The sequence below is a fragment of the Streptomyces sp. DSM 110735 genome (genome assembly GCF_016482685.1).
Taxonomy (GTDB): domain Bacteria; phylum Actinomycetota; class Actinomycetes; order Streptomycetales; family Streptomycetaceae; genus Streptomyces.
In genome coordinates this window covers 1-55,644 of sequence record NZ_JACYHF010000023.1, presented here as the reverse complement: position 1 = coordinate 55,644, position 55,644 = coordinate 1, and the positions used below count along the sequence as shown (strand labels likewise).

Sequence of the window (55,644 nt, the reverse complement as noted above, 5' to 3'; positions counted from 1 at the left end):
CGAGCAGGAGGAGCAGTGCCAGGGGGAGCGCCATGAGGGTCGCCACCGCGGGGTGGCGGCGGCCGGTGCGGCGGGTGCCGGGCGTGGTGCGCCTCGGTGCCGTGTGGGCCATGATCCCTCCAGGCTTTCCCTGGTCGTGCTCGGTGGTTCTTGTGTTGTCGCGCTTCGTGAAGAGCGGCGGGTGTGTGACCTCGGGGGACGAGTACCGCACCCGCCGCTTGACCTCAAATGTAGGCGCGGGGCGGTGTCCCGGGCGTCATGCCCTCGTATCGAATGGCGGGCCTCCCGGAGGATGAGCCCTTCCGCGCGGAGTACTCCCCTGGGTGGAGACCTCGCTCCGCTTCTCGGGGTCTTCCCGGAGGGGTCGCCCGTGGCACGCCCCGGAAGGGCGCCGCACGGGTCGCTCTCCACCCACGGGTGGATACGTATGACTTCAGTCACTTTGACCTCCTCGCGGTGACCTGTGACGTCCGGGCGCGGGGCGGCGGGCGCGGTGACGGACGTGTGGATGCCGGTCGGGCGCGCGGGGTGTTCTCGCCGTCGACGGGCTGCTGGGCGGACCTCAACCCCCTTGCTTGATCGACTTGTTGACATCCTCCGACGCTCAACAGGGCTGCAATTGACCGTCTGCTGACCGGGCTTCACCCCGTGTGGCCGTCCGCGCAATCCGTCGGTACCGGAGGGCGCGGCCTCTGCGCGCGGGCGGCCGTGGAAACGTAAGCTGGGCCCGTCACAGGGACCGGGCAGCGGGGATGAACATGGCGATGATGCGCCTGAGGCGCGAGGACCCGCGCGTCGTCGGCTCGTTCAGGCTTCACCGACGGCTCGGCGCGGGCGGGATGGGCGTGGTCTACCTCGGCTCCGACAAGAAGGGGCAGCGGGTCGCGCTGAAGGTGATCCGCCCGGACCTGGCCGAGGACCAGGAGTTCCGGTCGCGGTTCGCGCGGGAGGTGTCGGCGGCCCGGCGCATCCGGGGCGGCTGTACGGCGCGGCTGGTGGCGGCGGACCTGGAGGCGGAGCGCCCGTGGTTCGCGACGCAGTACGTGCCCGGACCCTCCCTGCACGACAAGGTCGCCGACGAGGGTCCGCTGGTCGCGGCCGAGGCTGCGGCGATCGGGGCGGCGCTGTCGGAGGGACTGGTCGCCGTCCATGAGGCGGGCGTGGTCCACCGGGACCTGAAGCCGTCCAACATCCTGCTGTCCCCCAAGGGTCCCCGGATCATCGACTTCGGCATCGCCTGGGCCACGGGTGCCTCCACGCTCACGCACGTGGGTACGGCGGTGGGCTCCCCCGGCTTCCTGGCGCCGGAGCAGGTGCGCGGTGCCGTGGTCACCCCGGCGACGGACGTGTTCTCGCTGGGGGCGACCCTGGCGTACGCCTCGACCGGTGACTCGCCCTTCGGGCACGGCAGTTCCGAGGTGATGCTGTACCGCGTGGTGCACGAGGAGCCCCAGTTGCACGGCGTGCCGGACGCGCTGGCCCCGCTGGTGCGCGCGTGCCTGGCCAAGGACCCGGACGACCGGCCGAGCACGCTGCAGCTCTCCCTGCGCCTGAAGGAGATCGCGGCGCGCGAGGCACAGGGACTGGGCGACGTACGCCCGCCCGTGCCGCGCACGGCGGAGGGCGACCGGGGTGCCGGGCGCCTGGTGGACACCTATCCGGACCAGCAGCGCACGACCCAGCGCCGCCCCTCCCCCTCGGGTACGCCGCTGCCGCGCGGCGCCACCCCCGCCCGGGGCGGAACCCCCTCGCGGGGCGGCTCGCGACCCGGCGCGTCCCGTACGACCCCGGCGCCGCGCCCGCGCTCCACGGGCAACGGCCGCCCAACGGGTCCCCGCAGCGGTGCGGGACGCCCGGCGCCCCGTACGACGGGCACCCGGCTGCGCCCGGCCAATCCCCGGCTGCTGCGCCAGCGGCTGTTCGTCTTCGTGGTGGTGACGCTGCTCGTGGCGCTCGGCATCGCCCTGGCGCAGGGCTGCACGGGTCCGTCCCGGGGGCTCGGCGGCAACGGCACCCACCGGACGCAGGTCCGGCCGACGGCGGGCGCCGAAGGCGGCGGGGTTCCGGTGGAGCGGGCGTACGACCCGACGCCACGGCCCGACGGTCCCTCGCCCGCCGCCAGGTAGGGCGCCGGACGGGGTTCTCCGGCTGGTTCTACGGCTTCCGGCAGGTCGCGTAGAACGCCACCGCCGACGCGGCTGCCACGTTCAGCGAGTCGATGCCCGCCGACATGGGGATGCGGACCAGTTTGTCGGCGGCGTTCATGGCGGCACGGGACAGACCGTCGCCCTCGGTGCCGAGCATCAGGGCCAGCTTCTCGTGGTCCGCGGCGGCCAGTTCGTCCAGGGTGATGGAGTCCGGGCCCAGGCAGAGGGCGGCGATGACGAAGCCCGCGTCGTGGAGCGTGCCCGCGTCCTGCGGCCAGGAGTCGAAGCGGGCGTAGGGGACGGAGAAGACGGCGCCCATGGAGACCTTGACCGCGCGCCGGTAGAGGGGGTCGGCGCAGCGGGGGGTGAGGAGGACCGCGTCCACGCCGAGCGCCGCCGCGTTGCGGAAGGCGGCGCCCAGGTTGGCGTGGTCGACCATGTCCTCGAAGACGGCCACGCGGCGGGCGGGAGCCAGGACTTCGGCAGCCGTCGGCAGGGGCTTGCGGCCCATGGAGGCGAGGGCGCCCCGGTGGACGTGGTAGCCGGTGACGCGCTCGGCCAGTTCCGGGCTCACGCAGTAGACGGGGGCGGGGAGTTCGTCGATGACGTCCCGCATCACCTCGGCCCACTTGGGGGTGAGCAGCATGGAGCGCGTGTCGTAGCCCGCCGCCCGTGCCCGGCGGATGACCTTCTCGCCCTCCGCGATGAACAGTCCCTCGGCGGGCTCGCGCCTGCGGCGCAGTTCCACGTCGGTCAGGTTCGTGTAGTCGTGCAGGCGGGGGTCGTCGGGGTCCGTGAGGGTGATGAGTTCGGCCACGGGAAGATGCTGCCTCGTTCTGAGTTCTGAGGAGAGAAGAAAACGGACGGTGGGGGCGCCCACAAGCCCGCGAGAGCCGTACGCGTCTCAGGCGTCCGGCGTAGCCGGGCCCACCGCGACCACGTCGCCGACCACGATCACCGCGGGCGGCTTCACGGCTTCCCGCCGTACCGTCTCCGCGACCGTCGCGAGCGTCGCGTCCACCCGGCGCTGGGCGGCGGTCGTGCCCTCCTGGACCAGGGCGACCGGGGTGTCCGGGGACTTGCCATGGGCGATGAGGGTCTCGGCGATGCGGTCCATCTTGTCGACGCCCATGAGGATCACCAGCGTGCCGGTGAGCTTCGCGAGCGAGGGCCAGTCGACCAGGGAGCGCTCGTCGTCGGGGGCGACATGCCCGCTGACCACGGTGAACTCGTGGGCGACGCCCCGGTGCGTGACGGGTATCCCGGCCGCGCCCGGCACGGAGACCGAGCTGGTGATGCCGGGGACGACCGTGCAGGGGATGCCCGCCTCGGTGAGCGCCTGGACCTCCTCCATGCCCCGGCCGAAGACGAAGGGGTCGCCGCCCTTGAGCCGCACCACGGACCTGCCCTGCTTGGCGTGCTCGATCAGGGCGTTGTTGATGGCCTCCTGCGCCATGTAGCGGCCGTAGGGGATCTTCGCCGCGTCGATCACCTCGACGTGCGGCGGGAGTTCGGCGAGCAGCTCGCGCGGGCCGAGGCGGTCCGCGATGACCACGTCCGCCTCCGCGAGCAGGCGGCGCCCGCGCACGGTGATCAGGTCCGGGTCACCGGGTCCGCCGCCGACCAGGGCGACGCCGGGGGTGCGGGTGCGGTGGTGGGGGGCGACGAGGGTGCCGTCGCGCAGTCCGGCCACGACCGCGTCGCGGACGGCGGCGGTGTGCCGGGGGTCGCGGTTGCTCGCGGTGGTGGTGAGGACGGCGACGGTGACGCCCTCGCTGGTCCCGGTGGCCGGGGTCCAGGCGGTGGCCGCGTCGGCGTCGTCGGAGCGTACGCACCACACGCGCTCGCGCTCGGCCTCGGCGGAGGCGGTCGCGTTGGCCAACTGGTCGCTGGTGGCGATCAGGGCGTACCAGGCGCCGTTCAGATCGCCCTCGGCGTAGGGGCGCCGCTGCCAGGTGATCTCGCCCGCGTCCGCCATCGCCTCCACGGAGGGCGTCGCCCCGGGCGAGATCAGCAGGACGTCCGCGCCCGCCGCGATCAGCGCAGGGAGGCGGCGCTGGGCGACCTGGCCGCCGCCGAGCACGACCACGCGGCGGCCGCCCAGACGGAGACCTACGGGGTAGGCGGGGTGTTCGGCCATGAGGTGCGGCTCCTCGTCCAGCTCTGCGGTCGGCGCGCTACGGCTCCGGAGCGGCCCTGACGTGCGGATTTTACGGCGCCGGGGCGGGTCGTGGCACGGGCGGTCCGGTGGGTGAACACCGGACCGCCCGTCGCGCGCGTACATGTGCCCACCGCGCGGTGGGCGGTGACCTCTACTTCTCGGTGACGCCCGCCGAGTCGAACGTCGCCACCTCGTGCATCGCACGCGCCGTGCTCTGCACCAGCGGCAGCGCGAGCAGCGCGCCGGTGCCCTCGCCCAGGCGCAGGTCGAGGTCGACCAGCGGGCGCAGACCCAGCTTGTTGAGCGCGGCGACATGGCCGGGCTCGGCGCTGCGGTGTCCCGCGATGCAGGCGGCCAGCACCTCGGGGGCGATGGCGCGGGCGACGAGGGCGGCGGCACCGGCGCTCACGCCGTCGAGGATGACCGGCGTACGGAGCGAGGCGCCGCCGAGCAGCAGACCGACCATGGCCGCGTGCTCGAAGCCGCCGACCGCCGCGAGGACGCCGATCGGGTCGGCCGGGTCGGGCTGGTGGAGTTCCAGCGCGCGCCGGACCACCTCGGTCTTGCGGGCCAGCGTCTCGTCGTTGATGCCGGTGCCGCGCCCGGTGACCTCGGCCGGGTCGGCGCCGGTGAAGACGGCGATCAGCGCGGCGGACGCGGTGGTGTTGGCGATGCCCATCTCACCGGTGAGCAGCGCCTTGTTCCCGGCGGCGACCAGGTCGCGGGCGGTCTCGATGCCGACCTCGATGGCGGCTCTGGCCTCCTCGCGGGTCATCGCGGGTCCGGTGGTCATGTCGGACGTGCCGCCCCGGATCTTGCGGGGCAGCAGACCGGGGGTGGCGGGCAGGTCGGCGACGACGCCGACGTCCACGACGCACACCTCGGCGCCGACCTGGCTCGCGAAGGCGTTGCAGACCGCGCCGCCGCCGAGGAAGTTGGCCACCATCTGCCCGGTGACCTCCTGCGGCCAGGGGGTGACGCCCTGGGCGTGCACGCCGTGGTCACCGGCGAAGATCGCGACGGCGGCGGGCTCCGGGATCGGGGGCGGGCACTGCCGGGAAAGCCCCGAGAGCTGCGCGGAGATGATCTCCAGCATGCCGAGCGCGCCGGCCGGCTTGGTCATGCGCTTCTGGCGCTCCCATGCCTCGCCGAGCGCCTTGGCGTCGAGCGGGCGGATCTGTGCGACGGTCTCGGCGAGCAGGTCGTGGGGTTCCTCTCCGGGCAGGGCGCGGCGGCCGTAGGTCTCCTCGTGCACGACCCAGGACAGCGGGCGGCGCTTGGACCAGCCCGCCTGCATCAGCTCGGGCTCGTCCGGGAACTCGTCGACGTACCCGACGCACAGGTAGGCGACGACCTCCAGGTGCTCGGGCAGACCGAGCGCGCGGACCATCTCCCGCTCGTCGAAGAAGCTGACCCAGCCGACGCCGAGACCCTCGGCGCGGGCGGCGAGCCACAGGTTCTCGACCGCGAGCGCGGAGGAGTACGGCGCCATCTGCGGCTGGGTGTGCCTGCCGAGGGTGTGGCGCCCGCCGCGGGTGGGGTCGGCGGTGACGACGATGTTCACCGGGGTGTCGAGGATGGCCTCGATCTTCATTTCCTTGAACTGCTTCGCCCGGCCCTTGGGCAGCGACTTGGCGTACGCCTCGCGCTGGCTCATGGCGAGGTCGTGCATCGCGCGCCGGGTCTCCGCCGACTTGATGACGACGAAGTCCCAGGGCTGGGAGTGGCCCACCGACGGGGCGGTGTGCGCGGCTTCCAGGACGCGGAGCAGCACCTCGTGCGGGATGGGGTCGCCACGGAAGCCGTTGCGGATGTCGCGGCGCTCGCGGATCACCTTGAGCACGGCTTCGCGCTCGGCGTCGTTGTAGGCGGGGGCGGCGGGTCCGGTGGGAGCGAGGGCTTCCGCCACAGCGGCCACGTCCTGCGCGTGCTGGTCGTCCTGCGCGTGCTGCCCGTCCTGCTCGTCCTGGTCGGCGGCGCGGGTGTCCAGGTCGTCCGCGCTCTGGACGACGTCCGGCTCCTCGGTGACCTGCTCGGGCAGCTTCAGCGGCTGCGGCGGGGTCGGCGCGAGGTGCGGTGCGGTGGGCACCTGGCCGTCGACCGGCACGAACTGACCGAGCGTCTGGTCCGGGTGCGGCTCCAGCGGGACGGCGGAGGGCAGCGGGGTCGCCGCCTCCTCGGCGTCCTGCGGGGGCGCGACGAGCTGGGGACCCTGGGCGGGGGCGGGTGCCGGTGCCTCTTCGGCGACCGGGGCGGGGGCGGGTTCGGCGGGTGCCTCTGCCTCGGGAGCCGGTACGGGCTCGGGCGCCTCGGGAGTCGCCTCGGCGGCGGCCGGTACGGGGGTCTCGGCCGGGGCCGGGATCTCGACCACCGGCGCGGCGGCGGGGGTCTCGGGGGTCACCTCGGCGGCGACCTCGATGTCGGGCTCGGCGGGGGCGACCGGCTCCGGCTGGACCGGAACGGCGAGGTCGGGGGCGGATGCCTCGACCGGCTCGGCTTCCGCCGGGACGGCAGCCTGCGGCTCCGGCTCGACCGGCGCGGCGGCGAGCGGTTCCGCTTCGACCGGCGCGATGGGCTGCGGCTCCGGCTGTACAGCCTCGGGGGCAGGCGCGGGCTCCGGCTCGACGGGAGCGGCAGCCTGGGCCGGGACGGTCACGTCGGCCACCGGGGTGACCTCCGCCTCCACCGGCGCGGCGACCCGCACGGGCTCGGGCTCGGCGGCGACCGGTTCCTCGACGGCAGGGACGGCGTCCGCCTCGACCTGCGTGACCGCCTCCGGCGTCACGGGTTCGACAGCCTCGGTCGGCTCAGCCGGGGGCTCCACCGCGGCGACAGCCTCGACCGCCTCCTGCGGCTCCTGCGGCTCCTCAACCGACGGAACGACCGCCTCGGCCACAGCCTCGGCGACGGCGACCTCGTACACCCCGTCATGCCCGTCCACGGGCTGGACCCCGTCGTGCGCGTGCACGACGCCGGTCGCCTGGGTGGCCATGCGGGCCATCGCCGCCTGGGCGGGGTCGGCGGTACCCGGGACCGGGCCAACCGTTTCGGCGGCCGGAGGCTGCACGGCGGCGGTCAGGTTCCACTGGCCCGTGCCCTGCGCGACGGGCTCGTGGAGGTGCGGGGCGTCCGCGTACTCGCCACCGGCGACCGGCGGCACGGGCTGTCGTACGGGCGCGCCCGCCGGACCTCGGTCGGCGAGCGAACGGACCGGGCTCGCCGAGGTGTCGGGGATCGGCGGACCGAGGTGCAGCGGCCGGCGCGGCGGCTGCGGAGCCTGGCCGTGCGGCGCCGACAGGATGGGGGACGGCGTCACGGAGACGGGACCCGCCTCGGGCAGCCGTACGCCGGTGAGGTCGACCTGACCGCTGTCGCGGCCCGACGCCTCGTGCGCGCCCGGCTGGTGGACGGCCTCCACGACCGGTTCCGGTGCGGGCGGCGGCACTTCGTTGCCCCAGGCGCCCTGGGCGCCCGGCAGCAGCAGGTCTTCATCCCCGGCGGGCGCTTCGGCGACGTAGGTGTAGCCGTGGGCGGGGGCGCCCGGCTGCTCCACCATGCCTGCGCTCTCCGGCTGTCCCTCGCCCGGGATCTGGCCGGTGTCGGTCATGCGTACCCCTCGCCCATCGCTTCAGTGCTCCTACGACCAGCTCACCCGGAACGGCGCACCGACCGCCCCGTAGTGAGAACGAGCGTCCGTGCCCGGCGGCACGAACGGCCGCCAGAAATGACGACAAAGCCATTCAGTGGCATGAAAACCGCTAGTGGCATTGTCCCGCCGTCGCGCCGTCGCGACAGCGTGATCCGCGACTGCCCGTTGTGGACTGCGCCACGTCGCGCGTCCTGTGGTGTCGTGGTACCCCACCCGCCCTCAAAAGGGGCGTGCGTTCCGGACATTGGCGAACGAACTTCCGGTACGCCGGTGCGGTACAACGATCGGCCAGCCTACCGCGCGCGGTACGACAACAGGATCACGGGGCGGGTGGGAGCCGCCCTTTGCGCCCCGGTACGCCCCTCGGGTCAGCGCGGGGTCTCGCGGCGGGGCAGTTCGCCGCTGAGCAGGAACGCGACGCTCCGCTCGGTCTCCGTCCAGGCGCGGGTGTCGAGTTCGACGGACTGGAGGAGGGCGCACTCGACGTGGTAGCCGTGTTCGGTCAGGTCGCGCCCGACGAGTTCGGCGGCGTCCCGGGTCGCGGCGTGGGTGACGATGCGCTGCGGGCGGCGGTCCGCGACGGCGGAGACGACGGCCGCTCCCCCGCCGCCGACGCGTACGACGTCGGGCTCGGGCAGGTTCTCCAGGACGTGCGGCGCCTCGCCCTGGACGATCTGGAGCTGGACCCCGAAGGCGCGCGCGGCGGCGTCGGTGCGGGCGCAGGCGGCGGGGTCGTGGTCGACGGCGATGACGGCGGCTCCGGCGCGCGCGGCGTCCACGGCGAAGGCGCCCGCGCCGCAGCCGATGTCCCACACGAGGTCGCCCGTGCGGGGTCCCAGGCGCGCGAGTTGGGCGGAGCGGAGCAGTTCGCTCTCGCCCTCGCCGAGTCCGCCGCCGTACGCCGCGTCGGGCTGGGTCCAGCCGCGCGGGCCCACGGCGGGGTCGCGTCCGGCGATCCAGCCGCCGCCCTCGACGGCGCCGGGGTGACCGCCGATGACGATGACGACGTTGGGGTCGCGCCAGGTGTGGTCGGCCGCCTTGTCGGAGGTGACGACGCTGACCCGCTCGTTGTCGGTGCCCAGTTCCTCGCAGATGACGAAGGTGCGGTGGACGCCGTCGAGGAGGAGACCGAGTTCGGCGGGTCCGGCGCCGGGCGCGGTGAGGACGGCGACCTTGGGGTGGGCGCGGCAGACGTTGACGGCCCGGCGCAGGGTGCGGGGGTGGGCGACGACCACCTGGGCGTCGTCCCAGGGCATCCCGGCGCGGGCGAAGGCGGCGGCGACGGAGGAGACGCCGGGGACGACCTCGACCTCCAGGCCGAACTCCGGGTCGCGCAGGGTGCGGACGACGCCGAAGAACCCGGGGTCGCCGTCGGCGAGCACGGCGGCGGTGCCGCGGTGGGCGGCGATGCGGCGGGCGGCCAGGGCGAGGCTGCCGAGCCGGACGCGTTCGGCGGCGGGCGGGATCTCGGGCAGCGTCAGGTGGTGGGCGGCGCCCGCGACGAGCGTGGCGGCGCCGAGGGCGCCGCGTGCCGCCTCGGTCAGCGGCGAGCCGTCCCAGCCGATCACCGTGACCCGGTCGGCCATCGTCGTCAGTCTCCAGGTCTTCGCAGGTCTTCAGGGGGTGGCCCGAGCAGGGGCTCCGTGAGGTTACCTGGTCGGCCCGGGCGGGCGCGGGCCCGGGTGGTGTCCGGTCTCCTCGGACAGGAGCGGGGGGTCAGTTCCAGTCGGAGTAGTCGGCGTAGGCGCCGAAGCCGCGGCTGTCGGAGAGCTGTTCCTCGGCGCCCTCCAGGTCCTCGGGCAGCAGGCTCCAGACGATGAAGTCGGTGCGCATGTCGGTCCAGGTGCCGTCCTCGGTGCGGACGTGCACTATGCAGGCGTTGCGCAGGACGCCCTCGCTGATGCAGCCGATCTTCTGGGCGACCTGCTGGGAGGCGGTGTTGTCGGCGGCGGTGCGGATCTCGATGCGCTCGAACTTCTGGTCGCCGAAGAGCCATTGGGCGGTGGCGAGCGCCGCCTCGGAGGCGTAGCCCTCGCCGCGCGCCCAGGGGGCGATGATGTACGACAGCTCGCTGGACCTGATCTGCCAGTCGGTCTTGGTGAGTTGGACGATGCCGACCAGGCGCTGGGTGAGGAACTCGGTGACGGCGAGGTCGAGTCCGCGTCCGGCGGTGCGTTCGGCGGGGGCGTACTCGGTGATCCAGTGGTGGGCGCCCTCTTCCGTGAACGGCTGGGGTACGTCCGTCCAGGCGGCGACCTGTTCGTCGTTCATCATCTCGGCCAGTGCGGGCACGTCGTCCTCGTCGAGGGGGCGCAGCACCAACCGCTCCGTGCTGATGGAGATGTTGGGGAAGGTGCTAGTCATGCGCCGCTCCGTAACGTCGGATCGTTTCGTGAGGGGCCGTCAGGAAGCCCCGCTGAACTGCCAGCATGAAGCATGTAACCACTGAAACGCACGAGGGGCCCCTCCCCCGCCGTCCCCGTGCGTCACGGGAACCCCCTCGCGGGGTGCGGGAGCGGGGCCGTACCTGCCGTGTGCGGCGGGCCGGGGGCGGGTCAGCTTCCGCTGACCGGCAGGACCGAGCCGTGGTACTTGTCCTCGATGAACTTCTTCACCTCGGGCGAGGTCAGGAGCTTGGCGAGCTTCTTGACCCGCGGGTCCTTCTCGCTGCCGCGCTTGACGGCGAGGAGGTTGGCGTAGGGGTTGTTCTTCGCGGACTCCAGGTAGATCGAGTCCTTGGTGGGGTTGAGTCCGGCGTCCTGGGCGAAGTTGTTGTTGATGACGGCGGCGTCCATGTCTCCGAGCGAGCGCGGGAGTTGGGCGGCTTCCATCTCCTTGAACCTCAGGTGCCGGGGGTTCTTGACGACGTCCGCCGGGGACGCCTGAGTTCCGGCGTCCTTCTTCAGCCCGATGACACCGCTCGCGGCGAGGAGCTTGAGCGCGCGGGCCTCGTTGGTCAGGTCGTTGGGCACGCCGACGGTGGCTCCGTCGGGGAGCTTGGTGACGTCCTTGACCTTCTTGGAGTAGACGCCCATGGGCGGCAGGTAGGCGTCGACCACCGGCACCAGGTCGGTGCCCTTGGACTTGTTGAAGTCGTCCAGGAAGGGCTTGTTCTGGTAGAGGTTCGCGTCCAGCGAGCCCTCCTGGAGCGCGGTGTTCGGCAGGACGTAGTCCGTGAACTCCTTGACCTGGAGCTTGAGTCCGGCCTTGGCGGCGAGGTGGCCCTTGATGTAGCCGAGCACCTCGCCGGCCGGGACGGGGGTGGCGCCGACGACGAGTGCGCCGTCCTTGCCGCCACCGCTGTCCGAGCCCGAGCCCGAGCCGCAGGCGGTGAGTCCGAGCCCGAGCGGGAGGGCGGCTGCCACCGCGAGCCATACGGTCTTGCGCATGTCGATCCCCTTGTCGTGCGTGCGCGTCGGTCGTGCGTGCGCGTCGGTCGTTCGCGTCGTGGGTGCGAATCGATCAGAACGAGGGGATGACGGAGCCCTGGTACTTGTCCTCGATGAACTTCTTCACCTCGGGCGAGGTCAGCAGCTTGGCGAGCTTCTTGACCCGGGGGTCCTTCTCGTTGCCCTTCTTCACCGCGAGGAAGTTGCCGTAGGGGTTGTTCTTCGGGGACTCCAGGACGAGGGCGTCCTTGGCGGGCTTGAGACCGGCGGATATCGCGTAGTTGCCGTTGACGACGGCGGCGTCCACGTCGTCCAGGGAGCGCGGGGTCTGGGCGGCCTCGACCTCCTTGAACTTCAGGTTCTTGGGGTTCTTGGTGATGTCGGCCGGGGTCGCCTCGTTGCCCACGCCGTCCTTGAGCGTGATCAGCTTGTTGGCGGCGAGCAGCTTGAGGGCACGTGCCTCGTTGACGGCGTCGTTGGGGACGGCGACGGTCGCACCGCTCTTCAGCGCGTCGGCCTTCTTGACCTTGTGGGAGTAGAGGCCGAGCGGCTCCAGGTGCACCGTGACGACGGGCACGATGTGGGTGCCGCGCTTCTTGTTGAAGTCGTCCAGGTACGGCTGGTTCTGGAAGTAGTTGGCACCGACGGAGCCGTCCTCGGTCGCCGTGTTCGGCGTGATGTAGTCCGTGAACTCCTTGACCTGGAGGTCGAGTCCGGCCTTCTTCGCCAGGTTCTTCTTGACGAAGTTGAGGATCTCGGCGTGCGGGGTCGGGCTCGCGGCGACGATCAGCGGTCCGCTGTAGTCGGAGGAACCGGCGGAGTCCTTGCCGGAGCCGCAGGCGGACAGCCCGAAGGCGAGGGCTCCGGCGGCGAGGACGGCGGTGGTGAGCTTGGCGGTGTTACGCACGAAAAGTGCCTTTCCTTATGGTGGTGCGACCCCGTGTACGGGTGAACGGGGAGTCTGGGGGTGCCCCTCGGGGGGACGGCCGGGATCGGCTCAGGCGACCTTGGAGATGTCGGCGGCGGCCGGTTCCGTCGCCTTCAGCAGCCGGAGCTTCGGCGCGGGTCCCGAGCGTCCGCCGCGCCCGTGCAGGGAGCGTGCCGCGAAGTCGCCCGCGAACTGGATGAGCGAGATGACGACGGCGAGGATGCCGACGATGATCCACATCAGTTCGGTCTCGAAGCGCTGGTAGCCGTAGCGGACGGCGAGGTCGCCGAGTCCGCCGCCGCCGACCGTGCCGGCCATGGCGGAGTAGCCGATCAGGGCGATGATCGTCGTGGTGGTGCTGGCGATCAGCGAGGGCAGCGCCTCGGGGATGAGGACCTTGCGGACGATCGTCCAGGTGTTGCCGCCCATGGCCTGCACCGCCTCGACGAGTCCGCCGTCCACTTCGCGCACGGCGGTCTCGACCAGGCGCGCGAAGAACGGGATGCCGCCGATGGCGAGCGGGACGATCGCAGCGGTCGTGCCGATGGTGGTGCCGGTGACCCAGCGGGTGAAGCTCATCAGCGCGACCATCAGGATGATGAACGGCATCGAGCGGCCGATGTTCACGATCTGGCCGAGCACCTTGTTGGCCACGATGTTCTGGAGCAGGCCACCCCGGTCGGTGAGGACCAGGAGGATGCCGAGCGGGAGTCCGACGGCGACGGCTATCAGCGTGGACCAGATCATCATGGTGAGCGTCTCGGAACACGCCTGCGTCAGCAGGGGCTGCATCTCGGACCAGGTCACTTGGCACCATCCTTCACCAGCACGGGCTCCTGGCCCTGGACGTCGATCTGCAGACCCTGTTCGCGCAGGAAGCCGATGGGCACCACGTTGTCCTCGTAGCGGCCGGGCAGCTCGATGCGCATCCGGCCGATCTGGAGACCGCCGACGGTGTCGATGGCCGCGCCGAGGATCGAGATGTCGATGTTGTAGGTGCGCGAGAGCTGGGAGATGACCGGCTGGGTGGCGGCCTCGCCGTGGAAGGTGATGTCGAGGACGGTGCGGTCGTCGCCGGACGCCTCGCCGCCCACCGGGAACAGGGCGGAGGCCAACTGGGAGCCGGGGGTGGCGAGCAGTTCGCTGACGGTGCCGGATTCCACGACGCGTCCCTTCTCCATGAGTGCGGCGGAGTCGCAGATGGACTTCACGACGTCCATCTCGTGGGTGATGAGCAGGACGGTGAGCCCGAGCTGCTGGTTGAGGTCGCGCAGCAACTGGAGGATCGAGCGGGTCGTCTCGGGGTCCAGCGCGCTGGTGGCCTCGTCGGACAGCAGGACCTTGGGGTCTCCGGCCAGGGCGCGGGCGATGCCGACGCGCTGCTTCTGGCCGCCGGAGAGCTGGGCCGGGGTGGTCTTGGCCTTGTCGGCGAGACCCACCAGGTCGAGGAGTTCCAGCGCCTTGCGCGAGCGCTCCTTGCCGGACTTGCCGAGGATCTCCAGCGGCAGCTCGACGTTGTCCTGCACGGTCCGCGAGGACAGCAGGTTGAAGTGCTGGAAGACCATGCCGATGTGCGAGCGTGCCCGGCGCAGGTCCCGTCCGGCGCGCGGTCCGCGCCCCGCGAGCGCGGTGAGGTCCTGGCCCGCCACGGTCACGGTGCCCGCGGTGGGGCGCTCAAGCAGGTTGACGCAGCGGATCAGGGAGGACTTTCCGGCGCCGGACTGGCCGATGACGCCGTAGACCTCGCCTTCGCGGACGTGGAGGTCCACGCCGTCGAGGGCGGTGACCTCGCGGCCTCGGGAGCGGTAGACCTTGGTCAGGCCCGATGTCGTGATCACAGGATTTCCGTCACTGTCGAGTGCGCGGGCGCGGGTGGGCCCGGCACGGGTGCTTGCGTTCGATGGGGACGCGGCACGGTTCTCGCGGTGGCGATGGGGACCGGGGTGGAACCCGGGGAGAACGGCGTGTGCGCGAAAGGCGGCACGGGTCCGGTACGCCGGTGTTCCGGACGATCGACCGCGGCTCTCGCTTCGGGGCGCGAGGCTCAGATGGTGCGGGGGCCCTCTAGAAGGCGCACATTCGACACATACAGCGAGCACCGGGCGTCATGGTCGCCTCGGTCGCAAGGGTGCGGCTGCTCGTCGTGGTCATGCGGGCCAGTAAAGCAGACGGACGCTCGGGACCGGAGAACACTGTCCACATGCTGGACAGGCGCGGACAGTCCTGGTGGACGGGGTGGACGCACCCGTTCCGCCTGCTCCCGCCCGCTCGCCCAAGCCGGACAAGGGCACCGGGCCACCCGTCGGGAGGGGTGCGAGACCCCTTCCCCGCGCGGCTTGTGGCCAACGCCACGGTGGTCGCACGAGCCGCGAGCGGGCGGGGGCGTACGCCGGGGGCGGCGGCGGGCGTCCGTTTCGGCCGTAATAAGGTCTCCGCATGCTCAACGCCCTCTTGCTGGTGACCGGGGTCGCCGCGCTGCTCCTGGCCGCCTGGTGCGGCTGGGCCGCGTACCGGGACCAGCCGACCAAGGACTGGCATCTGATCGGCATGGCCGTGGTGTCGGTCCTCGCCCTGGTGCAGTTGGTGGTCGGGGTCGTACGGCTGGCCCGGGGCGAGCGTCCCGAGCAGGGCACGACGATCTTCGTGGCGTATCTGCTGGGCGCCTTCGCGTGTGTTCCCGCCGCCGGGTTCATGTCGCTGGCCGAGCGGACCCGCTGGGGCTCGGTGACGGCCGCCGCGGGCGGTGTGGTCCTTGCCGTGCTCGAGGTGCGGCTCTTCGACATCTGGGGAGGCTGACGTGACGGCGCTGGAGGAGAAGCCGGCCCGGCTGATCAGCGGGCCGGGCATGCTGCTCGTGTGGTTCTACGGCGTGATGGTGGTCGGCGCGGTGTCGCGCTCGGTGTACCAGATCGCCACCGGGTTCGACCGTGCCCCGCTCGCCTACACGCTCTCCGCGCTCGCGGGCGTGGTCTACGGCTTCATCACGTACACCCTGGTGCGGGGCGGTGAGACGGCCCGCCGGGCGGCGCTGGTGTGCTGCGCCGCCGAGCTGGCGGGCGTGCTGATCGTGGGCACCTGGACCCTGGTCGAGCCGTCCGCCTTCCCGGACGCCACCGTGTGGTCGGACTACGGCATGGGGTACGTCTTCATCCCCGTGCTGCTGCCGCTGTCCGCGCTGTACTGGCTGCGCAAGGCGCGGCTGCGCGCGGACGTCACGCGCTAGCCGCGCGGGGCCCGAGGCGCTGGACGCTGGGCGTCGGGCGGGGCGTCACGCGGTGGCCGCGTAGACGCCCGCCTTCTTCTCCAGCACGATCATCTCCACCCCGTCGGCGCCCTGCGAGCGCCCGACCGCCTGGTATCCGGCGCGGCGGTACAGCCGCAGCCCGGCGTCGCTGCGGTGCCCGCTGTGCAGCCGGAACACGGTGGCGCCGCGCTGCTCGGTCAGCGCCGCCTCGGCCGCGCCGAGGAGCCGGGCGCCGATGCCGTGACCCTGGAGGCGGGGGTGGACGCAGAGGGTGCCGATGGCGGCGGCGCCGTCCTCGGTGAGCCGTCCGCGCACCGAGCCGACGATCTCGTCGCCGAGCCGGGCGACGAAGACGCAGTCGGCGGCGACCTCCTCGCGGACCGAGTCCAGGCTCTGGACGAGCGGGTCGATGCGGTAGTTGCCGTACCGCGCCGCCTCGCTCTGGAAGCAGAGGTACTGGAGCCTGAAGATCTGTTCCGCGTCCTGCTCGGTCGCCGCCGAGATGGTCACGCTCATGCCCATGTGCGCACGCCTCCCGCTCACCTGATCAGCCGTCGTACCTCACACCTATCCCCGCACTCCGTCGGCCGCAACCTCCGGCGCGAGCAATCGCCGCAGACATTCCAGGCATCGGGAACGTTCCGGGCCGAGACTGCCCTGTGAGATACCCAACTCCCCCGCGATCTCGCGGTAGGTGGGGTCCCGTGGGGAGAGCAGCGCCTCCAGGAGCCGGGGGCAGCGTCCGGGCAGCCGTCCGACCGCCTCGCGCAGCAGTCCGTACCGGGCGGCGGTGAGGGCGAGTTGCTCGGGTCCGGGTCCGGCGTCGTCGGCGGGCTCGGCGCCGTAGGGGTGCTCGCGCCGGAGGGTACGGCGGCTGCGGCGCGCCTCGGCGCGCACCGCCCGGCGCAGCCAGCGCTGCGGGTCGGGCGGCGGTCCGTCGGCTGCCAGGCGCTCCAGGAGCCGTACCCAGACCGCCTGTTCCAGGTCGCCCGGCTCGCTCCCGCCTGTCTGCGCCTCGGCGGATGCCTCGGCCGTGAGCAGCGGGCGCAGGGCGGCCAGCAGGTCGTGCGTCATATGCGCAACGACGCGCCGCCCGGGTCCGGGGTTTCCCGTACGGCGCGTCGTCACCCCGACCGGGGAGGCGGGGGCGCGGGGTTGACGCGGGGGTTTCGCCGCCCGTGGGGGCTCAGCCGCCCGCCGGGGTTCAGCCGCCGAGGAAGTCGGCGCGGGCGAGCAGGGCGGTGTCGGCGTTGTCGGTGAAGACGCCGTCGATGCCGGTGGCGAAATAGGTGCGGAAGGCGCCGAAGGCGTCGCCGTAGGCGTCCGGGGCGCTGCCCTTGCGGTACTCGGCCGGGAGGAAGGGGTTCTCGTTGCGCATCGTGTACGGGTGCAGCACCAGCCCGACCTTGTGCGCGTCCGCGACCAGCGTGGTGGGCGTGCCCAGGGTGCCGTCGGACTTCTTGGGGATGACCAGGTCGAGGGTGGGTCCGATGCCCTGCGCGTAACCGGCGATCTCCCGCAGCCCCTTGGGGGTGACGAGGTCCGCGGTCGTGCGCGGGTCGCCGGTGTCCACGAAGTCGTAGGGGCGGCTGTCGGCGCTGGAGAGCAGCACGACCAGCGGGTTGTCGACCAGGCGGTTCATGCGCTGGATGCTGGTCGGCTCGAAGGACTGGAGGATGACCGGGGAGTTGCGGCCGTCCTTGCCGTACTTGTGGAGGATCTTGGCGACCCGCTCCTCAAGCCCGAGACCGAGCTTGCGGAAGTAGGTGGGGTGCTTCAGCTCGGGGTAGATCCACACCTGGCGCCCCAGCTCGCGGGTGCGCCGGTCCTGCCACTGGAGGACCTCTTCGAAGGTGGGGATGGGCCAGCGCCCGTTGTAGAGAGTGTTGTGCGGACGGTTGGCGGGGATGCGCTCGACGGCGCGCAGCGTGCGCAGCTCGGCGAGCGTGAAGTCCTCGGTGAACCAGCCGGTGGTGGACACCCCGTCGAGGAGCTTCGTCCTCTTGCGGTCCGCGAACTCCGGGTGCGACGCCACGTCGGTGGTGCCGCCGATCTCCGGCTCGTGCCGGCAGACGAGGTGCCCGTCCTTCGTGGGCACCAGGTCGCCCGCCTCCACGATGTCGGCGCCGAGTTCGAGCGCCAGGTCGTACGAGCCGAAGGTGTGCTCGGGACGGTAGCCGCTGGTGCCGCGGTGGCCGATGATCGTCGGCTTGGGCAGGCTCTTCAGCCCGCCTCCGCCGTACGCGGCCGTGCGGGTCCCGGCCGCGCGGGCGGCGCCGGGCAGCCCGAGGACCGCGCCGCCCGCGCCGAGCACCGCGGCACCGAGCACCGCCCGCCGTCCGGTGGACCGGGTGGACCGGTTCGTCTGCTCGCTCTCCATGCGCGCCTCCTGCGTCGGATCGTCGAATGCGCGCTGATCGTAGGGGCGGTGGGGTGACCGGGGGGAGACCCCGGTACGAACACGCGGGTGACAGGGGCTGTCCGGTGGGGGTGGTGAGGTGACGGTTCGTCGGGTCCGTCCGAGGGGGGGCGCCGAGGGCCGTACGGGTGCGACACCTGTCACACCGTGAGCACCCTCCGTGAGGAAGACCCGCAGGTAAACCCGCGTCAACAACGCGTAAGACCTCGGTGAACCGCGCGGGCCCGACGTGCGTTTCCCCGGTTGCCGCGAGTAATGTCCTCACCTGCACAGACTCATAACGATCCCGTCGGCCTCGGAGGACCTGTTGTCCCGCTTCGCCCTCATCAAGGCAGTGCTCGGACCGATCATGCGCCTGATGTTCCGTCCTCAGGTGGAGGGCATGGAGAACATTCCCGGCGACGGGCCGGTGATCCTGGCGGGCAACCACCTCACCTTCATCGACTCCATCGTGCTGCCGGTCGTCTCCAAGCGGCAGGTCTGCTTCATCGGCAAGGACGAGTACGTCACCGGCAAGGGCGTCAAGGGGCGCGCGATGGCCTGGTTCTTCACCGGCGTCGGCATGATCCCGGTCGACCGGGACGGGGCGAACGGGGGCGTGGCCGCGCTGATGACCGGGCGGCGGATCCTGGAGGAGGGGAAGATCTTCGGGATCTACCCCGAGGGCACGCGGTCGCCCGACGGCCGTCTCTACCGGGGGCGTACCGGTATCGCCCGGCTCACCCTGATGACCGGGGCGCCTGTTGTTCCCTTCGCCATGATCGGCACGGACAAGCTGCAGCCGGGTGGGAGCGGGATGCCGCGCCCTGGCCGGGTGACGGTGCGGTTTGGTGAGCCGATGGAGTTTTCCCGGTACGAGGGGATGGATCGGGATCGGTATGTGCTGCGGGCGGTCACGGATTCTGTGATGGCTGAGGTCATGCGGTTGTCCGGGCAGGAGTACGTGGATATGTACGCCACTAAGGCCAAGGCCGCCTAGTCTGCGTTTTCGGGTGCGGGTGCGTTGTGGTTGCTCGCGCAGTTCCCCGCGCCCCTAAAAGCACTTGTCCAGCCGTTGGCCTCGCAGCAGGAACCAGGCTGCAATCGCCGTTGCCAAAAGCACTACGGCTCCGGCTCCGCACGCCAGGTGCAGGCCGTGTACGAATGCTTCCCTGGATGCTTCCAATAGGGCTTCCGCCGTTTTCGGGGGCATGTTCCCCGCTGTTTCCACTGCCGCACCCAGGGACTCGTGAACCGTCTTCGGCGTGCCCGGCGGAGCCGCGAAGTTCCGGTAGGACGCCGTCACGATCGAGCCCAGGAGGGCGATGCCCAGGGCGGCGCCGAGTTCGTAGGCGGTTTCGGAGACGGCGGAGGCGGCGCCCGCCTGGTTCTTGGGGACGGTGGAGAGGATCACGTCGGCGGTGACGGTGAAGGAGAAGCCCGCGCCGATGCCGACGATCAGGAGGGCGGCGCCCAGCAGCGGGTAGCCGGTGGACGCGCTGATCGTGGTGAGGGCGGCGAGGGCGAGTCCGATGGCGGCCAGTCCCGCGGAGACCACCGCGCGGACCGAGAAGCGGCGCGCGGCGCGTCCCGCGAGGAGACCGGCGCCGACCGCGCCGACGGCGGCGGGCAGTTCGGCCAGTCCCGCCTCGAACGGGTGCCTGCCCTGGACCAGTTGGAGGTACTGGGACAGGAAGAACACCAGCCCCGACATCCCCAGCACGGTGAGCAGGTCGGCCAGGACCGCCCCGCCGAAGCCCCGGCGCCGGAAGAGGCGTACGTCCAGGAGCGGGGTGGGCAGGGCGAGTTGGCGGCGTACGAAGCCGTAGAGCGCGGCGGCGCCGAGCGTGCCCGCGGCGAGGGCGGGGGCGGTGGGACCGTGAGTGGCGGTCTCCTTGACCGCGTAGACCACGCCGAGCATCCCGGTCAGGGAGAGGGCGACGCTCATCAGGTCCCAGGGTCCGGGGCGCGGGTCGCGGGACTCGGGGAGGGTGCGGGCGCCGACGAGGACCAGCAGGGCGGTCACCGGCAGGTTGATCAGGAAGACCGAGCCCCACCAGAAGTGCTCCAGGAGGAAGCCGCCGACGATGGGTCCGACGGCCGTACCGGCGGAGGCGGTGGCGCCCCAGACACCGACGGCGAGACTGCGTTCGCGCGGGTCGTGGAAGAGGGTGCGGATCAGACCCAGGGTCGCGGGCATCAGGGTCGCGCCCGCCACGCCGAGCAGGGCGCGGGCCAGGATCATGAGACCGGGGGTCGTCGCGTAGGCGTTGAGGACGGAGAGCGCGCCGAACGCCGTCGCGCCCCACAGCAGGACGCGCTTGCGGCCGACGCGGTCGCCGAGGCTGCCCATGGAGACGAGCAGTCCGGCGATGACGAAGGAGTACACGTCCCCGATCCACAGCAGCTCGGTGCCGGAGGGGTGCAGGTCCTCGCTGATGAAGGGGGTGGCGAGGCCGAGGACGGTGGCGTCCACGGCCACGAGCAGCACGGCCAGCGTCAGGACGGCGAGCGCGAGCCAGCGGCCCGGTCGCGGTTCCGTACCGGTGACGACGGCCGGCCGCAGGGTGCCGGTCATGGTTCCTCGTTCCTGAGGGCGCCGCCGAGCAGCAGCTCGGCGACCATGGTGGGGAAGTCGCGGGCGGCCACGCGGCCGTCCAGGGTGGCCCAGGCGCAGGCGGTGATCAGGCCGTAGAGCGCCTCGGTGAGCCAGGCGGGGGTGAGGTCGATGCGCAGCTCGCCCTCGCGCTGTCCGCGCCGGAAGAGCGCGCCGATCCGGGTGTCGAGGCGTTCCCAGCCCTCGTTCTGCCCCTGACCCTCCCAGAGCTGACTCTCGCCGTAGAGGAAGGCGACCAGTCCGGCGGCTGACCGCAGCTCGCGCACCAGGCGGCGTACGGCTTCGCTCGCGGGACCCTCGTCGAGCCGGGCGCGGTCCACCGCCGCCTCGCACTCCGCGATGCCGAGGGCTTCCAGCGCGCGGACGAGCGCGTCGCGTCCGGCGAAGTGGCGGTGCAGGGTGGCGCGGCTGATCCCGGCGGCACGCGCGACCTCGTCCATGGTCGCGGTGGATCTGCGGGTCAGCAGGGCGGCGGCGCTGCGCAGCACGTGGTCTCGGTCCAGGGCCATGAGACAAGGATACCTCTGGTGAGACAGTGATGTCTCACCACGGGCATACGTGACTCATGCGGGACCTGATCGTGCCGGTGGTGCGTCCTCAGTGCCAGGGCAACTGTCCGCGCCGCTCCCAGTAGGCGCGCGGGTCCTCCGCGAGGGCGGCGAGACGGGCGAGCCGGTCCTCGTCCAGGTCCACGGCGGCGGCGTGCAGGTTGGAGGTGAGCTGGGCGGCGGTCGCGGCGCCGGAGAGCACCACGTCGGCCCACGGGCGGCACAGGATCAGCGCGAGGGCGACGGCGTCGGCACCGAGACCGGTCTCCTCGGCCACCTCGCGCAGGGGCGCGGGTGCGGCGGACCCGGCGAGCCTGCCGTTGGCCATGCCCTCCTTGACGATCACGGTCAGCCCGGCGTCGTGCGCCTCCGCGAGGGCGGCGCCCGCCGAGGTCTCCAGGGCGTTGTACGTCGACTGCACGGTGCGGAAGAGCCGCTCGCCGTCCACCGTGACCTTCAGCGCGGCCCGGACGGCGTCCGCCTGCGCGGGTCCGCTGGTGGAGAAACCGATGGTGAGACCGCCCGCCGCCGCCTCCGCGAGCCGCTCGTGCAGGGCGCGGTCGGTCAGCGCCGGGCTGTCGGGGGTGACGGAGTGGATCTGGTAGAGGTCGAGCCGGTCCCCGAACAGGGCGTCGGTCTCCGCGCGCTGGCGCTCAAAGGTCGCCAGGGAGTGGTCCTTGACCTCGTGCCGCTCGGCGTCGGTCGACCAGTCGGCGGTGTAGGTGTACCCCCACTTGCTGCCGATCACCACGTCGTCGATCTCGGGGTGCGCGGTGAGCCAGTCCGCCAGGAACTCCTCCGCCCGGCCGTAGGAGCGGGCGGCGTCGAAGTAGCGGACGCCCTGCGCATAGGCGGCGTCGAGGAGTTCGTGGCTACGGGCGCGCAACGCCTCGACGCTGCGGTCCGCTCCGAGATCCTGGTCCCGCCCCAGGTTGATGTATCCGGGGCGGCCCACCGCGGCGAGCCCCAGACCGATGTGGCGGGTCGGGGTCGTCGCGGAGGAGAGACGGGCGAAGGGCATCTCGGGCTCCGTTCGGTCGGTCCGGTTCGGCTCGGCCACCAACGTAACCCGGCCGACGCGGACGCATCCCGGTCCGCGAACACTCCGCGAGCCGGAGTCGTGGTGACCGGCGGTCAGACCACGTCCGGCTGCACCGAGTCCAGCGTCACGCTCTCGGCCAGGGCGCGCCGCGCGTACGTCACGTAGCGCTCGAACAGTTCGGGCTGAGCCGCGCGGGTGATGTCCAGGACGGGCATGTCGGCTCGCCGGACGCCCGGCAGATAGTGGGCGGTGCGGCAGTAGCCCGTATCGGAGTCGGGGTCGACGAGGGAGACATAGCTGGTGGGGAGCTGCCGGGTGAGGTGGACCGCCATGCGCCCGGGATGCCCCTCGGCCGCGAAACCCTGTGCCACCCGCAGCAGTTGACGGGCAGCTTCGGCCGCCCGGTCCGGCATGGCGGGGTCCCCGACACTCTCCGCGTACGCGGTGAACAGCGGTGACGCGGGGTCCGCCACGATGTAGGTGATGTGCACGCCCTGGGCCAGCAGCCGCCGCACCGGGGCGGTGAAATCGGGTGCGGGACGCGAGACGTACAGACCCGCCAGACTGCGCAGCGTGACGCCGACCTCGATGATCTCCCGCTGCGCCCCCGCGATGAAGTGGGCCTTCTCCACCGGTGAGGGCCGGCCCTGGGCGTGGACGGTCAGTCCGTGTGCGCCGCCGACGGACGCGGCCAGCCGGGCGTCGATGACCTCGGTCATCTCCGCGAGAAACCGGTGGCGCTCGGCGTCCCGCAGGAAGAGGTCGTAGTAGAAGGGCACGGCGACGGCGGCCGCGGCGAAGAGGGCCAGCTCGTTGAGCACGGCCCACCAGAAGCCGTCCCTGCCGTTGGAGAGCGTGGCCAGGATCAGTCCGACGAGGAGCACGCAGAGCGCCAGCACCACGCGGAACCTGCTCAACAGCCGGGTGATCCCGGCCGCGCCGTCCTGCATGGTGGCCCCCCTGCGCTCCCCTGCCCCGCTGTCTGCCCGGGGAGGCAGGGGTTCACACGCCTACCGCGGGACCACCGTCACCGCCGGGCGCCCGCCTCGGCCCACGCCTGCTGCGCCGCCAGGTCCGCCTTCAGTTCCGCGAGCTGCACCGCCACCGCGCTCGGTGCCGTGCCGCCCCGGCCGTTGCGGGACGCGAGGGCGCCCGGGACGTTGAGGACGGTGCGGACCTCGGGGGTGAGGTGAGGGGAGATCTTGGCGAACTGGTCGTCCGTGAGGTCGTCGAGTTCCTTGCCCTCGGCTTCGGCGGTCTTGACGCACTCGCCCGCCACCTCGTGGGCGACGCGGAAGGGGACGCCCTGCTTGACCAGCCACTCCGCGATGTCGGTGGCGAGGGAGAAGCCGGCGGGGGCGAGTTCTTCCAGGCGTTCGCGGTGGACGGTGAGGGTGGCGATCATGCCGGTGAAGGCGGGAAGGAGGACTTCGAGCTGGTCGCAGGAGTCGAAGACCGGCTCCTTGTCCTCCTGGAGGTCGCGGTTGTAGGCGAGGGGGAGGGCCTTGAGGGTGGCGAGGAGACCGGTCAGGTTGCCGATCAGGCGGCCGGACTTGCCGCGCGCCAGCTCCGCGATGTCGGGGTTCTTCTTCTGCGGCATGATCGAGGAGCCGGTGGAGAAGGCGTCGTGCAGGGTGACGAAGGAGAACTCCTTCGTGTTCCAGATGATGATCTCCTCGGCGATCCGGGAGAGGTTCACGCCGATCATCGCGGTGATGAAGGCGAACTCCGCGACGAAGTCCCGCGAGGCGGTGCCGTCGATGGAGTTGCCGACGCTGCCGTGCTCGAAGCCGAGGTCAAGGGCGACCGCCTCCGGGTCGAGCCCCAGGGAGGACCCGGCGAGCGCGCCGGAGCCGTACGGCGAGACGGCGGTGCGCGTGTCCCACTGGCGCAGCCGCTCGGCGTCCCGGGACAGGGACTGCACATGGGCGAGCACGTGGTGGGCGAAGAGCACCGGCTGGGCGTGCTGGAGGTGGGTGCGGCCGGGCATGGCGACGTCCGGGTGAGCCTCGGCCAGACCGATCAGGGCGTCCTGGAGGTCCGCGATCAGACCGCCGATGATCCGCGCGTGGTCGCGCAGGTACATCCGGAAGAGGGTCGCGACCTGGTCGTTGCGCGAGCGTCCCGCGCGGAGCTTGCCGCCGAGGTCGGGACCGAGGCGCTCCAGGAGACCGCGCTCCAGCGCGGTGTGCACGTCCTCGTCGGCGATGGTGCCGGTGAACTCGCCGGACGCCACATCGGCTTCGAGCTGGTCGAGCCCGGCGAGCATCCGGGTCAGCTCGTCCTCGGTGAGCAGCCCCGCGGTGTGCAGCACGCGCGCGTGGGCGCGGGAGCCCGCGATGTCGTAGGGCGCGAGCCGCCAGTCGAAGTGGACGGACGCGGACAGCTTCGCCAGGGCCTCGGCGGGACCGTCGGCGAAACGTCCGCCCCAGAGCCGTACGTCACCGCTGTTGCTGCTCACTGCGTTGCTCCTCAAGCTCGTGATGTGCCACCGCCTCCCCACCCTTGCAGGTGAGGAGGCGGCTGTCCCTCTGCTGACTGTTGACGACGCTGCTTACGCGAGGTCCCGTTACGCCAGGTCCCGCTTGGCCGCGATCTTCGACGACAGGCTGTAGATGTCGATGAAGCCCTTGGCCGCGGCCTGGTCGAAGCTGTCGCCGGTGTCGTAGGTGGCGAGGTTGAAGTCGTACAGCGACGACTGGGACCGGCGCCCGGTGACGACGGCGCGCCCGCCGTGCAGGGTCATCCGGATGTCGCCGGAGACGTGCTCGTTGGCCTCGGCGATGAAGCCGTCGAGGGCGCGCTTGAGCGGGGAGAACCACTGGCCGTCGTAGACCAGTTCGCCCCAGCGCTGCTCCACCTGCCGCTTGTAGCGGGCGAGTTCGCGCTCGACGGTGACGTTCTCCAGCTCCTGGTGGGCGGTGATCAGGGCGATGGCGCCCGGAGCCTCGTACACCTCACGGGACTTGATGCCGACGAGACGGTCCTCGACCATGTCGATCCGGCCGATGCCCTGGGCGCCCGCGCGCTCGTTGAGCTGCTGGATGGCCTGGAGGACGGTGACCGGGCGGCCGTCGACGGCGACCGGGACACCGCGCTCGAAGGTGATGACGACCTCGTCGGCCTCGCGGGCCTCGGCCGGGTTCGAGGTGTACTCGTAGATGTCCTCGATCGGCGCGTTCCAGATGTCCTCCAGGAAGCCCGTCTCGACCGCGCGCCCGAAGACGTTCTGGTCGATGGAGTACGGGGACTTCTTGGTGGTCGCGATCGGGAGGTTCTTCGCCTCGCAGAAGGCGATCGCCTTGTCCCGGGTCATCGCGTAGTCGCGGACCGGGGCGATGCACTTCAGGTCGGGGGCGAGGGCGACGATGCCCGCCTCGAAACGGACCTGGTCGTTGCCCTTGCCGGTGCAGCCGTGGGCGACCGTGGTGGCGCCGTGCTTCTGCGCGGCGGCCACGAGGTGCTTGACGATGGTCGGCCGCGAGAGGGCCGAGACCAGCGGGTACCGGTCCATGTAGAGGGCGTTCGCCTTGATCGCCGGGAGGCAGTACTCCTCGGCGAACTCGTCCTTGGCGTCGGCCACTTCGGCCTCCACCGCACCGCACGCGAGGGCGCGCTTGCGGATGACGTCCAGGTCCTCGCCGCCCTGGCCGACGTCCACCGCTACGGCGATGACCTCGGCGCCCGTCTCCTCGGCGATCCAGCCGATGGCGACGGAGGTGTCCAGTCCGCCTGAGTAGGCGAGTACGACGCGCTCGGTCACGGGTTTCTCCTCACGTGCATTCGCTGTTATGCATGAGTATGCAGAACTCCGCATGATTCGTCAATCGCAGCGCGCGGGTAGGCACCGGGCATGGGAAAGACATATGAGCGCATCGAGGGCAGGCTGCGGAGATTCATCGAGGACCAGCCCCTCTTCTTCACCGCGACCGCGCCCCTGGCCGGCGACGGCACGGTCAACCTCTCCCCCAAGGGTCTGCGGGGCTCCTTCGTCGTCCTGGACGACCTCACGGTCGCCTATCTCGACTTCGCGGGCTCGAACGCGGAGACCGTCGCCCACCTGCGCGAGAACGGCCGGATCACCCTGATGTGGTGCGCCTTCCAGGGCCCGCCCAACATCGTGCGCGTCCACGGCCGGGGCGAGGCAGTCCTCCGCGACGACCCCCGCTTCCCCGGGCTCCTGACCTCGTTCCCGGACATCGACCCCACCCAGCACGGCCTGCGCGCCGTCATCGTGGTCCACGCCGAGCTGATCCGTGACTCCTGCGGCTACGCCGTCCCGTACATGGCCTACGAAGCGGACCGCGAACTCCACGCCAAGCGCTTCGCCCGCGAGGACGACGCCTCGCTGAGCGCGTACTTCGCCGGGAAGGACCACATCGCCACGAGCATCGACGGCCTGCCGGGGCTGCCCCTGCCGCTGCCGCCGACCGGGACCGGGACCGGGGGCTAGCCCTCCCGGGGCAGCCGCACCGTGAACGTCGTGCTTCCCGGAACGCTCTCCACCTCCACGCTCCCGCCGTGTGCCTGCACCACCGCCGACACGATCGACAGGCCGAGCCCGGCCCCTCCTCCCGGGGAGTCCGCGAGGCGCCGGTGTTCCGCGCGGGTGAACCGCTCGAAGACATGGGCGCGGACCTCTTCCGGGATGCCGGGGCCGTCGTCGTGCACGCAGAGGCGGGCCGCGCCGTCCTCGGCGGCCAGGGCGACCGTGATCTCGGTGCCGGGCGGGGTGTGCAGACGGGCGTTGGCCAGGAGGTTGGCCAGGACCTGGTGCAGACGGTGGTCGTCGCCGGTGACGGTGACCGGTTCCTCGGCGAGGTCGAGGGTCCACCGGTGCTCCGGGCCCACGGCGCGGGCGTCGGTGACCGCGTCCAGGACCAGCCGGGTGAGGTCGACCGGACGGCGCTCCAGCGGGCGCCCCGCGTCGAGGCGGGCGAGCAGCAGCAGGTCGTCCACCATCGCGCCCATCCGGGCGGACTCGGCGGTGATGCGCTCCAGCGCGCGGGTGACCTCGGCCGGGACCGGGCCGGGGTGCAGCAAGGCGAGTTCCGCGTGCCCGCGCACGGAGGCGACCGGGGTGCGCAGTTCGTGGCTGGCGTCGGCGGCGAAGCCGCGCAGCCGCTCCTCGCTCGCCTGCCGCTTGGTCAGCGCGTCCTCGACGTGACCGAGCATCCGGTTGACGGCGGTGGCGACCCGGCCCACCTCGCTGCCTGTCTCGGCGACCGGCACCCTGGGCGGGAGGGCGACCTCGCCGCTGGCCAGCGGCAGCCCGCTCACCCGGACGGCGGTCGCGGCGACCCGGTTGAGCGGCCGCAGCGACCAGCGGACCCAGAGTGCCCCGGCCACGCCGGTGACCACGAGTGCCGCCCCGAAGACGACCCCGGAGACCAGCTCAAGGCGGTGGACGGCCGCCTCCACCGGCTCCAGGGGAAGCCCGACGACCAGGACGTCGCCGTCACGGCCCCGGTTCGCCGCCAGCCGGTAGTCGTGCAGGGCGGACAGCCGGACCGTACGCGGGCTGCCGTCGGGCGGCAGCGCGGCCAGCGCCCGCTCGTCCGCCGGGGTCAGGGCGACACTCAGGTCGGCGGCCGGGTCACCGGCCCGTACGAGGCCGCGATGGGTGACCTTGCCGCCGACCAGCCGGGCGCCGAAGGTGCCCGCCGCCTGCCGCCGGGTGTCGCCGTACTCGTCGCCGTCGTGGTCGTCGGGCAGGACGCCGTGGTGTTCCAGGCTCTCCGGGAAGCGGTCGCCCGCGTCCGTGAGCTGCTGGTCCAGGCGCCGGGTGAGGAAGCCGTTCAGCTCCACGACCGCGGCCAGGCCCACGGCCGCACAGCTCACGGCGAGCAGGACGACCAGTCCGGCGGTGAGGCGGGCGCGCAGGGTGCGGGGCAGGCGCGGGCGCCACGGCGGCAGACCCGGCCACCGCTCCCGTAGCCGCGGTGCCCTCACCGGGTCACCGGCTTCAGCACGTACCCCGCCCCGCGCACGGTGTGGATCATCGGCTCGCGCCCGGCGTCCACCTTCTTGCGCAGGTAGGAGATGTACAGCTCCACCACGTGCGCGCGGCCCCCGAAGTCGTAGGACCACACCCGGTCCAGGATCTGGGCCTTGCTCAGGACGCAGCGCGGGTTGCGCATGAGGAGGCGCAGCAGCTCGAACTCGGTCGGTGAGAGGTCGATCAGCTCGCCGGCGCGGGTCACCTCGCGCGCGTCCTCGTCCATGACCAGGTCGCCCACGGTCAGGCGCGGCCCCTCGTCCAGGAGGCGGGCCATGCCCGCGCGGCGCAGCAGTCCGCGCAGCCGGGCGACGACCTCCTCCAGGCTGAAGGGCTTGGTCACGTAGTCGTCGCCGCCCGCCGTGATCCCGGCGATCCGGTCCTCGACGGCGTCCCGCGCGGTGAGGAAGAGCACACAGACGTCGGGCGCGATCTCCTGGAGGCGGCGCAGCACGGCGAGACCGTCGGTGTCGGGCAGCATCACGTCCAGGACCACGGCGTCGGGCCTCAGCTCGCGCGCCGCGGCGACGGCCGAGGCGCCGTCGCCCTCCGCGCGCACCTGCCAGCCCTGGTAGCGCAGGGCTCCGGTGAGCACTTCCGCGAGGTCGGGGTCGTCGTCGACGACGAGGACGCGCGGCGGAGTGCCGTCGGGACGGGTGAGCGCGGGGCGGCCGGAGCGGGAGGTGTTCATCGCGCTCTCCAGCATCCCCGACGCGCGGGAGTGGGGCGTGACCCGCCGGCTCTGAGTTTCCTCTGAAGATCCCGGGGACCGTTGAGAGGTCCCTCAGAGCTTCGCCCCGCACAGTGGCGGTCCCGGACGGACGAAGGGACATCGCCGATGATCACCGTGGACGAGGGGCGCGCGGCGCCGCCCGTGTCACCCCCGGCCCGCCGCACGCCCGCCGTACCGGTGGCGGCACTGCTGTGGGCGGGCGCGGCGGCCGTGCTCGCGCTGTGGTGGACCGGCACGGACGCGGTCGTCGGCGCGGCGGGCTGGCTGACCGGCGCCGGGCGGATCACGGGCCTGCTGTGCGGGTACGCCTGCGCGGTCCTGGTCGGTCTGATGGCGCGGGTGCCGCCGCTGGAGACGCGGATCGGCTCGGACCGGGTCGCCCGCTGGCACGCGCTCGCCGGACGCTGGACGGTCTGCCTGCTGGTGGCGCACGTCGTGCTGATCATCGCCGGGTACGCCGCGCAGGACGGGGCCTCGCTGTGGCACGAGACGGTCACCGTGGTCCTGAACTACCCCGACATGCTGAAGGCGACGGCGGGCACGGTCGTGCTGTGCGCGGTGGGGATCACCTCCGCGCGGGCGGTGCGCCGCCGCACGAGCCACGAGTTCTGGTACCGCGTCCATCTGCTCAGCTACGCGGCCGTCTTCCTCGCCTTCGGGCACCAGGTGGCGCTGGGCGCGGACCTGGGCGGGCGGGTGGCCGGCGCCGCGTGGTACGCGCTGTACCTCTCGGTGGCGGCGCTGGTGCTGTGGTTCCGGGTGCTGGTCCCGGTGCGGCTCAACCTGCGGCACCGGCTGCGGGTGGAGTCCGTGCGCGCGGAGGCGCCGGGGGTGTACTCCGTGGTCGTGACCGGACGGCGCCTGGACCAACTCGGCGCGAGGTCGGGTCAGTTCTTCCGCTGGCGGTTCCTCGGCGCGGGCCTGGCCGGCACCTCCACCCCGTACTCGCTCTCCGCGCCGCCGCTCCCCGACCGACTGCGGATCACCGTGAAGGCGCTGGGCGACCACAGCGCGAAGACCCCCCTGCTGCGGCCGGGCACCCGGGTGTGGGCGGAGGGACCCTACGGCGCGCTCACCGCCGAGCGGGCCACGAGCCACCGCTCGCTGCTCATCGCGGCCGGGGTCGGGATCACCCCGCTGCGCGCCCTGTTCGAGACGCTGCCCGGCGAACCGGCGCTGCTCTACCGGGCACGCGGACCCGAGGACCTCGCCCTGCGCGGCGAGTTGGAGGCGATAGCCCACCGGCGCGGCGCACCGCTGCGGTACGTGCTCAACGGCCCGCACGGCGAACGCCCGCTCCTCACCCCGCAGTGGCTGCGCGCGGCGTACCCCGGACTGCCGGGACACGACGTCTTCCTCTGCGGCCCCCACCGCTTCGCGCAGGACCTCTACGCGGCGCTGCGGGCGGCGGGCGTCCCGGACCGGCGCATCCACCACGAGTCGTTCGAGCTGTGAGACCGGAGAATCACCGTGCACCCCTTGCGCAAGAACCGCCCCCTGCGCCGTACCGTCCTGGCCTGCGCGGCCGCCGTCGCCGCGACGGTGCTGCCGTTGTCGCTGAAGCCGCACACGAACCCGGGAGCGACGGCCGTGCCGCCGCAGAGGTCGTCGAGCGCGGGCAGCGGCAGCCGTACCGTCACCGGGGACACCGCGCGGACGCGGTGGGGGCCGGTGCAGGTGCGGGTCACGCTCAAGGACGGCAGGCTCACCGACGTCGCCGCGGTGCAACAGCCGTCCGGCAATCCGCGCGACCAGGAGATCAACGCCTACGCGCTGCCCCGGCTGCGCGCCGAGGCGCTGGCGGCCCAGAACGCGGACATCGACACCGTGTCCGGAGCCACCTACACCAGCACCGGCTACCGGCAGTCGCTCCAGTCCGCGCTCGACTCCGCCGCGCGCTGAACACTCCGGGCGCACCGCGCGTATGTGTGGGCCAAGGGTCAAGTCCCCCGGAGGAACCGTGACCACCACGCTTGCGGGCGGACGTGCCGCCCGCCGCCAGACGATGCGCCGCATTCGCCCGCGCCGCTCCCCGGCCGTACCGCTGCTGCTGGCCGTGTGGGCCGGGGCGGTGGCGGTGTTGTGGCTCTGGTGGCACAACACACCGTCCATCGCGGACAACACCGGCCGGATCGTGAACGCGGGCCGGATCACCGGGCTGCTCGCCGGGTACCTGATGGCGCTGGTCGTGCTCCAGATGGCGCGCGTACCGGCGCTGGAGCGGCGGGTCGGCTCGGACCGGGTGGCCCGCTGGCACGCGATGAGCGGCCGCTACACGCTCAGCCTGGTCCTCGCGCACGTCTTCCTCATCATGTGGGGGTACGCGCTCCAGGCGGGCAAGTCCCTCGGGGACATCGTGCAGCAGACGATCGACTCGGTGGACCAGTTGCCCGACATGGGCAAGGCGGCCATCGGCACCGCACTGTTCGTGGTGATCGGCCTGTCGTCCATCGGGGTGGTGCGGCGCAGGCTGCCGTACGACACCTGGTACCACGTGCATCTGCTGACGTACGCGGCCGTGTTCCTGACGTTCTGGCACCAGATCACCACCGGCAACGACTTCGCGGTCGAGCCGATGGCGAAGACCTTCTGGTACGTGCTCTACGGCGCGGTGACCGCGCTGGTGCTCTGGTACCGGATCTTCGTGCCGATCCGGCTGAACCTGCGGCACCGGATGCGGGTGGAGGCGGTGATCGAGGAGTCGCCGGGCATCGTGTCGGTGCTGATCTCGGGTCGCAAGCTGCACCGGATGGGCGCGCAGGCGGGGCAGTTCTTCCGCTGGCGGTTCCTGGCGCCCGGGATGCGGTTCAGCTCGCACCCGTACTCGCTGTCGGCGGCGCCCCGCCCGGGGATGCTGCGGATCACCGTGAAGGCGATCGGCGACCACAGCGCGCGGCTGCGCGAGCTGACGCCGGGCACGCGGGTGTGGGCGGAGGGTCCGTACGGCGCGCTCACCGCGCAGCGGCGCAGCCGGGGCAAGGTGCTGCTGGTCGCGGGCGGTGTGGGCATCACGCCGATGCGCGCGCTGTTCGAGACGCTGCCCGGCGCGGCCGGTGACATCACGCTGCTCTACCGCGCCAACACCACGCAGGACCTGGCCCTGTGGGACGAGCTGGCGACCATCGCGGAGGAGCGCGGCGCCCGGCTGATGTACGCGGTGAACAGCCCGGAGGGGCGGCGCCCTGACATCTCGGCGGAGAACCTCCAGCGCAAGATCCCCGACATCGACCGCCACGACGTCTTCATGTGCGGGCCGCCCGGTTTCGCGCAGTCGGTGTACGAGGCACTGCGCGGCGCCGGGGTGCCCGCCCGCCGTATCCACCACGAGTCGTTCGAGATGTGAGCGGCGCCCACCGAAGCCCGTTCGCACCGTTCGCACAAGACCTGGAGCCCTGGAAGACATGAGGAAGAGCCACCCGATTCGGCGGGTCGTGCTGGCCACCGCCGCGACCGTGTCCGGTGTCGTGCTGCTGCTGTCGCTGAAGCCCGCCTCCGATCCGTCCTCGGCGTCGGCGGCGGGCGCGGCGCCGCAGCAGACGGCGGCCGCGCAGGAGTCGCCGCAGGGCGGCGCGGAGCAGGTCCGTGCCGACGGGACGGTGACCGGGGACGTGGCGCAGACGCAGTACGGCGCCGTGCAGGTGCGGCTGACCGTGCGCGGCGGCAAGATCACCAAGGCGGAGGCGGTCCAGGCACCGAAGGGCGGCACCAGCGACCAGAAGACCGCGCTCTCCGTGCCTCGGCTGAACCAGGAGGCGGTGGTCGCCCAGGGCGCGGAGATCGACTCGGTGTCGGGGGCGACGTACACGAGCGCGGGGTACAAGAAGTCGCTCCAGTCGGCGCTGGACAAGATCAAGACGGTCCCGGCGGGTTCGGGTTCCGCCGCCAAGCCCGGCTCCGGTTCCGGCTCGGGTTCCGGCTCGGGTTCCGGCTCCAAGCCCGGCTCGGGCTCCAAGTCCGGCTCCGGCGGCTCCGGTTCGGCCGAGGCGACCGCTCCCCGTACCGTCACCGGCAAGCCCGCGCAGACGCCGTACGGTGCCGTCCAGGTGCGGATCACGGTCAGCGGGAAGAAGATCACCAAGGCGGAGGCGGTCCAGGCGCCCAAGGGCGGCACCAGCGACCAGAAGACCGCGCTGTCCGTGCCGAGGCTCAACAAGGAGGCCGTGGCGGCCGGGAGCGCCGACATCGACTCGGTGTCCGGCGCCACCTACACCAGCACCGGATACAAGCAGTCGCTGCAGTCCGCGCTGGACCAGGCCGGTGGCTGACCGGGTGGCCGAGCGGGGGAAGGACTCCGCGGTGCGGCACGCGGAGGAGGTCATGGGGACCGTGTTCTCCTTCGACGTGCGCGGCGGCGAGGCGGACGCGGTGCGCGCGGCGCTGGACGAGGCGGTCGCGGGTCTGCACCGGGTGGACGCGCTGTTCAGCACCTACCGCGAGGACAGCGAGGTCTCCCGACTGGCCCGGGGCGAGCTGACGGTGGAGCAGTGCGCGCCGGAGGTCGCCGAGGTGCTGGACCTCGCTGCCGAGGCGGAGCGGGTGAGCGAGGGCTGGTTCAGCCCGCGCTACCGGGGCTCGCTCGACCCGACCGGTATCGTCAAGGGCTGGTCCGCCGAGCGGGCGGCCCGGGCACTCGCCGCCGTGGACGGGGTGCGCGGGGTCAGTGTGAACGGCGGCGGCGACGTGCAGATGTGCGGCGCGCCCGAGCCGGGGCGGGCGTGGCGGGTGGGCGTGGCCGATCCGCTGCGTCCCGGCGGGCTCGCGGCGGTGATCTCGGCGGCCGGCGCGGAGGAGCTGTCGGTGGCGACCTCGGGGACGGCCGAGCGGGGCGCGCACATCGTGGACCCGGGCACCGGCAAGTCGGCGGTGACCGACCTGGTCGCGGTGACGGTGGTGGGTCCCCGGCTGACCTGGTCGGACTGCTGGGCCACGGCGGCGTTCGCGATGGGCTCGCGCGCGGGTCTCGCGTGGCTGGAGTCGCTGCCGGACGTGGAGGGCTTACTCATCACCGCGGGGGACGAGGTGCGCTGTACCGGGGGGCTGGCGACGCGGCTCGGCTGACGGCCGCCGTATCGCGCCTACGCGGCGCACCCGGCAAGGGGCGTACGGGAGTTGAGGACTCCGGTACGCCCCTTCGCCGTACGACGGCCGTCAGGGGGCCCGTCACTGGCCGTTCTGGGCCAGCCGGAGCAGATGGTCGGCGAGCGCCTGGCCGCCGGTGGGGTGGCGGCTGATGAGCAGCAGGGTGTCGTCACCGGCGATGGTGCCGAGGATGTCCTGCAGTTCGGCCTGGTCGATGGCCGAGGCGAGGAACTGGGCGGCGCCGGGCGGGGTGCGCAGCACCACGAGGTTCGCGGACGCCTCGGCGGAGATCAGCAGCTCCTGGGACAGACGCCGCATCCGCTCCTCCTTGGCGGACTCCCCGAGCGGCGCGCGCGGGGTGCGGAAGCCGCCCTCGCTGGGCACCGCGTAGATCAGGTCGCCGTCGGTGTTGCGGATCTTGACCGCGTTCAGCTCGTCGAGGTCGCGGGAGAGCGTCGCCTGGGTGACGCTGAGCCCGTCGTCGGCGAGCAGTTTGGCGAGCTGGCTCTGCGAGCGCACCGGCTGCCGGTTGAGGATGTCCACGATCCGGCGGTGGCGGGCGGTGCGGGTCTGCGGCACCGCGGGACCGGCTCCCCCCGCCTGTCCGTGGTCCTGCGGCTGACTCATCGTCGTCTCATTCTCCGGCTCGTCCGTCCTCTCGGCTTGCGTCGAGGATGCCGGGCAGCGCCTGGAGGAAGGCGTCCGTCTCGTCGTCGCGGAGGTTCAGCGGGGGCATGAGCCGTACGACGTCGGGGGCGGGCGCGTTCACCAGGAACCCGGCTTCCTGGGCCGCCGCCTGCGCCTGCGCCGCGTACGGTCCGGTGAGCACGATACCCAGCAGGAGCCCCGCGCCCCGTACATGGTCGATCAGCGGGTGGCCGAGCGCCTCGGTTCCCGCGCGCAGGTTCTCGCTCTGGCGCTTGGCGTTGGCGAGGAGCCCTTCGCCTTCGATGGTGTCGAGTACGGCGAGTCCGGCGGCGCAGGCGACCGGGTTGCCGCCGAAGGTGGTGCCGTGCTGTCCGGGCTGGAGCAGGTCGGCGGCGCGCCCGAAGGCGATCGTGGCGCCGAGCGGGAGTCCGCCGCCGAGCCCCTTGGCGAGGGTGACGATGTCGGGCAGGACGCCGTCGTGGGCCTGGTAGGCGAACCAGTCGCCGGTGCGGCCGACGCCGGTCTGCACCTCGTCCAGGACCAGGAGGGCGCCGGTGGCGGCGGTGATCGCGCGGGCTGCCTTGAGATAGCCGGGCGGCGGGACGACGACGCCGTTCTCGCCCTGGATCGGCTCGATGATGACCAGGGCGGTCTCGTCGGTGACGGCGTCGGCGAGGGCGCGGGCGTCGCCGTAGGGGACGTGGGTGACCTCGCCGGGCAGCGGCAGGAACGGGGTCTGCTTGCCGGGCTGTCCGGTCAGCGCGAGGGCGCCCATGGTGCGGCCGTGGAAGCCGCCGGTGGTCGCGACCATGTGGGTGCGCCCGGTCAGCCGGCCGATCTTGAGGGCTGCCTCGTTGGCCTCGGCGCCGGAGTTGCAGAAGAACACCTTGCCGTCACGCCCGAACAGGCGCAGCAGGCGCTCGGCGAGGGCGACGGGCGGTTCGGCGACGAAGAGGTTGGAGACATGCCCGAGGGACGCGATCTGCGTGCTGACGGCATCCACCACGGCGGGGTGGGCGTGACCGAGGGCGTTCACCGCGATGCCGCCGACGAAGTCGAGGTAGCGCCTGCCGTCGGCGTCCCACACGGCGGTGCCCGCGCCGCGCACGAGGGGCAGGCGCGGGGTGCCGTAGTTGTTCATGAGGGCGCCCTGCCAACGGGCGGTCAGTTCCTCGTTGTTGATGTCGCTCATGACTCCCCCGGGGTGTCCGGCTCGTCGTCGGGCACGACCATGGTGCCGATGCCCTCGTCCGTGAAGATCTCCAGCAGGATCGAGTGCTGGACCCGGCCGTCGATGACGCGGGCGGTGTTCACGCCGTTGCGTACGGCGTACAGGCAGCCCTCCATCTTGGGCACCATGCCCGAGGACAGCTCGGGCAGCAGTTTCTCCAACTGGGTGGCGGTGAGGCGGCTGATCACCTCGTCGGAGTGCGGCCAGTCCTCGTAGAGACCCTCGACGTCGGTGAGGACCATGAGGGTTTCGGCGCCCAGCGCAGCAGCGAGTGCCGCAGCCGCCGTATCAGCATTGACGTTGTAGACATGACCGTCGTCCTCGGAGCGGGCGATGGAGGAGACGACCGGGATGCGGCCGTCCGCGAGCAGTGCCTCGATGGCGCCGGTGTCGATCTCGGTGATCTCGCCGACGCGTCCGATGTCCACGAGTTCGCCGTCGATGCGGGGCGTGTGGCGGGTCGCGGTGATGGTGTGGGCGTCCTCGCCGGTGAGGCCGACAGCGAGCGGGCCGTGCGCGTTGAGCAGTCCGACCAGTTCGCGCTGGACCTGCCCGGCGAGCACCATCCGTACGACGTCCATGGCCTCCTCGGTGGTGACCCGGAGCCCCGCCTTGAACTCGCTGACGATGCCGTGCTTGTCGAGCGCGGCGCTGATCTGCGGACCGCCGCCGTGCACGACGACCGGCTTGAGCCCGGCGTGGCGCAGGAAGACGACGTCCTGGGCGAAGGCTGCCTTCAGTCCCTCGTCCACCATGGCGTTGCCGCCGAACTTGATGACGACGGTCCTGCCGTGGTGCCGGGTGAGCCAGGGCAGCGCCTCGACGAGGATGCGGGCCTTGGGGAGCGCGGTGTGCTTCCGCGTCGGGCTGCTCATGACGAGTACGCGCTGTTCTCGTGGACGTAGTCCGCGGTCAGGTCGTTGGTCCAGATGGTGGCGGTCTCGGTGCCCGCGGCGAGGTCGGCGACGATGTGCACCTCGCGGTAGCGCATGTCGACCTTCTCGCGGTCCTCGCCGACCGAGCCGTTCTTGCAGACCCAGACGTCGTTGATGGCGACGTTGAGCAGGTCGGGGTCGAAGGCGGCCCGCGTGGTGCCGATGGCGGACAGGACGCGACCCCAGTTGGGGTCCTCGCCGTGGATGGCGCACTTGAGGAGGTTGTTGCGGGCGATGGAGCGGCCGACCTCGACGGCGTCCTCCTCGGTGGCCGCGTTGATCACCTCGACCTTGATGTCCTTGCTGGCGCCCTCGGCGTCCCCGATGAGCTGACGCCCCAGGTCCTCGCAGACCTTGCGGACGGCTTCGGTGAACTCCTCCTGGCCGGGCGTGACGCCGGAGGCGCCGGAGGAGAGCAGCAGGACGGTGTCGTTGGTGGACATGCAGCCGTCGGAGTCGACCCGGTCGAAGGTGACCTTGGTGGCGGCGCGCAGGGCGTGGTCCAGTGCGGCGGTGTCCACGTCGGCGTCGGTGGTGAGGACGACCAGCATGGTGGCGAGCCCGGGGGCGAGCATTCCGGCGCCCTTGGCCATGCCGCCGACGGTCCAGCCGTCGCCGTCGACCACGGCTGTCTTGTGGTGGGAGTCGGTGGTCTTGATGGCGATGGCCGCCTTCTCGCCGCCGTGCTCGCTCAGGGCGGCCGCGGCGGTCTCGATGCCGGGCAGCAGCTTGTCCATCGGGAGGTGCACGCCGATGAGCCCGGTGGAGCACACGGCGACCTCGATCGCCCCGCGCCCGAGGACCTCGGCGGCCTTCTCCGCGGTGGCGTGGGTGTCCTGGAAGCCCTTCGGACCCGTACAGGCGTTGGCGCCACCGGAGTTGAGGACGACGACGGAGACCTCGCCGCTCTTGACCACCTGCTCCGACCACAGCACCGGCGCGGCTTTCACGCGGTTGGCGGTGAAGACTCCGGCGGCGGCGCGTCGGGGTCCGGTGTTGACCACGAGGGCCAGGTCGGGGTTGCCGTTCTCCTTGATCCCCGCGGCGATGCCCGCCGCGGTGAATCCCTTGGCCGCTGTGACGCTCAAGGCGCGACTCCGATCGTGGAAAGCCCGGTGGTCTCGTCGAGCCCGAGGGCGATGTTCATGCTCTGTACGGCACCGCCCGCGGTGCCCTTGGTCAGGTTGTCGATGGCGCTGATCGCGATGACGCGGTGGGCGTCGGGGTCGTACGCGACCTGCACCTGGACGGCGTTGGAGCCGGTGACGGAACCGGTCGCGGGCCACTGCCCCTCGGGGAGCAGGTGCACGAACGGCTCGTCGGCGTACGCCTTCTCGTACGCGGCGCGCACCGCCTGGGCGTCCACCCCCGGGCGCGCCTTCGCGCTGCACGTGGCGAGGATGCCGCGGGGCATGGGGGCGAGGGTGGGCGTGAAGGACACGGACACCCGCTCGCCCGCCGCGGCACCGAGGTTCTGGATCATCTCGGGGGTGTGCCGGTGACCGCCCCCGACGCCGTACGGCGACATGGACCCCATGATCTCGCTGCCGAGCAGATGCGCCTTGGGCGCCTTGCCCGCGCCCGAGGTGCCGGAGGCGGCGACGATCACGGCTTCCGGCTCCACGAGGTGCGCGGTGTACGCCGGGAACAGGGCGAGGGAGACGGCGGTCGGGTAGCAACCGGGCACCGCGACGCGCTTGGACCCCTCCAACGCGGCGCGGGCACCCGGGAGTTCGGGCAGACCGTACGGCCAGGTACCGGCGTGCGGGCTTCCGTAGAACCGCTCCCAGTCCCCGGCGTCCTTCAGCCGGAAGTCGGCGCCCATGTCGATGACGAGCACGTCGGGACCGAGCTGCTCGGCGACGGCGGCGGACTGTCCGTGCGGCAGCGCGAGAAAGACGACGTCGTGCCCGGCGAGGGTCTCGGCGCTGGTCTCCTCCAGCACCCGCCCGGCGAGCGGCAGCAACTGCGGCTGCAGCGCCCCGAGCCGCTGCCCGGCGTTCCCGTGCGCGGTCACGGCCCCGACCTCGACCCCCGGATGCCCGAGCAGCAGCCGCAGCACCTCTCCCCCGGCATACCCACTGGCACCGGCGACAGCTACGCGCACGGTCATGTCAGCCTCCTTCATTGGCATGACTATACGTAGCGCTGCACGTTTATGCAACGAGAAAAGGGCGGGGCCGTCCGGCTGCCCGAACCTACGATGGCGCCCATGCACCCGCTCTGGTTCGAGTTCGACGAACACGACAGAACCCCGGAGAACTGCGACCCGTCCCAGCGCGAGTTCCTGCGCCTGGTCCGAAAGGGCGCCCGGGAATGGCCCTGCCGACCCGGCGACACCTACGCACTGTTCTTCCCCCGCGACGAACTCGACGAGGACGGCGACACCGCGGAGCACGACGAGATGCGCCTGGTGGTGGACCTCAGCCACCACCGAGCGCGCTTCCTCGCACTCGGCGCCTCCCTGGAGGCGGACACCGTACGGTGCGGTGAACTGCACATCTGCACCCTCGCGCCGACCCAGGAGTGCCCGGACATCGTGCCGCGCGAGCACACCGCACCGGTCGAGGACCTGGCAGCCTTCACCACCGACTGGCTCGGCGAGATCCTGCACCGACCGACGCTGCGGTACGACGGCCGACGCCACTGACCGCCGCGCCACTGGCTTCCGCGAGCCCAGGACCGGTTACGGCAGCGGGCGGAGCCCCCTGAGGGCGACGCACTCCTCGACGCGCTCCCTTTCGCTGCACGTCGCAGCAGAAGGCACTCGCCCTCTGGCGGCAGCGCGCTCCACCGACTACTCCACGCGATCACGCCCCGCCCAGGCAGCACCGCCGGACCGGATGCCCCTCGGGTCCGGGGAGCAGGAAGGAGCCGTCGCCCAGGGGGTTCAGGTCGTACGGGTTGGTCGCCTCGACGGTGATCTCGTCGCCGATCGTGCCCGTGCGTACGTCGACCAGGTGGTTGCGGAACCACTCGCCCCCGTCCTCGGTCTCGCCGCCCAGGGTGACGACGGCTGTGTCCGGGGTCAGGTAGCCGCCGGACCATTCGACGAACGTCTCCTCCGGGTCGTGGCCGAAGTCCTCGACGGAGAGGGTGAGGAGGACGGTTCCGTCGGGGTGGTGGTGGAAGGCGACGTCCGTCTGGCCGTGTTCGACGGACATGAAGTGCTCCCCGTCCGGCGCGAGGTCGATCAGGCAGCGGTCGGACCAGGGGTAGGTCGTGAACTGCGGTACGCCGTCGGCGCCGACGGTGCCGCGCACGGTGACCGTGCCGTCCTGGCCCTCGCCGATGTCGAGGTAGACGCTCCCGTCCACGGGGTGCACATGGTGGAAGGCGCCGTGCCCGACGGTCTTCAGCTCATGGCGGGCGAGGACCGCCCCGCTGTCGGTGTCGTGCACCACCCACTGGTCGAAGTCCCCGCGTCCCGCCATCGCGTCCGGCCGGTAGACCCACACGGTCCGCCCGTCCAGGGAGAAGGCGCAGTCCGGGCGATGACCACGGCTCTCCTCGGAGCGCGGCTCGAAGTCCGCCGCCCACACCGGGTCCCCGGCGCGGCTCAGGCAGACGACGCCGTGCGGGGTCGTGTAGACAGCCCGCTCCAGATCGTGCCGTACCGCCGACTCCACGACCTCGTCACCGGCACGCGCCCGGAAGACCGCCACGGGGTCGAGCGTCCCGAAGACGCCGGGGTCGGCTGTCGGACGGTAGGCACGGATCCGGCCGTCGCGGTGGCGCGTGACGGGTCGGGGAGGGGGCGCGGGAGTCATCCGCAGAGGCTAACGCCCGGCGCGAACCGCCGGTCGGGCGCAGGCGGTTCGCGCACTCGGTCCGCCGGGACGGCAGGTCCCACCCTCCCGCGTTTACAAACTTGCAGTCGTTTGTTAAATTCGTAGCCATGCCGAAGGTTCCGTCCTCCCAGCTCGTGCTCGACAGTGCCTACCGCTGCTTCTGTCGCAGCGGGTACCGCCGCACCACCATCTCCGACATCGTCGAGGAGGCGGGGCTGTCGCGCCCGACCGTCTACAAGTACGCCGGGACGAAGGACGAGGCGTTCGCCAAGGTCATCCGGGCGTGGCTGGAGTCCGCCGCCGAGGAAGCCGAAGCCGCGGCGGAGGCGGCGGGCACGGCCGAGGAGAAGGTGCTCGGCGTGCTCACGGTGAAGCTGGAGGTCGCCGTCCGGCTGTGGCAGGACAGCCCGGCGCACGCCTACGAACTGCTGGCCGCCGCTTCCGCCCACACCCCCGAGCTGGTCACCGCCTACATGGACCACCTCACCCGGCTGCTGGTCTCCGCCGTGTCCGAGGCCGTCCCCGAGGCAGCCGAGCGGACGACCCGGGTGCTGCTGACCTTCACCCGCGGTCTGGAGGACGACCTGCGCGACGTCGAAGCCGCGCGCCGGGACCTGGAGACCGGCGTGCGGATGATCACCCGCGGGGCGCTCGCCCCCGCCTCCCCACCCCCCGCCTGACCCACGGTCGGGCCACGCCGAAGGGCCTCACCATGAGCAAGACCCCCACCCTGTATCGCGAACAGCGCGCCTGGCGCCAACTGCAGCGCCATCTGCCCGAGCGGCTGCGGCTGACCGACGCCACCGCACCCGTCGAGGAGTTCTGGGACTGGCGCGGTCACCGTGTCCACCTCGACCGCTACCCCGACCCCGCCGCCCGCGCCAAGGTCGTCCTGCACCACGGCGTCGGCACCAACGGCCGCCAGATGTCGCTGATCCTGGGCGCCCCGCTGGCCGCGCGCGGCTTCGAGACCGTCGCCCTCGACAACCTCGGCTACGGACTCACCCAGGTCCGTCCCGGCACTACCCCCTCCTACGACGACTGGGTCGACCTCGTCGTCGACTACCTCGCCCACGAACAGTCCCGCGACGACCGCCCGATCGTGCTGTACGGGCTGAGCGCCGGAGGGATGCTCACCTACCACGTCGCCGCCAAGGCACCCCGTGGCACGCTGCGCGGCATCGTCGGCATGACCTTCCTCGACCAGCGCGACCGGCAGGTCCGCGACGAGACCTCCCACGACCTGCTCACCGCCCGCCTGGGCGCGCCACTGATGGGACTGCTCGCCAGGACCCCGGCCGCCAGGGTGCGGTACCCGATGAGCCTGGCCGGCAAGATGTCCGCGCTCGCCAACGACCCCGGCGCGATGAAGGTGTTCATGCGGGACCGCACCTCCGCCGCCAACTGGGTCGGCGTCCGGTTCCTGGACCGCTACCTGAACTACGCCCCTGCCGTCGAGCCCGAGGACTTCGACGCCTGTCCGGTGCTGCTGACCCAGCCCGCCGAGGACCGCTGGAGCCCCCACCGCCTCAGCCTCCCGGTGCTGTCCCGCATCACGAAGGTCCCCGTCGACACCGTCATGCTCGACAACGCGGGCCACTACCCCCTCGAAGAACCGGGACTCCAGCAGATGCAGGACGCCATCGCGGACTTCGTCACCAGGAACACGACCGAGCCGGTACGGCACTGATCCCCGCCCACCCGACATCATCGGGCACCGATAGTCGGGTCCGGACTCCCCCGCCCCGCCTAGCGTCGGTGACGTCAGAAGGAAGGAGCCGGGGCGTGCTGAAGCGGCTCAATCACGTCATGGAGCGGATCGAGTGCGATCTCGACGGGACCGTGGACGTCGAGGAGTTGGCGCGGATCGCCGGGACCTCGACGTATCACCTGCGGCGGATGTTCTCCGCGCTGGCGGGGATGCCGTTGTCGGAGTACGTGCGGCGCAGGCGGCTGACGCTCGCGGGGGCCGAGGTGGTCTCGGGGCGGGGGACGCTGCTCGACATCGCCGTGCGGTACGGATACGGCTCGGGTGAGGCGTTCGCGCGGGCGTTCCGCGCGATGCACGGCGTCGGACCGGGTGAGGCGCGCCGCACGGGAGCCACGCTCAGTTCGCAGCCCCGGATGTCCTTCCGTCTCGTGATCGAAGGGAGCGGCAGTATGCGGCATCGGATCGTGGAGAAGCCGGAGTTCGACGTGGTCGGGTTCAAGGCGCGGGTGCCCTTGGTGCACCTGGGACCGAACCAGGCGATCATGGACTTCGTCCGGGGGAACGACCGGGAGGAACTGGCGCGACTGGCGAAGCTGTCGGACCAGCAGCCGGAGGGGATCGTCGCGGTCTGCGACGACCTGGACCCGAGCCGGGCCGAGGGCACGGAGCTGGACTACTACCACGCGGTGGTCACCTCGGCGCCCGCGCCCGAACACCTCGCCACCCTGGCCGTCCCGGCCGGTGCCTGGGCCGTGTTCACCGTCTCCGGGCCCATGCCGGACGCCGTGCAACTGCTGTACCGGGACGTGTTCATGCAGTGGTTCCCGTCCAACCCGTACGTGAGTCGCCCCGGTCCCGAGATCCTGCGGGTCCGTCCCACTCCGGACGGCACCGAGGCAGACTGCGAGCTGTGGCTGCCGGTGGAGGAGGCGCGCCGGTACGCCGGGGGCGGGCGTCCGTGAGCCCGGGGCACGGACATCGCCCGTAAGCTCGGGGCATGGACATACGCAGCGCCACGGCGGCGGACGAGGTGAACGGCGACCACCTGCCCGTCCCCGACGTGCTGGCCCATCTCGCCGGGCGCTGGCGCGTCACCCGTGAGGTGCGCGACCTCGCGAGCGGGGACACCGGGCATTTCGAGGGCAGCACCGTCTTCGCGCCGCTGCCGGACGGCGAAGGCGGGCTGCTGCACGAGGAGTCCGGGGACTTCACCTGGCAGGGCGTGACCCGCCCCGCGACCCGTACGCTGCGGTTTCTGCCGGGTCGGGTGCCGGGGACGGCGGACGTACGGTTCGCGGACGGGCGCCCCTTCCACGACCTGGATCTGCGCACCGGGCACCACATCGCCGGTCACCCCTGTTCCGCCGACTTCTACCGGGGCGAGTTCACCGTCACCGATACCGGTCACTGGCGTTCGGTGTGGCGGGTCGGCGGTCCGGCGAAGGACCTGGTGCTGACCACCGACTACGTGCGCGAGGGCTGAGCGGACACCCCGTCCAGGTGGAGGTTCCAGCGCCCGGAGCCGCCCAGGACGGTGGTGGCGGACAGCGGGCGTACGTCGATGTTCCAGTAGGTCGCGGGCGGCGCCTTCAGCGCGTACACCAGAGCCGCGCGGATCACGGCGGGCTCGGCGACGGCGACGATCCGCCCGTACTCGTCCACCGGGCGGGTGTCGAGCCAGCCGCCGACCCGGGAGATGAACGCCAGCAGGGACTCGCCGCCGTGCGGTGAGGAGCGCGGGTCGGTCAGCCAGGCGTCCACCGCCTGCGGTTCGCGTGCCATCGCCTCGCCCAGGGTCAGCCCGCGCCAGCGCCCCATGTCGCAGTCGCGCAGGGCGAGTTGGACCAGCGGGGCGTACCCGAGGGCGTCGCCGGTGGCGCGGCTGCGCGGGGTCGGGGAGCAGTAGCGCAGCTCGGCGGCGGCCAGCGGGAGCAGGTACCCGACCATCCGCTGCACCTCGTCCCAGCCGGCCTGGTCCAGCGGCCGGTCGTCCCCGAAGCGCTCGGCGTACGACGGGGACCCGGGGGCGGCCGCGACGAACGTCACCCGAAGTGGCATGGGCCGATGGTGGGCCCAGGACGGGTACCGGTCAAGGGCGATCAGCCCCGCCCTACGCGGAGTGACCGGAAAACACCGCCACGCCGGACGTCAACTCGCAGCGGCACCAAGGGACTTGTCCGGCTTCACCGCACTTCGTCGTACGCCGCCCGCAGCCGCCGTACCCCCTCCGCGATCTCCCCCGTGCCCGCGACCGCCGCGAAGCTCAGCCGGATGTGCGCCGCCGGGGGCTCGGCGCTGAAGTAGGCGCGCCCCGGGGTGACGGCGACGCCCGCGCGCAGGGCGGCGCCGATCAGCGCCGGTTCCGTGACCCCCTCGGGCAGCCGGAGCCAGAGATGGAAGCCGCCGAACGGGATGTGCGGCACGGCGAGTTCGGGGAGGTGGAGGGCGAGGGCGCCGGTCATCGCCTCGCGGCGCGCCGCCAACTCGGCCGACAGCGACCGCAGATGGCGTGGCCACGCCGGGGAGCCGACGAGTTCGAGTGCCGCCTCCTGGAGCGGGCGGGGCACGAAGAAGCTGTCCACGATCTGGATGGCGCGCAGCCGTTCGAGCACCGGACCGCGCGCGGCGAGCGCGGCGACCCGGAAGCTGGGCGAGGTCGCCTTGGTGAGCGAGCCGACGTGGACGACGACGCCGTCGGGGTCGTCGGCGGCGAGCGGGCGGGGCAGCGGGGGCGCGTCGGCGTGCGCGAGGCGGCGTACGTAGTCGTCCTCGATGACGAAGGCGCCGGACGCGCGGGCGATGCGCAGGACCTCGGCGCGGCGCTCGGGGGCGAGGACGGCGCCGGTGGGGTTCTGGAAGAGCGGCTGGCAGACGAAGACGCGGGCGCCGGTGGCGCGGAAGGCGTCGGCGAGCAGGTCGGGGCGTACGCCGTCGCGGTCCATCGGCACCGGTACGGGTCGGAGTCCGGCGGCGCGGGCGAGGTCCAGCATCCCGGGGTAGGTGGGCGACTCGACGAGGACGGGGGCGCCTGCCGGGGCGAGGGCGCGCAGCGCGGTGGCGAGCGCGGACTGGCCGCCCGCCGCGATCAGCACCTCGGCGGCGCTGACGGAGCCGCCGATGCCGCGCGCGAACCACTCCCGCAGCTCGGGCAGCCCCTCCAGCGGCGGTCGCCCCCACGCGCCGGGGCGCCGTCCGGCGCGGGCGAGCGCCGCGGCCATGGCATGTTCGGGCTGGAGACCCGGGTGCGGGTAGCCGCCGCTCAGCTCCAGGACGCCGGGCGGCGGGGCGGGCAGCGAGATCATGACACCGGAGGCGTCCACGGTGCGGGGGACGACGTCGCCGGTGCCGTCGGCGCTGAGCGCGACCTCCTGCCAGGAGGTGTCCCCGGCGGGCGCGGGCGTGGCGTGCGGGCGGGCGCGGAAGGCACCGGCGCCGGGCCGGGTGACGACCAGCCCCTCGGCGGCGAGCTGCGCGAGCGCCCGCGAGACGGTCACCGGGCTGACCCGGAACCGCTCGACCAGCGCCCGACTGGAGGGCAGCTTCTCACCCGGTGAGTAGCGGTTCAGCTCCCGCCGGAGCTGTTCCGCCAGCTCGCCCACACTGCTACGCTCATTCATGAGAGCACAGAGTAGCGCTACCGCCACGACCCCGATAACGGTCACCGCGCCGCCGCGCGAGCCCCGGCTCATGGGCAGCGGCCTCGCGGCCCTCGGTGTCGTCGCCTTCTCCCTCACCTTCCCCGCCACCGCCTGGGGTCTGGAGAGCTTCGGACCCTGGTCGCTCACGGCGGTCCGGGGTGTCCTCGCGGCGCTGGTCGCGGGCGGCTGTCTGCTGTTCCTGCGGGTGCCGCTGCCCGCCCGGCGCCATCTGCCGGGTCTCGCGGTGGTCGGGGCGGGTACGGTGCTCGGCTTCCCGCTGCTGACCACGCTCGCGCTGCAGACCTCCACCACCGCGCATGCCGCCGTCGTCGTGGGTCTGCTGCCGCTGACGACCGCCGCGATGTCCGCGCTGCGCGTCGGCGCCCGGCCCTCGCGCCGGTTCTGGACGGCGGCCCTCGTGGGCGCGGCGGCGGTGGTCGCGTTCACGATCACCCAGAGCGGCGGCGCCGTGACCAGGGCGGACGTCTACCTCTTCGCCGCCCTGCTGGTGTGCGCCGCCGGATACACCGAGGGCGGCAGACTGGCCCGGATCATGCCCGGCTGGCAGGTCATCGGCTGGGCGCTGGTGCTGTGTCTGCCGCTGAGCGCGCTGGGCGCGGCGCTGGCGCTCGGGCACGAGCCGGTACGGCTCACCGCGCACGGGGTGGCGGGCGTGCTGTGGGTCGCGCTGGGCTCGCAGTTCCTCGGCCTGGTGCTCTGGTACCGGGGCATGGCGGCGGTGGGCATCCCCCGGGCCAGCCAGTTGCAGTTGGCTCAGCCCCTGCTCACACTGGTGTGGTCGGCACTGCTACTGGGCGAGCATGTCACCGCGGCCGCTCCGCTGACCGCCGTCGCCGTGCTCGTGTGCATCGCCGTCACCCAACGGTCATGACCGTGAGGAGGGCCCGAGATGCGTGCCCACAAGGGCGACCACCTTGTCCAGCACGGGAGGGTGGTCGGACAGCACGACCAGGTGTCGGAAGTGGTGGAAGTGATCGGCGAGGAGGGCGAACCGCCCTACCGCGTCCGCTTCGAGGACGGGCACGAGGCGATCATGTCTCCCGGCCCGGACTGCCAGGTCCAGCACCCCGAGGACGAGTCGAAGTAGAGGCAAGCAGCCGAGCCGGGGCGAACGGCAACGGGGGTCAGCGCGGGGGTCTCGCCGACCGCCCGTAGTGGTCGGCGACCACCCGTGCCATCGCCCCCAGGGGGTCGCGGGCCACGTCCTGGGCGGCGAAGAAGACATGACCACGCACCCGCGGGTACCGCGCCGCGAGCGTGAGGTGCCGGGACAGCTCCGCCGGGTCCTGCCAGGCCGGAGGCTGTCCGGCGGCGCCCGCCTTGTAGAGCGCCTCGCCGATGTAGAGCCGGGTGGGGCTGCCCTCGGCCTGCCGCGCCCACCAGTCGACGAGCGTGGCGTAGTCGGCGGCGGCGAAGCCGATGTTCCAGTACACCTGCGGCACGATGTAGTCGATCCACCCCTCGCGCACCCATGTCCTGGTGTCCGCGCACAGGTCGTCGTACGTCTGCACCCCCGCCGTGGTGTCCGAACCGCGCGGGTCGGTCGCGGCGTTGCGCCACACCCCGAAGGGGCTGATCCCGAAGCGGGTGCCGGGACGTACGCGCCGGATGCCTGCCGCCATCTCCCGGATCAGCTTGTCGATGTTGGCGCGGCGCCAGTCGGCGCGGGTCGGGTAGCCCGCGCCGTGGGCCGCGTACGCCACGTCGTCGTCGAAGGTCTCCCCTGCCACCGGGTACGGATAGAAGTAGTCGTCGAAGTGCACGGCGTCGACCGGGTAGCGGCGTACGGCGTCGAGCATGGCCCGTTGCACGAAGCGGCGGACCTCCGGCAGACCGGGGTTGTAGTAGAGCTTGCCGCCGTAGACGACGGTCCAGTCGGGGTGGGTGCGCGCCGGATGCCAGGGGACCAGGCGGGTCGCATCGGTGTGGTTGGCGACGCGGTACGGGTTGAACCAGGCGTGCAGCTCCAGACCGCGCGCGTGGGACTCCTCGACGGCGGTGGCCAGCGGGTCCCAGCCCGGGTCGGCGCCCTGGGTGCCGGTCAGGTACTCGGACCAGGGCTCGTAGGGCGAGGGCCACAGGGCGTCGGCGGTCGGGCGCACCTGGAAGATCACGGTGTTGAGACGGTCCCGTACGGCCCGGTCGAGGTGGGCGGTCAGCTCCGCGCGCTGCTCCCCGGGCGACAGACCGGGGCGGGAGGGCCAGTCGCGGTTGGCGACGGTGGCGAGCCAGACGCCCCGCATCTCGGTACGGCGTCCGGGATGCGCCGGGCGGGCGTGGGGCACCCGCGCCTGGGCGGACTGGATGCCCTGAGCCGCCGCGAGGGCGGTGACAGCCGCCAGCGTGAACGCCCGGCGCGAGACCGCCGCCCCACTCGCTCTCTCCCCGGACCCCGTCCCGGACTCCGCCCGAATCGCCATGTCCACCCCCACACGCTCCGAATCCGCCCCATGACGGACCGTCCCGACGGTACGGCTTGTCCCTACCCCGGCGATCGATCATCGATACTTGGCGGTAACGTGCACGCTCGGAGCAGGCACCGATTCCGGAGGCCCTGCGAGAGTCAAGAACCAGCGAAGGGGACGATGTGACGGACTTCCGAGCCGGAGACATCTCGCGCGTCGGAGTGGTGGGCTGCGGCCAGATGGGCGCGGGCATCGCGGAGGTGTGCGCCCGGGCGGGCCTGGACGTGAAGGTCGCGGAGACCACGGGCGACGCCCTGGAGATCGGCCGGACCCGGCTGTACAACTCCCTGACCAAGGCAGCCGAGCGGGGCAAGATCAGCGAGGAGGAGCGGGACGCGACGCAGGCGCGGCTCAGCTTCACCACCGACCTCGGCGAGTTCGCGGACCGTGACCTCGTGATCGAGGCTGTCGTGGAGAACGAGCAGGTGAAGACGGAGATCTTCCGCGTGCTCGACCAGGTGGTGACCCGCCCTGACGCGATCCTCGCCTCCAACACCTCCTCCATCCCGCTGGTCAAGCTGGCGGTCGCCACGTCCCGCCCGGACCACGTGATCGGCATCCACTTCTTCAACCCCGCCCCCGTGCAGAGCCTGGTCGAGCTGATCCCGGCGCTCACCACCTCCGAGGGCACCCTGAGCCGCGCCCAGATCTTCGCCGAGAAGGTCCTCGGCAAGCACGCGATCCGTGCCCAGGACCGCAGCGGCTTCGTCGTCAACGCGCTGCTCGTGCCGTACCTCCTCTCCGCCATCCGCATGTTCGAGTCCGGCATCGCCAGCCGCGAGGACATCGACAACGGCATGGAAATGGGCTGCGCCCACCCCATGGGTCCCCTCAAGCTCTCCGACCTCATCGGCCTGGACACGATCGTCTCGATCGCGAACTCCATGTACGCCGAATACAAGGAGCCCCTGTACGCCGCTCCCCCGCTGCTCCAGCGGATGGTGGAGGCGGGGCGCCTTGGCCGTAAGACGGGGTCGGGGTTCTACACGTACGCCTGACCTCCGGGTCTCCCCCAGCCGCATCACATCGAGGGCCGCCCACTGGGTTTCCAGGGGCGGCCCTCGCTTGCATACGGCGTTGGTGCGCCCGCGTTCAGCCGAGGGCGTCCCGACCGTCGCGTTCGCGTGCCGCCCGGATCCTGCCCAGCCACTCCGTGCCCAGCCTGCGTCCGTCCGGGAACTGGTCGTCCCGGTCCCACCGCCATGCGGTGACCATCGCCAGGACGAGAGTCCGGCACCGGCGCAGCAGGGCGTGGTCGACACCGGGGTAGTGATCGGCCGCTTCCTCGGGCGCGTGGGCGAGGTCGAACTCGACGGGGCCACGGCAGCACGTCTCGAAGTCGATGAACCGAGGACCGTCCGGTGTGGCCAGGACGTTGCCCGGATGCGGCTCCCCGTGCAGCAGTTGCTCGGCTCCCCCGCGCTCTCCGATCGCCCGCCCCAGTCGTCGTAGCGTGTCGGCCAGCAACTCCCGGTCCGCGTCGGCGAGTTCCGGGGTGCGGTCGTGATCCGCGACGAGTCGTCGGGCTCGCTCGACGCGGTCGGTGAAGCGGGGCGCGGGTACGTCGAGGGCGCGCAGGCCGGCGTGCAGGCGCTGGAGCGCGTGGGCGTAGTCGGCGGGTGGGATCTCGGGCGGCGCCATGGGCTCGTAGTACGTCCACAGCGTGATCACGAAGCCGTCGCGCTCGTGGACGCGCGGCTCCGGTCCGGGCGCGAGGGCTGCCACCGGGCACCCGGACCCGGCGAGACCCCGCGCCAACTCAACCTCGAAGCGGGCGACTTGCCGCGCCTCGGATGCCACCCTGGCCACGACGTCGCAGGGCAGCAGCCGCAGGGTGAGCTTGTTCGAGTCGTGCAGGACGATCGCGTCGTCGGCTCTCAGACCGAGGGACGAGGCGGTGGACAGGGCGGCGGTCGTCGCCCGCTGAAGCTCCGGCGTCCGCATCCCGGCCCCCTGCCTTGAGTGCCGTCACGACGGTCCCATTGGTGCGACCCCCGCACCGTACCAACCCGTCGTGGAGGAGCCCCGCACCGGAAAAGGGTTGGCCCGGGCGGTGGTCGGGCTGGTACGTTGCGGGGGACCGTGACTTGGCTGGAGGAGGTGAGACCCATGAACGCTGTAGTGAAGTGGGTGCTCCCTCTGTGTGTCACGGTGTGCGACTGATCCAGGTGTCGTCGGGAGCGTCTGTTCGACAAGGCATTCCTGAAAGGCGAACACCTATGGACTCTGTGCACATCACGCGGGTCGCGGAGACGCGCTGGGAAGCCGTGGACGACGGCCGGATCATCGGTGAGGGCGACGTCTCGCACCGACCCGACGGGCGGCTCTTCGTCAGCGTCGACGTATGGCAGGACGCGGTCTTCGACCGGCTGGCCACCGCGATGCTGGACGGTCTCACCGCACCGCTCCACACCCTGGTCGGTGCGGACGACCACGAGCTGACGGCGAAGTGGGAGCGGCTCGGCTTCACCCCCGGACGCCGTGAGTGGGAGTACGTGCTGCCCACCGCGCCGGTCGCACCCCACCTCCCGGAGGGCGTCACCATCCTGCCCGCCGGTCAGGCGGAGGAAGCCCCGCTGCGGGCGCTGGACCGGGCGATCCGCGAGGAAGTCGAAGCCACCGTCGGCTGGCACACCATGCCCGCCGAAGTGCGCCCCCGCCCGGCCGGGGACACCCTGGTGGACCCGTCGAAGTACGCGGTGGCGGTGCGGAACGGCGCGTACGCCGGTCTGATCCGGGTCGTACCGGTCCGCAGCCGCGCCCGGATCGGTCTCCTCGCCGTACGGGCGGAGCAGCGGCGGCACGGCATCGGGCGGGCGCTGCTCACCCACGCGCTGGGCGCGCTGCACCAAGGCGGGATCGACTCCGCCTGGGCCGAGGTGGACGACACCAACATGGCGGCCATCACGCTGGTCGAAGGCATCGGCGCCCGGCCATCGGGCAGCTACCTGGAACTGGTGCGCCACTGACCCGCACCGCACACACCGGAACAACAACCCCGAGAATCGAGAAACGAGCGACCTTGGCAAGAACATCGAAGGGCCTGGAACTCGAAGGCACCGTCCTCGAATGCCTGCGCAACGCCACCTTCAAGGTGGAGCTGCAGAACGGCCACCACGTACTGGCGCACATCAGCGGAAAGATCCGGAAGAACTACATCCGCATCCTCCCGTACGACCGTGTCCTCGTGGAGCTGAGCCCGTACGACCTGACGCGCGGCCGGATCCTCTACCGCTACCGCAACTGAGCACCGCGCTTCCTATGCTGACCCGATGAGGCTTGAGGGAGTCGGGTTGCGTTATGGATGGCGCGGGCCCTGGGTGCTGCGCGACATCCAACTGGATGTGCCCGCAGGGCAGTTGATCCGTGTTCAGGGGGTCAACGGCTGCGGGAAGTCCACCCTGCTGCGTGTCGTCGCGGGGGCCGTGCGGCCCGCGCGGGGACGCGTGGCCGGGCGGACCGGCCGCGCCGCGTACGTACCGGAGCGGTTCCCGGCCACGCTGCCGTTCACCTCCGTGCAGTACCTGCGGCTCATGGGTCGCGCGCACGGGCTGACGGCGGCGGAGGGCGAGCGGCGCGGCAGACACCTGCTGGAGCGCTTCGGCGCCGGGCAGCACGCGGAACGGCCGCTCGCCGAGCTCTCCAAGGGGACCTGTCAGAAGGTCGCGGTCGCGCAGGCGCTGCTCGGTGAGCCCGCGCTGCTGGTGCTGGACGAGGCGTGGACCGGGCTGGACGCGGAATCGCGCGGCGCGCTGGACGAAGCCGTGGAGCAGCGGGTGTCCGAGGGAGCGACCGTCGTCTACGTCGACCACGCCCCGGACCGGCTCGCGGACCGCACCGATCTCCTGTGGACCGTCGGCGACGGCACGGTGACCGTGAACCGGCAGATCACCACTCCCCCGGTGTTGATCGAGTTCACAGGCGGTCCGCCCGACACCGCCGCGCTCCCGGGCGTCCGCACGGTGACCACCCTGGCGGACGGCACCGTACGGCTGCAGACCGACGAGGAACACTCCGACGCCCTGCTCCGCGCACTGCTCGCCGCCGAGCCGGGTGGCGGGCGCACCGGCACCGGTGTCCATATCCGCCGGGTGAGCGGAGGTCGACGGTGAAGGCGCTCCTCCACTACCAGACCGCCCTGCTCCTGCGCTCCCAGCGCTGGCTCCCACCCGTCCTGTTCTATCTCGGGCTCCTGGCGATCTCCCTGGACAGCCAGTCCACCCTCGGCAGCCAGCTCGGCTGGAACGCCGCCGCGCTGGTGCCCGCCCTCGCCTGGCTCACCCGGGCGCTCCCGGCGGCGGAGCCGCCCGCCGCCCGCGCGTGTCTCGCGGCGGCGGCGGGTCCTCGCCGTCCCCAGTACGCCGCGCTGGCCGTCACGTTCGCGGTCGGTCTGCTGCTCGTCCTCCTCGCGTCCGGTGCCGCGTTGCTGACCTGCAAGGTGCCCCGGGGGACGGCGGGCGTGACGGTGCTCGGGGACGGGCTGGCCGTCGGACTGGTCTGCCTGCTGGCGGGCAGCGCGCTCGGCGCGGTCTGCGTCCCGTCGCTGGTGCGGACGACGGCGGGCGCGGCGGGTGCGCTGATCGTCGGCTCGGTCCTGCTGCTGGTGTTCTCCGGCTCCCCGGCGAACGCCGCCGTCCGCGCCGCCTACTCCTCCGGCGCCCACTTCCCGGCGCTGCCCCTGCTGATCGTGCTCCCGCTGGCGGTCGCCTGCTGGTGGGTCTCCGCGTGGGCAGCGGGCCGTACCGCCGCCACGGCCGACCGGGAGGCGGGGTGACGCCGACGGTCCCCGGCACGAGGGAGCCGTCGGCGGGGCGTCGCGCGGAACCCGGGAACCCGGGAATCCCAGAATCGGGGGACCCGGCAATCCGGCAATCCGGTGACCCTCTCACCCCTCCATCAGCCGCAGATGGTGCAGCAGCAGTAACGCCGCCGCCATGTTCGCCGCCGGGACCTCGCCCCGGGCGATCAGGTCCGGGACGATCTTCAGGGGCACCCATTCGCGCCGGTCGGACTCGAAGTCGTCGACGGGCGGGCCGAGATACTCGCCCTGGTCGGACCAGTAGATGTGGTGCCGGGCGTCGGTGAGGCCGTTGGACGGCTCGACGCTCATGAGGTGGTGCAGGGGACCGGGGCGCCAGCCGGTCTCCTCCTCCAGTTCCCGGGCGGCCGCGCTCGCGATGTCCTCGCCGTCCTCCACGACACCGGCGGGCAGTTCCCAGCCCCAGGTGTCGGTGATGAAGCGGTGCCGCCACAGCAGGAGGACCTCGTTCGCCTCGTTGACCACCGTGGCGACGGCGACCGGACGCAGCCGGATCACGAAGTGGTCGAGGTGCCGGCCGTCCGGCAGCTCCACGTCCGCCAGGTTGACGCTGAACCAGCGGTTTGCGTACACAGTCTGCTCGTTCTGTTTCGTCCACTGCACGGTTCTGCCACCTTCCGCTGAGTAAGTGGCAATATCGCAGCAGGGAGAAGGACGGGCCTACCGTGCGCCCGGCCACCTGCATCCGCACGCCCCGCCTGCTTCTACAGGGGCACGCGCAGCGCCCCGTCGATCAGTTCCGCCGCCTCCGCCGCCCCGGCCGAGCCGAAGCGCACCAGGTGTTCGCGCACCTCGCTGAGTCTCTCCCGCAACCGGCGCGACTCCATGCCACGCGCCTGCTCGGCCATCTGTACGGCGGTGGCCACGGCGTGCTCGGCGTCGCCCTGGCGCAGCTCGATCGTGCTGAGCATGGCGAGCCGGTGCACGCGTCCCCGGTCGTGCGCCGGGTTGTCCACCGCGGCGGCGGCGTGCTCGCGGGCGGCGGCGAGTTCCCCGAGGCTGAGCAGCGCCTCGGCCACCTGGACGTTGACCAGACCGGGCTGCACGTACCCCGTCTCGTCGGGCTCGTGACCGCGCCGGATGTGCTCGGCGGCGTTCTCCGCGCGCCGGATGCAGGACAACGCGCCGCCGCTGTCGCCGAGATGGGCGTACGCCTTGGCCTGCATCGCGTACAGGTCGGAGGCGAGCGCCGGGGTGATGTGCCGCCCCGCCGCCCGCAGCGCCGCCTCCGCGAAGGCGACCGCCTGCCGGAACTCCCGCATGTGCAGGGACTGGTTGACCAGCAGCGCTATGACGTACGCCCCGAATCCCCGGTCCCCGCTGGCCTTTGCGAGGCGCAGTGCCTGGTGGAAGTAGCGCTGGGCGAGTCCGTGGGCGTCGGAGTCGTAGGCGCAGATGCCCGCGACGGCCACCAGTCCGCCGGTGGCGCGGTGGAGTTGGCGGCCGGTGGCGTCCGTGTAGCTGCCGCGCAGGAGCGGGGTCGCCTCGGCGTTGAGGAAGCCGACGATGCGGGTGCGGGTCGCGATGCCGCCCGCCTTGCGGTACATCTGCTCGTAGTGGGCGCGGGCGGCGCGCAGGGTGTCGAGGTCGGTCTGGGTGACCCGGTGGCGACCGCCGCGCGAGACGTCGGTGTCCTCGGGCGGGTTCTCCCACTCCCACACCGGCATCACGGCGGGCGTGCCGGTCACGGCGGGTGCGCCGAGCACGTGCGGGCGCTGCTGTTCGTCCGAGCGCCACAGCGCGGTGGCGCGCTCCACGAAGCCGGAGAGCGAACCGGCGTGCGCCACCGCCGCCTCGCCGGGCACCCCGAGCCCGATGTCGTCCAGCGTGACCGGTCGCCGCAGCCGCAGGGCCAGCACCTCGCAGATCAGGTCGGGCACCTGGCCGCGCGGCCGCTGGCCCTTCAACCACCGCGCCACGGCGGTGTGTTCGTAGCGCAGTACGAGGCCGCGGCCGCGACCCGCCTGGTTGACACGGGCGGCGAGACCGGCGTGCGAGACGCCCGCCTCGTCCAGGATCGCGTCGAGCAGAGTGTTGGGCTGCATGGCATCGCCCCCCGGGGTGGCCTGGTGGCGTAAGCGTAGTGCGTTCGTCTTCACACGGGGTGTGAACGGAGTACGTCCACCCGTGCGGTGTGCGCACTGTCGCCGGGTGGGGCGCAGCGGGTTCACTGGGTGCCTCGCGCGAGGCCGGCCGGGTCGCCCGCTCCCCCTCAAACGGCGGCGGCCCGGTCTTCGCGGCCCGCGCGAGAGCCGGGGCGCGGACCTGAGACCGGTTGCCGCGCGCCCGGCGAGACCGCCCCGAGGGGGCCGGAAACGGCGGCGGGGGGGGGGGGGGGGGGGGGGGCCCCCCCCCCCCCCCCCCCCCCCCCGGCGCCCCCCCCCCCCCCCCCCCCCCCCCCCCCCCCCCCCCCCCCCCCCCCCCCCCCCCCCCGCCCCCCCCCCCCCCCCCC

55 protein-coding genes (1 of these 55 only partly in view) are annotated in these 55,644 nt (G+C 72.4%); 22 read left to right on the top strand and 33 right to left on the bottom strand.

Features of this window, described 5'->3' with window-relative positions; genetic code table 11:
- On the bottom strand, positions 1–112 hold the 5' portion of the coding sequence (locus IF655_RS26620) for a hypothetical protein (protein ID WP_199587673.1). Its footprint begins 65 nt before the window's first position; the window shows 112 of its 177 coding nt (coding positions 1–112); its start codon is at positions 110–112; its stop codon lies off the left edge, out of view.
- A 640-nt stretch (positions 113–752) separates the two neighbouring features.
- Here IF655_RS26620 and IF655_RS26615 point away from each other — a divergent pair.
- On the top strand, positions 753–2,126 hold the full coding sequence (locus IF655_RS26615) for a serine/threonine-protein kinase (protein ID WP_199587672.1): 1,374 nt from the start codon (positions 753–755) through the stop codon (positions 2,124–2,126).
- 28 nt (positions 2,127–2,154) lie between these two features.
- Here IF655_RS26615 and IF655_RS26610 read toward each other — a convergent pair whose 3' ends face one another.
- The 9 genes from IF655_RS26610 to IF655_RS26570 form a co-directional block, all read right to left on the bottom strand.
- Positions 2,155–2,964, bottom strand: coding sequence for an RNA methyltransferase (locus tag IF655_RS26610; protein ID WP_199587671.1), 810 nt, complete (start codon positions 2,962–2,964; stop codon positions 2,155–2,157).
- An 87-nt stretch (positions 2,965–3,051) separates the two neighbouring features.
- Positions 3,052–4,287, bottom strand: a complete 1,236-nt coding sequence (gene cobA, locus IF655_RS26605) for a uroporphyrinogen-III C-methyltransferase (RefSeq protein ID WP_199587670.1) — start codon at positions 4,285–4,287, stop codon at positions 3,052–3,054.
- Between the two features lie 172 nt (positions 4,288–4,459).
- Positions 4,460–7,915: a nicotinate-nucleotide--dimethylbenzimidazole phosphoribosyltransferase gene (cobT, locus tag IF655_RS26600; RefSeq protein WP_199587669.1), complete on the bottom strand. Its 3,456-nt coding sequence runs from the start codon at positions 7,913–7,915 to the stop codon at positions 4,460–4,462.
- Between the two features lie 410 nt (positions 7,916–8,325).
- Positions 8,326–9,543, bottom strand: a complete 1,218-nt coding sequence (gene cbiE / locus IF655_RS26595; RefSeq protein ID WP_199587668.1) for a precorrin-6y C5,15-methyltransferase (decarboxylating) subunit CbiE — start codon at positions 9,541–9,543, stop codon at positions 8,326–8,328.
- A 130-nt stretch (positions 9,544–9,673) separates the two neighbouring features.
- On the bottom strand, positions 9,674–10,321 hold the full coding sequence (locus IF655_RS26590; RefSeq protein WP_199587667.1) for a GNAT family N-acetyltransferase: 648 nt from the start codon (positions 10,319–10,321) through the stop codon (positions 9,674–9,676).
- A 191-nt stretch (positions 10,322–10,512) separates the two neighbouring features.
- The gene (locus IF655_RS26585; RefSeq protein ID WP_199587666.1) at positions 10,513–11,346 is read right to left on the bottom strand and encodes a MetQ/NlpA family ABC transporter substrate-binding protein; all 834 of its coding nucleotides are present in this window, start codon (positions 11,344–11,346) and stop codon (positions 10,513–10,515) included.
- 73 nt (positions 11,347–11,419) lie between these two features.
- Positions 11,420–12,253, bottom strand: a complete 834-nt coding sequence (locus IF655_RS26580) for a MetQ/NlpA family ABC transporter substrate-binding protein (RefSeq protein ID WP_199587665.1) — start codon at positions 12,251–12,253, stop codon at positions 11,420–11,422.
- Between the two features lie 90 nt (positions 12,254–12,343).
- Positions 12,344–13,081: a methionine ABC transporter permease gene (locus IF655_RS26575; protein WP_199587664.1), complete on the bottom strand. Its 738-nt coding sequence runs from the start codon at positions 13,079–13,081 to the stop codon at positions 12,344–12,346.
- Positions 13,078–14,112: a methionine ABC transporter ATP-binding protein gene (locus tag IF655_RS26570; RefSeq protein ID WP_199587663.1), complete on the bottom strand. Its 1,035-nt coding sequence runs from the start codon at positions 14,110–14,112 to the stop codon at positions 13,078–13,080. The genes IF655_RS26575 and IF655_RS26570 overlap by 4 nt, the downstream gene beginning before the upstream one ends.
- Positions 14,113–14,710: 598 nt before the next feature.
- On the opposite strand from IF655_RS26570, the gene IF655_RS26565 reads away from it, so the two are divergent.
- Positions 14,711–15,070, top strand: coding sequence for a hypothetical protein (locus IF655_RS26565; RefSeq protein WP_018549073.1), 360 nt, complete (start codon positions 14,711–14,713; stop codon positions 15,068–15,070).
- Between the two features lies 1 nt (position 15,071).
- Complete coding sequence (locus tag IF655_RS26560; RefSeq protein WP_199587662.1) at positions 15,072–15,497, top strand: hypothetical protein; 426 nt, start codon at positions 15,072–15,074, stop codon at positions 15,495–15,497.
- Between the two features lie 45 nt (positions 15,498–15,542).
- Here the strand turns inward: IF655_RS26560 and IF655_RS26555 are convergent, their stop codons facing one another.
- From IF655_RS26555 to IF655_RS26545, 3 genes are all read right to left on the bottom strand, one after another.
- Positions 15,543–16,040, bottom strand: coding sequence for a GNAT family N-acetyltransferase (locus IF655_RS26555; RefSeq protein ID WP_199587661.1), 498 nt, complete (start codon positions 16,038–16,040; stop codon positions 15,543–15,545).
- Positions 16,041–16,085: 45 nt separating this feature from the next.
- Positions 16,086–16,592 (bottom strand): RNA polymerase sigma factor, encoded by a 507-nt coding sequence (locus IF655_RS26550; protein WP_199587660.1) that lies wholly within the window; start codon positions 16,590–16,592, stop codon positions 16,086–16,088.
- Between the two features lie 130 nt (positions 16,593–16,722).
- Positions 16,723–17,898, bottom strand: a complete 1,176-nt coding sequence (locus tag IF655_RS26545; RefSeq protein WP_199587659.1) for a glycerophosphodiester phosphodiesterase — start codon at positions 17,896–17,898, stop codon at positions 16,723–16,725.
- 388 nt (positions 17,899–18,286) lie between these two features.
- Between IF655_RS26545 and IF655_RS26540 the strand changes: the two genes are divergently transcribed.
- Complete coding sequence (locus IF655_RS26540) at positions 18,287–18,916, top strand: 1-acyl-sn-glycerol-3-phosphate acyltransferase (RefSeq protein ID WP_237525710.1); 630 nt, start codon at positions 18,287–18,289, stop codon at positions 18,914–18,916.
- 54 nt (positions 18,917–18,970) lie between these two features.
- Here the strand turns inward: IF655_RS26540 and IF655_RS26535 are convergent, their stop codons facing one another.
- From IF655_RS26535 to IF655_RS26510, 6 genes are all read right to left on the bottom strand, one after another.
- Positions 18,971–20,494, bottom strand: coding sequence for an MFS transporter (locus IF655_RS26535; protein ID WP_199587658.1), 1,524 nt, complete (start codon positions 20,492–20,494; stop codon positions 18,971–18,973).
- The gene (locus IF655_RS26530; protein ID WP_199587657.1) at positions 20,491–21,042 is read right to left on the bottom strand and encodes a TetR/AcrR family transcriptional regulator; all 552 of its coding nucleotides are present in this window, start codon (positions 21,040–21,042) and stop codon (positions 20,491–20,493) included. Before IF655_RS26530 ends, IF655_RS26535 begins: the two co-directional genes overlap by 4 nt.
- Positions 21,043–21,130: 88 nt before the next feature.
- Positions 21,131–22,102 (bottom strand): aldo/keto reductase, encoded by a 972-nt coding sequence (locus tag IF655_RS26525; protein ID WP_199587656.1) that lies wholly within the window; start codon positions 22,100–22,102, stop codon positions 21,131–21,133.
- 113 nt (positions 22,103–22,215) lie between these two features.
- Entirely contained in the window at positions 22,216–23,073 is an 858-nt protein-coding gene (locus tag IF655_RS26520; protein WP_199587655.1) for a hypothetical protein, read from the bottom strand.
- Between the two features lie 77 nt (positions 23,074–23,150).
- Entirely contained in the window at positions 23,151–24,584 is a 1,434-nt protein-coding gene (argH, locus tag IF655_RS26515) for an argininosuccinate lyase (protein WP_199587654.1), read from the bottom strand.
- A 108-nt stretch (positions 24,585–24,692) separates the two neighbouring features.
- Positions 24,693–25,886, bottom strand: coding sequence for an argininosuccinate synthase (locus IF655_RS26510; protein ID WP_199587653.1), 1,194 nt, complete (start codon positions 25,884–25,886; stop codon positions 24,693–24,695).
- A 90-nt stretch (positions 25,887–25,976) separates the two neighbouring features.
- Between IF655_RS26510 and IF655_RS26505 the strand changes: the two genes are divergently transcribed.
- Entirely contained in the window at positions 25,977–26,576 is a 600-nt protein-coding gene (locus IF655_RS26505; protein WP_199587652.1) for a pyridoxamine 5'-phosphate oxidase family protein, read from the top strand.
- Here IF655_RS26505 and IF655_RS26500 read toward each other — a convergent pair.
- Together IF655_RS26500 and IF655_RS26495 are read right to left on the bottom strand one after the other, a co-directional pair.
- A complete protein-coding gene (locus IF655_RS26500) occupies positions 26,573–28,075 on the bottom strand; it encodes a sensor histidine kinase (RefSeq protein ID WP_374100375.1) in 1,503 nt (500 codons plus the stop codon). The genes IF655_RS26505 and IF655_RS26500 overlap by 4 nt on opposite strands.
- The gene (locus tag IF655_RS26495) at positions 28,072–28,812 is read right to left on the bottom strand and encodes a response regulator transcription factor (RefSeq protein ID WP_199587651.1); all 741 of its coding nucleotides are present in this window, start codon (positions 28,810–28,812) and stop codon (positions 28,072–28,074) included. The genes IF655_RS26500 and IF655_RS26495 overlap by 4 nt, the downstream gene beginning before the upstream one ends.
- A gap of 147 nt (positions 28,813–28,959) precedes the next feature.
- Here IF655_RS26495 and IF655_RS26490 point away from each other — a divergent pair, with 147 nt between their 5' ends.
- The 5 genes from IF655_RS26490 to IF655_RS26470 are packed head-to-tail and all read left to right on the top strand — an operon-like array spanning position 28,960 to position 33,912.
- Positions 28,960–30,309, top strand: a complete 1,350-nt coding sequence (locus IF655_RS26490) for a ferric reductase-like transmembrane domain-containing protein (RefSeq protein WP_199587650.1) — start codon at positions 28,960–28,962, stop codon at positions 30,307–30,309.
- Between the two features lie 15 nt (positions 30,310–30,324).
- On the top strand, positions 30,325–30,756 hold the full coding sequence (locus IF655_RS26485) for an FMN-binding protein (protein ID WP_199587649.1): 432 nt from the start codon (positions 30,325–30,327) through the stop codon (positions 30,754–30,756).
- A 58-nt stretch (positions 30,757–30,814) separates the two neighbouring features.
- On the top strand, positions 30,815–32,197 hold the full coding sequence (locus tag IF655_RS26480; protein WP_199587648.1) for a ferric reductase-like transmembrane domain-containing protein: 1,383 nt from the start codon (positions 30,815–30,817) through the stop codon (positions 32,195–32,197).
- 58 nt (positions 32,198–32,255) lie between these two features.
- A complete protein-coding gene (locus IF655_RS26475; RefSeq protein WP_199587647.1) occupies positions 32,256–33,119 on the top strand; it encodes an FMN-binding protein in 864 nt (287 codons plus the stop codon).
- 52 nt (positions 33,120–33,171) lie between these two features.
- Positions 33,172–33,912 carry an FAD:protein FMN transferase gene (locus tag IF655_RS26470; protein WP_199587701.1) on the top strand — a complete coding sequence of 247 codons (741 nt, stop codon included), beginning with the start codon at positions 33,172–33,174 and terminating at the stop codon, positions 33,910–33,912.
- Positions 33,913–34,014: 102 nt separating this feature from the next.
- Here IF655_RS26470 and IF655_RS26465 read toward each other — a convergent pair whose 3' ends face one another.
- The 5 genes from IF655_RS26465 to argC are packed head-to-tail and all read right to left on the bottom strand — an operon-like array spanning position 34,015 to position 38,860.
- On the bottom strand, positions 34,015–34,560 hold the full coding sequence (locus IF655_RS26465) for an arginine repressor (protein WP_199587646.1): 546 nt from the start codon (positions 34,558–34,560) through the stop codon (positions 34,015–34,017).
- A gap of 7 nt (positions 34,561–34,567) precedes the next feature.
- Entirely contained in the window at positions 34,568–35,764 is a 1,197-nt protein-coding gene (locus tag IF655_RS26460) for an acetylornithine transaminase (protein ID WP_374100380.1), read from the bottom strand.
- 5 nt (positions 35,765–35,769) lie between these two features.
- On the bottom strand, positions 35,770–36,687 hold the full coding sequence (gene argB, locus IF655_RS26455) for an acetylglutamate kinase (RefSeq protein ID WP_199587644.1): 918 nt from the start codon (positions 36,685–36,687) through the stop codon (positions 35,770–35,772).
- Complete coding sequence (argJ, locus tag IF655_RS26450; RefSeq protein ID WP_199587643.1) at positions 36,684–37,835, bottom strand: bifunctional glutamate N-acetyltransferase/amino-acid acetyltransferase ArgJ; 1,152 nt, start codon at positions 37,833–37,835, stop codon at positions 36,684–36,686. The genes argB and argJ overlap by 4 nt, the downstream gene beginning before the upstream one ends.
- Entirely contained in the window at positions 37,832–38,860 is a 1,029-nt protein-coding gene (argC, locus tag IF655_RS26445) for an N-acetyl-gamma-glutamyl-phosphate reductase (RefSeq protein ID WP_199587642.1), read from the bottom strand. Before argC ends, argJ begins: the two co-directional genes overlap by 4 nt.
- A gap of 99 nt (positions 38,861–38,959) precedes the next feature.
- Here argC and IF655_RS26440 point away from each other — a divergent pair, with 99 nt between their 5' ends.
- Positions 38,960–39,397, top strand: coding sequence for a hypothetical protein (locus IF655_RS26440; protein WP_199587641.1), 438 nt, complete (start codon positions 38,960–38,962; stop codon positions 39,395–39,397).
- Between the two features lie 160 nt (positions 39,398–39,557).
- On the opposite strand, the gene IF655_RS26435 is transcribed toward IF655_RS26440, so the two are convergent.
- Entirely contained in the window at positions 39,558–40,517 is a 960-nt protein-coding gene (locus IF655_RS26435) for a hypothetical protein (RefSeq protein WP_199587640.1), read from the bottom strand.
- Between the two features lie 128 nt (positions 40,518–40,645).
- Between IF655_RS26435 and IF655_RS26430 the strand changes: the two genes are divergently transcribed.
- The 4 genes from IF655_RS26430 (at position 40,646) to IF655_RS26415 (ending at position 43,732) form a co-directional block, all read left to right on the top strand.
- Positions 40,646–41,218: a TetR/AcrR family transcriptional regulator gene (locus tag IF655_RS26430; RefSeq protein WP_199587639.1), complete on the top strand. Its 573-nt coding sequence runs from the start codon at positions 40,646–40,648 to the stop codon at positions 41,216–41,218.
- A 32-nt stretch (positions 41,219–41,250) separates the two neighbouring features.
- Positions 41,251–42,228, top strand: a complete 978-nt coding sequence (locus IF655_RS26425; RefSeq protein ID WP_199587638.1) for an alpha/beta hydrolase — start codon at positions 41,251–41,253, stop codon at positions 42,226–42,228.
- A gap of 95 nt (positions 42,229–42,323) precedes the next feature.
- On the top strand, positions 42,324–43,211 hold the full coding sequence (locus tag IF655_RS26420) for an AraC family transcriptional regulator (protein ID WP_199587637.1): 888 nt from the start codon (positions 42,324–42,326) through the stop codon (positions 43,209–43,211).
- 35 nt (positions 43,212–43,246) lie between these two features.
- Positions 43,247–43,732 carry a DUF6314 family protein gene (locus IF655_RS26415; RefSeq protein WP_199587636.1) on the top strand — a complete coding sequence of 162 codons (486 nt, stop codon included), beginning with the start codon at positions 43,247–43,249 and terminating at the stop codon, positions 43,730–43,732.
- Here the strand turns inward: IF655_RS26415 and IF655_RS26410 are convergent.
- Positions 43,714–44,307, bottom strand: coding sequence for a histidine phosphatase family protein (locus IF655_RS26410; RefSeq protein WP_199587635.1), 594 nt, complete (start codon positions 44,305–44,307; stop codon positions 43,714–43,716). The genes IF655_RS26415 and IF655_RS26410 overlap by 19 nt on opposite strands.
- 125 nt (positions 44,308–44,432) lie before the next feature.
- Positions 44,433–45,866: a PLP-dependent aminotransferase family protein gene (locus IF655_RS26405; RefSeq protein WP_199587634.1), complete on the bottom strand. Its 1,434-nt coding sequence runs from the start codon at positions 45,864–45,866 to the stop codon at positions 44,433–44,435.
- Between IF655_RS26405 and IF655_RS26400 the strand changes: the two genes are divergently transcribed.
- Positions 45,865–46,779 carry a DMT family transporter gene (locus IF655_RS26400; protein WP_199587633.1) on the top strand — a complete coding sequence of 305 codons (915 nt, stop codon included), beginning with the start codon at positions 45,865–45,867 and terminating at the stop codon, positions 46,777–46,779. The genes IF655_RS26405 and IF655_RS26400 overlap by 2 nt on opposite strands.
- Before the next feature lie 18 nt (positions 46,780–46,797).
- Entirely contained in the window at positions 46,798–46,995 is a 198-nt protein-coding gene (locus IF655_RS26395) for a DUF1918 domain-containing protein (RefSeq protein WP_199587632.1), read from the top strand.
- A 37-nt stretch (positions 46,996–47,032) separates the two neighbouring features.
- On the opposite strand, the gene IF655_RS26390 is transcribed toward IF655_RS26395, so the two are convergent.
- A complete protein-coding gene (locus IF655_RS26390; RefSeq protein ID WP_199587631.1) occupies positions 47,033–48,328 on the bottom strand; it encodes a glycoside hydrolase family 10 protein in 1,296 nt (431 codons plus the stop codon).
- Between the two features lie 167 nt (positions 48,329–48,495).
- Between IF655_RS26390 and IF655_RS26385 the strand changes: the two genes are divergently transcribed.
- Positions 48,496–49,371, top strand: a complete 876-nt coding sequence (locus IF655_RS26385; protein ID WP_199587630.1) for a 3-hydroxybutyryl-CoA dehydrogenase — start codon at positions 48,496–48,498, stop codon at positions 49,369–49,371.
- Positions 49,372–49,465: 94 nt separating this feature from the next.
- Here the strand turns inward: IF655_RS26385 and IF655_RS26380 are convergent, their stop codons facing one another.
- Entirely contained in the window at positions 49,466–50,317 is an 852-nt protein-coding gene (locus IF655_RS26380) for a phosphotransferase enzyme family protein (RefSeq protein WP_199587629.1), read from the bottom strand.
- A gap of 275 nt (positions 50,318–50,592) precedes the next feature.
- Between IF655_RS26380 and IF655_RS26375 the strand changes: the two genes are divergently transcribed.
- Genes IF655_RS26375 through IF655_RS26360 form a run of 4 tightly spaced genes read left to right on the top strand, consistent with a single transcriptional unit; the run spans position 50,593 to position 53,147 of the window.
- Positions 50,593–51,342: a GNAT family N-acetyltransferase gene (locus IF655_RS26375; RefSeq protein WP_199587628.1), complete on the top strand. Its 750-nt coding sequence runs from the start codon at positions 50,593–50,595 to the stop codon at positions 51,340–51,342.
- 53 nt (positions 51,343–51,395) lie between these two features.
- Positions 51,396–51,620: a translation initiation factor IF-1 gene (infA, locus tag IF655_RS26370; RefSeq protein WP_018549108.1), complete on the top strand. Its 225-nt coding sequence runs from the start codon at positions 51,396–51,398 to the stop codon at positions 51,618–51,620.
- A gap of 25 nt (positions 51,621–51,645) precedes the next feature.
- The gene (locus IF655_RS26365; protein ID WP_199587627.1) at positions 51,646–52,485 is read left to right on the top strand and encodes an ATP-binding cassette domain-containing protein; all 840 of its coding nucleotides are present in this window, start codon (positions 51,646–51,648) and stop codon (positions 52,483–52,485) included.
- Positions 52,482–53,147 (top strand): hypothetical protein, encoded by a 666-nt coding sequence (locus tag IF655_RS26360; protein ID WP_199587626.1) that lies wholly within the window; start codon positions 52,482–52,484, stop codon positions 53,145–53,147. The genes IF655_RS26365 and IF655_RS26360 overlap by 4 nt, the downstream gene beginning before the upstream one ends.
- Positions 53,148–53,258: 111 nt before the next feature.
- Here IF655_RS26360 and IF655_RS26355 read toward each other — a convergent pair whose 3' ends face one another.
- Together IF655_RS26355 and IF655_RS26350 are read right to left on the bottom strand one after the other, a co-directional pair.
- Positions 53,259–53,795, bottom strand: a complete 537-nt coding sequence (locus IF655_RS26355) for an NUDIX hydrolase (RefSeq protein WP_199587625.1) — start codon at positions 53,793–53,795, stop codon at positions 53,259–53,261.
- 101 nt (positions 53,796–53,896) lie between these two features.
- Entirely contained in the window at positions 53,897–55,237 is a 1,341-nt protein-coding gene (locus IF655_RS26350) for a transcriptional regulator (protein WP_199587624.1), read from the bottom strand.
- Positions 55,238–55,644: the final 407 nt, after the last annotated feature.

Bases quoted from the DNA above. Each gene is read 5' to 3' on its own strand.
- IF655_RS26585 (WP_199587666.1), bottom strand. From the start codon at position 11,346: ATGCGCAAGACCGTATGGCTCGCGGTGGCAGCCGCCCTCCCGCTCGGG.
- IF655_RS26380 (WP_199587629.1), bottom strand. From the start codon at position 50,317: ATGCGGACGCCGGAGCTTCAGCGGGCGACGACCGCCGCCCTGTCCACC.
- cobT (WP_199587669.1), bottom strand. From the start codon at position 7,915: ATGACCGACACCGGCCAGATCCCGGGCGAGGGACAGCCGGAGAGCGCA.
- IF655_RS26430 (WP_199587639.1), top strand. From the start codon at position 40,646: ATGCCGAAGGTTCCGTCCTCCCAGCTCGTGCTCGACAGTGCCTACCGC.
- IF655_RS26490 (WP_199587650.1), top strand. From the start codon at position 28,960: ATGATCACCGTGGACGAGGGGCGCGCGGCGCCGCCCGTGTCACCCCCG.
- IF655_RS26350 (WP_199587624.1), bottom strand. From the start codon at position 55,237: ATGCAGCCCAACACTCTGCTCGACGCGATCCTGGACGAGGCGGGCGTC.
- IF655_RS26415 (WP_199587636.1), top strand. From the start codon at position 43,247: ATGGACATACGCAGCGCCACGGCGGCGGACGAGGTGAACGGCGACCAC.
- IF655_RS26565 (WP_018549073.1), top strand. From the start codon at position 14,711: ATGCTCAACGCCCTCTTGCTGGTGACCGGGGTCGCCGCGCTGCTCCTG.
- IF655_RS26470 (WP_199587701.1), top strand. From the start codon at position 33,172: ATGGGGACCGTGTTCTCCTTCGACGTGCGCGGCGGCGAGGCGGACGCG.
- argC (WP_199587642.1), bottom strand. From the start codon at position 38,860: ATGACCGTGCGCGTAGCTGTCGCCGGTGCCAGTGGGTATGCCGGGGGA.
- IF655_RS26495 (WP_199587651.1), bottom strand. From the start codon at position 28,812: ATGAACACCTCCCGCTCCGGCCGCCCCGCGCTCACCCGTCCCGACGGC.
- IF655_RS26555 (WP_199587661.1), bottom strand. From the start codon at position 16,040: ATGGGCATGAGCGTGACCATCTCGGCGGCGACCGAGCAGGACGCGGAA.
- IF655_RS26505 (WP_199587652.1), top strand. From the start codon at position 25,977: ATGGGAAAGACATATGAGCGCATCGAGGGCAGGCTGCGGAGATTCATC.
- IF655_RS26440 (WP_199587641.1), top strand. From the start codon at position 38,960: ATGCACCCGCTCTGGTTCGAGTTCGACGAACACGACAGAACCCCGGAG.
- IF655_RS26545 (WP_199587659.1), bottom strand. From the start codon at position 17,898: ATGGAGAGCGAGCAGACGAACCGGTCCACCCGGTCCACCGGACGGCGG.
- IF655_RS26535 (WP_199587658.1), bottom strand. From the start codon at position 20,494: ATGACCGGCACCCTGCGGCCGGCCGTCGTCACCGGTACGGAACCGCGA.
- IF655_RS26410 (WP_199587635.1), bottom strand. From the start codon at position 44,307: ATGCCACTTCGGGTGACGTTCGTCGCGGCCGCCCCCGGGTCCCCGTCG.
- IF655_RS26365 (WP_199587627.1), top strand. From the start codon at position 51,646: ATGAGGCTTGAGGGAGTCGGGTTGCGTTATGGATGGCGCGGGCCCTGG.
- IF655_RS26375 (WP_199587628.1), top strand. From the start codon at position 50,593: ATGGACTCTGTGCACATCACGCGGGTCGCGGAGACGCGCTGGGAAGCC.
- IF655_RS26530 (WP_199587657.1), bottom strand. From the start codon at position 21,042: ATGGCCCTGGACCGAGACCACGTGCTGCGCAGCGCCGCCGCCCTGCTG.
- argB (WP_199587644.1), bottom strand. From the start codon at position 36,687: ATGAGCAGCCCGACGCGGAAGCACACCGCGCTCCCCAAGGCCCGCATC.
- IF655_RS26395 (WP_199587632.1), top strand. From the start codon at position 46,798: ATGCGTGCCCACAAGGGCGACCACCTTGTCCAGCACGGGAGGGTGGTC.
- IF655_RS26465 (WP_199587646.1), bottom strand. From the start codon at position 34,560: ATGAGTCAGCCGCAGGACCACGGACAGGCGGGGGGAGCCGGTCCCGCG.
- IF655_RS26520 (WP_199587655.1), bottom strand. From the start codon at position 23,073: ATGCAGGACGGCGCGGCCGGGATCACCCGGCTGTTGAGCAGGTTCCGC.
- IF655_RS26435 (WP_199587640.1), bottom strand. From the start codon at position 40,517: ATGACTCCCGCGCCCCCTCCCCGACCCGTCACGCGCCACCGCGACGGC.
- IF655_RS26590 (WP_199587667.1), bottom strand. From the start codon at position 10,321: ATGACTAGCACCTTCCCCAACATCTCCATCAGCACGGAGCGGTTGGTG.
- cbiE (WP_199587668.1), bottom strand. From the start codon at position 9,543: ATGGCCGACCGGGTCACGGTGATCGGCTGGGACGGCTCGCCGCTGACC.
- IF655_RS26390 (WP_199587631.1), bottom strand. From the start codon at position 48,328: ATGGCGATTCGGGCGGAGTCCGGGACGGGGTCCGGGGAGAGAGCGAGT.
- IF655_RS26405 (WP_199587634.1), bottom strand. From the start codon at position 45,866: ATGAATGAGCGTAGCAGTGTGGGCGAGCTGGCGGAACAGCTCCGGCGG.
- cobA (WP_199587670.1), bottom strand. From the start codon at position 4,287: ATGGCCGAACACCCCGCCTACCCCGTAGGTCTCCGTCTGGGCGGCCGC.
- IF655_RS26615 (WP_199587672.1), top strand. From the start codon at position 753: ATGAACATGGCGATGATGCGCCTGAGGCGCGAGGACCCGCGCGTCGTC.
- IF655_RS26400 (WP_199587633.1), top strand. From the start codon at position 45,865: ATGAGAGCACAGAGTAGCGCTACCGCCACGACCCCGATAACGGTCACC.
- IF655_RS26425 (WP_199587638.1), top strand. From the start codon at position 41,251: ATGAGCAAGACCCCCACCCTGTATCGCGAACAGCGCGCCTGGCGCCAA.
- IF655_RS26550 (WP_199587660.1), bottom strand. From the start codon at position 16,592: ATGACGCACGACCTGCTGGCCGCCCTGCGCCCGCTGCTCACGGCCGAG.
- IF655_RS26525 (WP_199587656.1), bottom strand. From the start codon at position 22,102: ATGCCCTTCGCCCGTCTCTCCTCCGCGACGACCCCGACCCGCCACATC.
- IF655_RS26540 (WP_237525710.1), top strand. From the start codon at position 18,287: ATGCGCCTGATGTTCCGTCCTCAGGTGGAGGGCATGGAGAACATTCCC.
- IF655_RS26475 (WP_199587647.1), top strand. From the start codon at position 32,256: ATGAGGAAGAGCCACCCGATTCGGCGGGTCGTGCTGGCCACCGCCGCG.